Origin of the sequence: Brevibacillus sp. AY1, assembly GCF_029870785.1 — a bacterium.
GTDB classification, from domain to species: Bacteria; Bacillota; Bacilli; order Brevibacillales; family Brevibacillaceae; genus Brevibacillus; species Brevibacillus invocatus.
This window is the reverse complement of sequence record NZ_JAFLPN010000011.1, coordinates 1-57,671: the sequence shown is the minus strand read 5'-3', so window position 1 is coordinate 57,671 and position 57,671 is coordinate 1. Positions and strand designations below refer to the sequence as shown.

Here is a 57,671-nt window from a genome sequence, read left to right as displayed (position 1 = left end):
TAAAAAACGGATGCCTTCGGTGACTTCCCTCGTAAAGCTTGGCTTGCCGTCCAGTTCACGATTGACTGCCGCAGCTGGGATAAAAGGCAAACGCAGCATGATCAAAAGTGCGATAACAAAAAGCACTCCTTCCACTGCGAAGACCGCTGTGGTGGAGGAATACGTCAGTAAAAGCCCCCCTAGAGCTGGACCGATCATTTTCATGCCATTGTTCACCATTTGCCCCAAAGAGCTTGCTTCTGCCATCTCCTCTTGGTCTACCAAATGGCGAAGCATGGACTGTCGGGCAGGTTCGATCACGGAGGCCAATGATGACTTCAAAAAGATTAAGGGAAGCAGCACATAGAGATTGGGGGCGAGCAGAAACCCTGCGATCACCAAAATACGCAATCCCGTACTAAGCAGTAAGACCGTTCGACAGGACAGCCGATCGACCCAGACTGAAGCCAAGGGTCCAACGAACAAAAATGGGGCTCCCATCGCAATCACCGCAGCGGAATTTGCTGCAAGTCCGAGGTTCCAGGTAAATGTAATCAGTGCCCCAATAGCCAGCAAGTCCAGCCAATTTCCCAGATCGGCAAATATTTGAGAGAGAAAAAAAGTGCGATACGAGCGATTCCTCAAAGGAGTAAATACGTTTCTTTTCATCATCCTGTCATCCTTCCTTGTTACTCCTCTTACCTTAACAAGGGAATGTCAGAGATGTATCAAATACTCCGCTTCTCCAGAAAGAGACTGTACAAAAAGGCGGCGAATGAAAAGAAGGCCATTGCCCAGTACAGATAGGAGCCTCCAAGCATCTGAAAAACCCAGCCGCCAGCTATCGACCCAACTATTCCGGAGAGGCCAAAAAACAAGACGGCCAGAACGGTCTGCCCCGTCGCCTTCCACTCTTCGGGAATAATGCGGTACAGATATTGAATGGATGCTGTATAGAAGATGACAAAGGTGATCCCCTGCGTGATTTGCAGGTAGACGACCCAATCCGCAGAAGGTGCGAGGGCACACAGGACGTAGCGTATCGTATACAATACTGCGGCTGTGGTAATCAGCCTGATCTCACTCCATCTCTGCAAAAGCCGCGCACTGATCGCAAAAAACACCACTTCACTGATCGCAGCCAAAAACCAAGCCTGCCCCACATCCCCCGTACTGCCGCCCAAGCTCTGTACGTACACTCCGAGGAAGCTGTCGTTGGTTCGATGCGGAGTAGAAGCCAGCAGGACAAGCAAGAAAAAGCGCAGGGTGCGTGGATAGAAAAAAAATTGCTTCAGCTCCTGAAAAGAGAGCTTATTCTTGCTGGCAGGAGCATCCGGCACAAACAGGCAAATGGCAAACGTCAGTGTACCAAAAGTCAGATAGAGCCACGCCAGGGAGTCCATCCCCCACACATCGACCATCCAGCCAATGACGAGCGAGGAGGAAGCAAAGCCAATTGCTCCGTAAGTACGAATCGAACCAAAGCTGATCTTGTTATCTTCGGCAATCCGGTAATTCAGACTCTCTGTCAGCGGATCTGTTGGCATCAGAAAAAAATACATAGCTGCAACCAGCAGGAACAGGATAGAAAACTGAGAGCTAGTAAACAACAAGAAACCGATCGCTACAGAAAAGCCGACGGTCAATAAAATAATCCGTTTGATCGTCTTAGCTCTGTCGCTCAGCATTCCCCAAAATGGCTGCGACAAAATTCCGATGAACGATCCCACTCCTACTAAAAGACCAAGCTCAGCTGGAGAAATGCCACGATGGGTGAGATAAATCGGCAAAAAAGAAATAAACATAGAAAGAATCGAAAAGTAAAAAAAATTGTAAGCTCGCAATCGTTGAATCGCCATGTTCACTTTCGTACCACACTCGTTTCTCATTCTCGTTTAAAATACCCCGCAACCAATCGTCGCAGGGTAATCGAAAAGCACGTACTATAATCGTTGGATACCGATGACGTCATTCATCAGCTGGGCCAGCTGTCTAGCCTGCTCACGCCGTTCGTACGGCTTCACACGTTCGGCGAAGTCAGCTCCACGCCCTTCAGCATCTGTAGTGGCAGCAGCTGCCTTCCACTCGCGATACAGCCGTAGATAGGCCTCCTTGATCGCAGCCTTGTCCTCGGGGTCTGCCACCTGACCGAGTTGGAACTGCTCGATGATGTCTGTAGCCTCTCCCGCTTTGTTGAGCGCGAGAATCGGCTTGCCTACTCCCATGTACTCATACAGCTTGCCAGGAATGTAGGCGCCAGCATCTGCTGATACATCTCCGATCAACAGCAGGGCGTCAGCACCCTTCATCAGGCCGAGTGCTTCTTTGTGGGGAAGATTGCCCATCAGACGGACGTTGTCCTGCAGTTTCAAGCGTTCTACGCAATCACGGTTCTCACTATAACCGGGGTAGTCGAATACGCCTGCAAAGCTAAGCAGCAGATCATGTGGATCGATTTCTCCAGCGTCGATCAGTTCTCTGATCGCTTCAAGGAGCAAGCGTGGATTGCGTTTTTGATACAGAATACCAGCGTAGACGGCGTGAAATTTCCCAAGAACGCCATGCAAAGGCTGTAATCCTTCAAAATCGGCTTGGTCAAATCCATTGTAGATCAGCTCCAGCCGCTTGATCCAGGCGCCGTGCTTCTTACGGAAATTATCCGCAAACGTGGCTGTTACCGTCGTGATCGCATCCGCTTCTGACATCACGCCTGTCTCCATTCTCTCCTCCAAACGTTCCCGCCAGGCGATGCCCGAGGTATGCATATTTTGCGTCCAGGGATCGCGAAAGTCAGCAATCCATCGACAGCCTGTTTCACGCGCCAGCTTTCGTGCTACCAGATGATTGGTGACGGGTCCCGAGGTAGAGAAAATCACATCTATCTTTTCCCGCCGCATGATCTCCCTGCCCAGCTTGACAGCATTCGGCATCCAGAGAATCTGGTCATCGGGGATCAGCAGATACGGTTTCATTTTCTTCAAAAATTGAATCACTTGTTTTTTCAAAACGGATTTTATGGAAGGTTGTGGCGGTGTTACGGCTGTTCCATCGCTAGAGGTCACCGCAGCACTGGCTGCCCCTCGATTGGGGATGAGCTGCATTTCCTTCGCCCGGTGAATCTTTACTTCTTTTGGCAATTGCGCCAGAAGACTGGGATCCAAAGTAGCATGATAGGCGGGTTCAACAGTCAGCACGTGGACATTCCAGCCATACTCTCCCAGATATTTCGCCATTTTTAACGGGCGCGGCACTCCACCGCCGCCGATGGGCGGAAATCCATAGCATATGATTAACACATTGTGGGCATTCATTCTGGTAACCTTCCTTGTCCTTTTCGTCTCATCTTGTTTGCTATTTCACTCACTTACGATACCATAAGTGGCGTCTTATTGCGAATCTACCGGGCATCTGCTATAGTGAAAATGGCTTTGTCATTAAGATTCGGGTGAATTTACATGAGTAAACTACGAGTCCTCCACGTAATTGGCGGAGGAGAATTTGGCGGCGCGGAACAGCATATTCTCAATCTTGTCTCCACTTTTCCAGCTGAGGAAGTGGAGGTGGCAGTCGTGTGTTTTTACGACGCCCTTTTTGCAAGCGAGCTAAGAAAGGCAGGGATCCAGGTGCTGACACTGGATCAATTTGGTCGTTTTGACCTGCGCCTTTTACGAGCTTTGAGAAAGACGTTTCAAGACTTCCAACCAACCATTATCCATACACACGGCATCAAGGCCAATTTTTTTTCCAGACTGGCTTCCAGAGCCTTAGGCATACCGCTGGTCACTACCGTACATAGCTCCCTTCGCTACGATTACGCCGGTGCTCTTGCCTATGCCATCGTCAGCTTGATGGAACGGGGAACACGCCTATGGAATCGACACTACATCGCGATCAGTGAGGCGATAGCGGAGATTTTGCGAAGTCAGGGAGTTCCTGCCAAGCAAATCAGTGTCATTTACAACGGGACGGATTTGACGCCCTATCGTCAGACCCAGCTTCGGGAGTCGGACCGGGATCGGTTGCGCAAGGAATGGAACATCCCGGATGACGCTTTCCTGTTCGGGACAGTGGCTCGCTTTGTTCCAGTAAAAGGCTTGCCGTATTTGATTGATGCCTTTGCCCAGTTGCTCGCAGAGTCAGACGAGGATCTTACGCATGCTCCTTACCTCGTCATGGTCGGAGACGGCTCCGATCGCCTCATGCTGGAAGACAAGGTTCGGGAGCTGGGCTTGGAATCCCGTGTACGTTTTGCTGGCTTTAGGCAGGATATTCCCGCTTGCTTGCACGCCTGTGACGGCTTCGTCCACTCTTCTATTTACGAAGGCCTGGGCTATACCATCATTGAAGCGATGGCCTCTGAGGTTCCTGTCGTAGCCAGTCATGTAGGAGGCGTAAAAGAATTCGTCTTCCACGACCAGACCGGACTGATTGTCCAGCCAGGCGATGTACAGGGACTTACTCGCGAAATGAAGCGGCTCCTAGAATCGTCAGAGCTGCGAAACAAGCTGGCTGACAACGCTTTGGAGAATGTAGAGCGCACATTTACGATTGAGCAGATGACCAAACAAATTATTGCGCTATACAAGAAGCTGCTTACCTAAAAATCGCAAGCACGACCTGTCTTTTCCAATTACTAGACAGAGGTCGTGCTTTTCTCGTTGACGTATTTTGGGTTGCCTAAATATCCACAATTTGGTTTGATAGAGTGGAAATGATCATTTTATGAAGCGCCAAGAAAGGTTGGAGATCAGCATGAAACTTTTTCTTTCTGTAGACATGGAAGGAATCTCCGGGATTGTGGATGCGTCGTACATCAACCCTGATACTGGTGGGGTCAATTATCAACGCGGTCGTCAGTTCATGACACAGGATGCCAATGCCGTCATTGAAGCAGCCCTCGACTGGGGCGTAACTGAAATCCTGGTAGCCGACAGTCATAACACCATGAACAACATCCTCTGGGAATCGCTGCATCCTAAAGCTCGCCTGATTGCGGGTACACCGCGTGATTACTCGATGGTTCAAGGCCTGGACGAGAGCTTCGACGCCGCCATGTTTATCGGGTACCATACACGCCAGGGTGTACCGGGTGTACTCAGCCATACTATGTCCGGTGTCATTCGCAATCTGTACGTCAACGGTCGTGTCGTCGGCGAATTTGGCTTTAATGCGATTTATGCCGGACTGTACCAAGTGCCTGTCTGTATGGTATCAGGGGACAACCTGATTGCGCAGGAAGCGAGCGAGCTGATCCCTGGCATCAGCACAGCAGTCGTGAAGCATGCTGTCTCACGTACCGCTGCCTTGTGCCTCTCACGTGAGGAAGCTACTGCAGAATTAAAGCAAAAGACAAAAGCAGCTCTCTCCAACCTGAAGGATATCGCTCCATTCCAAACGGCTACGCCTTTAGAGGTAGCCATTGAATTCGCGCATGCTGGCCAAGCGGAATTGGCTTCTATCGTGCCCGGTGCACATTACGAGACTGAAAGCGACACCGTCTACTTCAAGGCAGCCGATCAGCAAGAAATGTACAAAACCATGCGGGCGTTGCTCAACCTCGCTGGTGGTGCCGAATTCTTCTAAGCTGCACATGCAAAAACCTCGCCAACGCGGTTCTTAAGCCCGTTTGGCGAGGTTTTTTATTGGTTAGATGCGGACCACGGTAACGGTCTGATCCAGTTCACGCGGAATCCGATTTTTCGTATCGAACAAGACAGGGGATCCAGCCATACTCGAAACCAGGCTCGTCCAATCGATATCAGCAAATTCCTTTTGCACAGCAGTCAGCAGCAAAGCATCTGCTCCTTGAACAGCCTCCTGCAGTGTATTGGCCTTGTGCTCATAGCGAGTGGGCACGGCAGGATCATAGGAGACGACCTCTACCCCTCTCGACTGCAGATTGTTCACCAGATCATGCACAGGACTTACGCGATCATCGTTGGAGAAGTCTTTCATGGCAAGTCCCAAAACCGCTACTCGGCTTCCTGACAGCCTTTTCCCTTTATCCTTGAGCGCATTTTCCAGCATATCAATCAGCACATCCGGCACTCCGTCGTTGATGTGTCTGGCCTGCTGTAGAAGTGGCAGCGACACGCCCAGCTCACGTGCTTTTGGCTGGAGGTAGTACAGGGCATTCGGCAGACAGAAACCGCCAACACCCGGTCCAGGCGTCAACAGATTTACCCGTTTATGCGTGTTGGCTACCTTGATCAGTTCGAAGGTATCAATGCCAAAAGACTCCGCAAAGCGGGCAAACTCTTGAACCATCGCAATATTTACATCGCGTTGAATGTTTTCAATTACTTTCGCTGTCTCGACCACGCGGATATCCGAGATGGTGACATCCGTTTCACTGATCACGGAAAGCAATTCTTTTCCTTTGATCGCACTCTGCTCGTTGATTCCTCCGAGTACAAGCGGCATGTGAATGAACTCTTCGAATGCCCGTCCCTCAGCAATACGCTCCGAGCAATAGGTCAAATAAAAATCGGTACCCGCTACCAGGCCACTGACTTCTTCCAGAATGGGTGCGAGCACTTCTTCCGTTGTACCCGGAACTACTGTACTGCGGATCATGATGGTATCGCCTTTTTTCAGGACACTTCCCAACGTCTGGGCACAGCTCTTCAACGGTCCCAGATCTGGGTCTCCATTGTGGACAGGGATGCCAGCTGTCACGATATAGTGGTTTACTTCTTTCGCTGCCTCTTCGTAAGAGGTTGTAGCACGGAATCTGCCGGCTGCAATCTGCTCTTTCAGAATCTCAGGCAGTGTTTTACCCTGATAGGACTCCATATGGTGGGAATGGCCCGCATTAATCTCATCGACGACGCGAGGCACAACATCAATCCCGACGACGTTTGCTCCTTTCATGGCGTAGGTTAGCGCCAACGGCAAACCGACAAATCCCAATCCGACAACAGCTACGCGCACAGGCTGAGTCATTGCGTATCTCCTCTTTCACGTTCTCTAGTATTGCGTGAGCATCGTACAATCGCTACGCTGAATTCTTTCGGCTTTCGCTTAACTTACAACAGGTAGTAGACACCTGCCAGGACAAACAGTGCACATAATACAATGAGCACCTTGTACAAGGTTTCCAAGGACGCTCCTCCCCATAATTGACAGAATCAGAAAGGGTAAACGTACAAAGCCAAGCTTGCTTCCTGATCCTGCAAGAATAACCAACCTCTAATACGAAGTCGCCCATCCTTGAATTGGCTCGATAGAGGTTTTCGTAAAACATGTCTTCGCCAATGGCTAATTATACTCCCGATTTTGCTCGGGTTCAACCTGATGCCAGACTTACAGCCTATCGGATGAGACTGGCCCCGATGATGTAGGAAAATCCGATGGAAATCATCATGGCTATAAAGCCGATCGCCAGATTTCCTTTGGCAATTTCGTCGTCGATCTTATAGCCTGGCGTCATGAATTCGAACACGAAATAACTGATGAGCAGCAGCAGGAAACCGAATGTTCCCCAGATTAAGCCCTGCCCAATCGAGACGTGCTCGGAGATAGAGTACCGGAAAATATTGGCGGTGCCAAAAATCTTTCCACCGGTCGCCATAGCCACCGCCAAATTCCCTTTCTTTAACTCCTCCCAAACCTGGTACTTTGTCACCAGTTCAAACAAGGACAAGAACACGATCATCGCCAGTCCCGTTACAGCAAAATGTGCTCCCGTAGCAAAATACGGGTTGTGCAGAAGGCCCCCCATACATTCTCCTCCACGATTATTTCAATTCCGCAATCGTAGCACCTACGCCGCCTTCTCCCTGGCCGCCTAGACGGAATGACTTGACGTTGCGGTGTTGTCTCAGGTATTCATGTACGCCTTTACGCAAGACACCAGTACCATGACCGTGAATGATCGAAACAGAATGAAGTCCTGCCAAAAGGGCATCGTCCAAAAACTGATCGATCTCCCGGATACTGTCTTCCACATTGTAGCCGCGCAGATCCAGATCCATCTTGATGTTGTCGCTTCTGCGTTTTACCGATGTGTACGGTTGCGCCTGTTGCTGGGTATTCGCTGCTTTCAGGACGTTCATGTCTTCGCGCTTGACTTTCATTTTCATGATGCCGATCTGAACCAGGAACTCGTCATTGTTTATTTTTTCGAGCACGGAGCCTTTTTGTCCAAAGCTGGTGACCATGACCTCGTCCCCTACCTTGATCTGTGTAGCGCGTACAGCTTTTGCCGGCTTCTTCACTTTTTCCTTTTCCAGCTCCAAGACTGCATTGCCCAGACGTTTTTTGGCTTCGATCAGACGGTGTTCCTTGATATCCACACCGAGGTCACGCATATCGCGCAGCTCGCGAATGATCGTCTCTGCCTCTTCCTTGGCCAGCTGCACGGCGATTCTCGCCTCATCCTCGGCTTGCTCCATGCGTTTGTTCTTCTCTTCTGCGAATCTGGCTCTTTCTTCCTCCAGCTCACGACGCAAAGCTTCTGCTTCCCGGCGCAGCTTTTCTGCTTCCTGACGCTCTGCTTCGGCTGTCTTGCGATTTCTCTCCAGGGAAGCAATCATGCTCTCCACCTGGTTGTCTTCCTCGCTGATGGAGCCCCGTGCCACCTCAATGATGTGTTCGGGCAGGCCGAGACGACGCGCGATGGCAAAAGCATTGGATCGTCCTGGCACCCCGATCAGCAGTCGATAAGTAGGGCGCAGCGTTTCTACATCGAACTCTACGCTGGCGTTGATCACTTCCGGTCTGTCATAGGCGTATGCCTTCAGTTCACTGTAGTGCGTAGTCGCAATCAGCCTTGCCCCGGACGAAATCACATGGTCGATGATGGACATGGCCAGCGCGGCCCCTTCTGTCGGGTCTGTACCGGCCCCCAGCTCATCGAAGAGCACCAGACTTTTCTCATCCATCGTAGCCAGTATGTGAATGATATTGGTCATATGACTGGAAAATGTGGACAAGCTCTGCTCGATGGATTGCTCATCCCCGATGTCTGCAAATACGGAGGAAAAGACGGTCATTTCACTCTCTTCCTCAGCCGGGATATGCAAGCCCGACATCGCCATCAGAGAGAGCAAACCAATGGTCTTGAGGGAAACAGTCTTCCCTCCCGTATTGGGTCCTGTCACGACGATGGCCTGATACTCTCCCCCCAGCTCCACATCTACCGGAACCACAACCTCACGAGGGATCAGCGGATGGCGAGCCTTTTTCAAACGCAGATATCCCCGATCGTTCAGACGTGGACAGATCGCCTTCATGCTCCAGGCAAGCTGTGCTTTGGCAAACATGAAGTCAAGCTCTGTCAAGGCATCTACGTTCTCCAGCAGGGCTTCTACCGCAAAGGAAACCTGTTCCGTCAACAGATATAAGATCCGCTCTACTTCGCGTTCTTCGCGCAGACGAAGCTCCCTCAGCTTGTTGTTCATCTCGACGATGACTTCCGGCTCGATAAACAGCGTCGCCCCAGAAGCCGACTGGTCGTGTACGATTCCGCCAAAGACATGCCGGTACTCCTGTTTGACCGGGATGACGAAGCGATCCCCACGGATGGTGACGATGCTCTCCATGAGCATTTTTTGGTACGAAGAGGAACGCGTCATCTGATCCAGCTTTTCACGAATCCGTGACTCAAGCTGTCTGATTTCCTGGCGGACCTGGCGAAGCTCTGCGCTGGCGCTATCGAGCACCTCGCCATTTTCATCGATACAGCGGCGAATCTCCGTCTCCAGCTCGCGCAGTCCTTCGATCCGCTCTGACTGAAATTGCAGCAGGGGAAGCTCTACATTTTCACTCATGTCCAATAAGAAATTCTTCAAGCGGCGTCCTGATCCGATCGTACTGGCAATGTCCAAAAGCTCGCCTGGCGCCAGCATTGCATTGAGTCGGGCGCGCTGTACAGGTCCACGAATGTCCCTGATTCCACCGAGGGGGGCGCTTCCTTTTAAGCGTAAAACCGTTGCGGCTTCCGCTGTTCCTCTCTGGGCGACACTGACTTCTTCAAGCGTCAGGTGCGGAACGAGCGCTGCTGCTTTTTCTTTTCCATATGTGCATGATGCCTTGTCTACCAACATGGCGATCATTTTGTCGTATTCCAAGGTTTTTAACACCCGTTGTTCCACTGTGATCCTCCTTATATTCTCCATCAGCGGTGCTGCATTTCCATTGCCGATGGGAGTCAAGGTCTTCATCGGCGATTACCCACCATTATAACATGCCATGCTCGCCAAGGATAATTTTACACACCATGTTTATGGATAAGCTGACCTCAATAAAGCCAGAATGAAAATGATACAATACCCAAAGGAGGAGTCGATTTGACGTTCATGCGCCATGTCATTCGGTTCATTGTCGCCGCGGTTGTACTGATGTTTGTCGGTTTTCTCGTCCCCGGCTTTTCTGTAAGCAGCTTCTGGACTGCACTGTTAGCGGCTGTCGTTATCGCCGTCATCGGCTGGATTGTAGAATCCTTGTTCGGTGAACGAATCTCGCCCTACAACCGAGGTATTGTCGGATTTCTCGTCAGTGCCGTCGTCATCTATGTAACGCAGTTCATCGTTTCCGGCTTCCGTGTCACCATTTTGGGAGCACTGCTGGCTTCCCTGGTCATCGGGATCATTGACCTGTTCATTCCGATCAAGACCAACTTCAAAGACGGGGATCGCAACAGACAGGAAACGTAAGCTCATCATAACCAAATGAAAACGAGAAAAAGAGAGGCATATGCCTCTCTTTTTTCCTTATCTATGACTTTTCTTTTGCGTCTTCCTGAAGGATCTTGAGCAGTTCTTCGTACTCCTGGCGAAGGCGGTAGTACTCATCCGCAATATTGACTGCTGTAAGTACGGCAATTTTGGCCGTGTCCAAACGATGATTGCCGTTTGCGATTTCGTTCATCTTGTCGTCAACGAAACCGGCCACCGTACGTATGTGATTCACACTTGCCTTGCCACTTAGCCGGTATTGTTGGCCATAGATATCCACCGTCAAACGATTTTTTCCATCACCTTGCACGAGGGGTTCCTCCCTACTGCGACCTTTGCTCTATTGTATCCTTCTTAGGTTACTGAAAATGTCATATTTCGTCAAGCCGTCCTTTTTTTCAACAAATTACATTCGAAGCTCTGCACCAGCTGTATGCTTAAGCGCCTCCACAATCGCCGCTGTCACCTGCTGGACTTCTTCATCCTGCAAGGTGTGCTCGCTGTGGCGGAAGACGAGGGAGAAGGCCATGCTCTTCTTGTCCTGTGCGATGCGCTCGCCCATGTAAACGTCAAAGAGAGTAAGGGATTCAAGCAGATCGCCAGCCGCTTCGCGAATCGTGGCTTCCAGCGTTCCAGCGTGGACATCGCGGTTTACCACCAGCGCCAAGTCTCTGGTTACAGCCGGGAACTTTGGAAGCTGACTGTAATGCCCAACTTCTTTGGCTGCTTCACCCAATGCCGCAATATCCAGCTGGAATACATAGGTTTCCGACAGATCGTAAGCTTTTTCTGTACCTGGATGCACCTGACCCAGATACCCTAGGCGCTGATCCTTGACCCACACTTCCGCTGTACGTCCCGGATGCATGCCAGCCAGCTCCGATACTTGCTTGTACTGGACATCCTGGATTCCCAAGCCAGCCAACAGGGATTCGACCACACCTTTGACCTGATAGAAATCAACAGGCTGTTTTGCCCCCATCCAGTTTTGCGGCATCCACTGTCCAGTCAGAGCACCACCTACATACAGTCTTTCTTCTGGAAGCTCTGTCAGTACCTCCTGACGACTGAGGAATACACGGCCCAATTCAAAGATCGCTACGTCGTGTTGTTGACGATTTTTGTTGTAAGCGACAGTCTCCAAGAGGCTGGGCAACAGGCTGGTACGCAGCACGCTGTGATCTTCACTCATCGGCATGAGCAAAGCAACAGGCTTGGTTTCGCCCTGATGCAGCCCCGCTACATCCTCAACGCGATCAGGATGTACGAGTGCGTATGAAATGGCTTCGTTCAAACCAGCTCCGATCAGATGATGACGAATGGCACGGCGCAGCTTTTGATCCGCTGTCAGTTGGCCCTGGGTCGTCTCGCCTGTAGGCAGGCTGGTCGGGATTTTGTCGTAGCCATACAGTCTCGCCACTTCCTCCACAAGATCCTCTGGCAGCGTAATGTCGCCACGTCTGGTTGGCACTGTAACCGTCCATTTTTCATTTGTTCCTTCATAAGGGAATTGCAGACGGTCAAAGATGGGAGAGACTTCATCCGCTGTCAGCGAGGTTCCCAAGTGCTGATTGATTTTTTCCAGCGTCACGCTGACAACAGCAGGTGTTCCTTCCTTGACAACTGCGCTCGCCACACCTTTCGAGACGGACGCTCCGGACAATTGCTGAATCAGGGCGGCAGCACGCTCACCTGCTTCTTTTACTCGAAGCTGATCCACGCCTTTTTCCCAACGAACGCAGCCCTCTGTGCGCATGCCGAGCTTGCGAGCTGTACTGCGAACTGTCTGCGGTGTAAACCAGGCAGCCTCGAGAATAATTTCCTTCGTCTCATCGGTAATCTCCGAGTTGGCTCCACCCATTACCCCCGCAATCGCCAAGCCCTTTTCAGGATCGGTGATGAGCAGCATCTGTGTGTCCAGCTTGCGAGTCTGGTCATCCAGTGTAACCAGCTCTTCCCCTTCATGAGCCATTCGCACCACGATCTTGCGCTCTGCAACCTTGCCTGCATCGAAAGCGTGCAGTGGCTGACCGTACTCCAGCAGGACGTAGTTGGTTACATCTACGACGTTGTTGATCGGGCGCATGCCTGCTGCCATCAGACGGTTTTTCATCCATTGCGGAGAGCTGGTGATTTGGGCGTTGGTAAAATGACGGCCATGATACTGATAGCTTTCTTCCTGCGCGTCGATGCTTACCTGGATCGGATTTTGCTCGCCGTTTTCCACAACATCTGCTGCAGGCAGTATAACTTCCTTGCCAAAAATCGCGGCTACTTCATAAGCAACCCCCAGCATGGAAAGGCAATCAGAGCGGTTTGGTGTCAATCCCAGCTCCAGGACATAATCGTCCATTCCAAGGTAGGAGACCGCATCCATTCCCACTTCTGCATCCTCAGGCAATACCATGATGCCTTCCTGCTGGTCCTTCGCCAAAAGCTTGTCGTTGAGCCCCAATTCCTTAGCCGAGCAGATCATCCCTTGGGATTCCACGCCGCGCAGCTTGGAGCGCTTGATTTTGAGATCGCCTGGCAAGTGGGCACCTACCATCGCAACAACAACTTTTTGTCCCTGTGCAACGTTGGGAGCTCCACAGACAATCTGCAGATCTTCTTCCTGTCCGACATCTACGATACACACGTTCAAGCGATCCGCATCCGGGTGCTTGGAGCGTTCTTTCACATAGCCGATCACACAATTGGAAACTCCTGCATTACGCGATTCTACTGCGTCCACTTCGATCCCGCTGCGGGTCAGCTTTTCAGCCAGCTCATGCGGTGTGATGCCACTCAGATCGACGTATTCCGCTAACCATTGATACGATACCTTCATCTTCGCTTCTCCTCTCTATCCTCGGTTGAATTGACGCAGGAAACGAACGTCATTGGTATAAAAATGGCGAATATCCTCTACGCCGTATTTCAACATCGCAATCCGTTCCACACCCATACCAAAGGCAAAGCCGCTTACTTCCTGCGGGTCGTAGCCGGCCATTTCCAGCACTCGAGGATGCACCATACCGGAGCCCAGGATCTCGATCCAGCCAGTCTGCTTGCAGACGCGGCAGCCCTCTCCACCACAGTTGAAGCATTGCAGATCTACCTCAGCACTCGGCTCTGTGAACGGGAAGAAGCTCGGACGCAGACGTACCTGTTGGGTAGGACCAAACATCTGCTTCGCGAAAGTCAACAGCGTTCCCTTCAGATCGCTCATGCCGATTCCTTTTGCCACGACCAGACCCTCGATCTGGGTGAACTGATGAGAGTGCGTCGCATCGTCGTCATCGCGACGGTATACTTTTCCCGGACAAATGATTTTTACGGGTGTTTTTCCTTCCTTCTTCAGCATAGTCCGCGCCTGTACGGGAGAGGTGTGGGTACGCAGCAAGATCTCATCTGTCATGTAGAACGAATCCTGCATGTCACGTGCCGGGTGATCCTTCGGCAGGTTGAGCATTTCGAAGTTGAAGTGATCCATCTCCACTTCCGGTCCTTCTGCGATCTCAAAGCCCAGACCGATAAAAATATCCTCGATCTCCTCGATAATTCGGGAGAGCGGGTGCATGGTCCCTGTCGGAACTGGTCTTCCAGGCAATGTCACGTCGATCGTTTGCGACGCCAGCTTGGCGTTGAGCACAGCCTCTTCCAAAGCCGTTTGCTTGGCGGAAAATGCAGCGTCCAGAGCCTCTCGCACTTCATTGACCAGCTGTCCCACCACTGGGCGCTCTTCAGGAGACAAGCTCCCCATTCCACGCAGAAGTTCTGTCAGCTCACCTTTCTTGCCCAGGTACTTGACGCGCAAATCCTGGAGTTGGGCAGATTCCGTCATCTGGCTGATTTGGCCAAGTGCGGATTCCTTCATCTCTTGCAACCGAGTTTGCACTGTGAATCGCTCCTTTTTTGAATTCATTTTTACAGCTGGAAAAAAAGAAAAACCCGCCCCCAAAAAGGGACGAGTTACTTTTTTCTCGCGGTACCACCCTTGTTAGACAAAATGGCTGGATGCCTGGCTTTGTCTCACTTAGATCATTGCTAACGGGAATGACCCGGCTGCTCCTACTTGCGTCCATCGACGGTTCAGAGTGCGGCTATGGAGTGAATTCGGCAGCTATCGTGCTAAAGATGCTCGCAGTCTATGGCATCTTCTCCCTGGTAACGCGTAGTTCTCTGCGTACTAGTCTCCATCATGGCTTTCGGTTATAATGATTCCGTATCGAAATTATAGCGTAATCCACATTTACTTTCAATTGTTCATACCCTGCAAGTAGGAAGGGGACGTTAAAAATGATCGAAAAAATCTCTGCACTTTACGACAAATCCATCATCTGCCGACATTGTGAAACCCCCTTTTCCACCAAACGAATCCGTGGCGGTTCGCTTACGATGGAACACAGAGACGCTGATTTTTGCACGCGATTCAAAGAAAAATCCATGAACCCGATCTTGTACTCTGTCAATGTGTGTCCACAATGCGGCTTTGCTTTTTCCGATCAGTTCAACGCAAAGCTGACTCCTGCACAGGCAAAGATCGTCCAGCAAAAAATCAGCTCGAAATGGACTCAGAAGGATTTCGGTTCGATTCGAAAAAATGAAGAAGCGATTGCCTGCTACAAGCTAGCCATCTACGCTGCTGAGCTAACCGACCAGCCCCATTCTGTCAAAGCTGGGCTGTACCTGCGTTTAGGCTGGTTGTACCGCTTTCTCGACAACACAGCGGAGGAGCTTCGCTTTATTGGTATGGCTGTTGATGAATACGAGCATTCGTACATACACTCTGACTACATGCGCGGCGATAAGGAGATGTCTCAGATTCGCCTGCTTTACCTCATCGGCGAGCTGCACCGGCGCCTTGGTGAATTCGACAGCGCGATCCGTTACTTTGGCAAGGCGCTGGAGTTTCGTAACAGCACAATCGAAAGCGGTATCATCCGCATGGCGCAGGATCAATGGCAATTGGCTCGCGAGGAGTACAAAGAAAAGCAGCAGTCTAAAGGAAACGAACACGAGATCGGCTAACTCTGCCGATCTCTTTTTCTACGCGCTTCGTACATAAACAAACCTGCCGCTACCGCCGCATTCAACGATTCGGCCTGACCATAAATCGGGATGTGAACCTGAAGATCGGCCAGTGCGACCATTTCAGGCGAAACACCACGCCCTTCGTTTCCGATCACGATAGCCGTTTTCCCGCAATAATCCACTTGGTCATACGAGCGGCTCCGCTCACTAAGGGAAGAGATCAGCACACGCCCTCCTTGACTACGCCATTCCTCGGCAGTCTGCGGCAAGGAGCGTGTGAAGACCGGCAGACGAAACAAAGCTCCCATCGTCGCACGCACGACTTTTCCGTTGTAAAGGTCCACGCTTCCTTTTCCAAGAACAACTCCATTCACCCCAGCAGCTTCTGCTGTCCGTAAGATGGTGCCGAGGTTGCCTGGATCCTGAATCTCGTCCAAATACAAAAGCAGCAAGTCCTCGCAGCTCTGAATCTGTTGATCTAACCATTCTTCCCATTTAAGCCTGCTTTTTTTCACTACAGCCACAATCCCTTGCGGCGACTTCGTTTCCGACAGCTTGGCCAAGACCGCTCCTGTTGCTGCAATTACCTGCATGCTATGCGCACTGTTTTCCAACGTGCGGCGACAGGCTGCGTCCATTTCCCTCTCGCTATCGTAAAGAATGGTTGTGATTTCGGCACCGCTATGGAGCGCCTCCTCCACCAGATGAGCGCCTTCAATCAGAAAACTGCCCGACCCTTCTCTCCCTTTGCGGTCCAATAAAGCGTGCAGCCGTTTTACCAACGGATTTTGCACCGAAGTAATACGTTCGTGTACCATCTCTATGCCTGCTCCTCAAATGTTTGTAGGTCTTTGTTATTGCCTATCACAACCAGGACGTCGCCCACTCGAATCAGGTCGTCAGGATTGGGAGTGATGTTGAATTTATCACCGCTCTTGATCGCGATGACGTTCACTTCATACAGTGCGCGTAAGTCCAGCTGGCGCAGGCTTTTCCCGACCATCCGTGTTGATACGATCACCTCAGCCACGCTGTAATCCTCCGCCAATTCGATAAAGTCCAGTACATTGGCAGAAATCAGGTTGTGTGCCACTCGTACACCCATATCCCGTTCAGGGAAGACGACACGGTCTGCTCCAACCTTGTACAGAACCTGGCCATGACGCTCATTTTGTGCTTTTGCCACAATTTTTTTGACGCCTAGCTCCTTCAAGGTCAGCACTGTCAGGATACTGGCTTGAATATCGACGCCAATAGCAACGACCACAACATCAAAATTGCGTATCCCCAGCTCCTTCAGCGCCCGTTCATCCGTCGTGTCAGCCACTACTGCATGAGTAACATACTGGATGTTTTCATTGATCCGTTCCTCGTTTTCATCGATGCCCATCACTTCAAAATCCATTTCGTACAAGGTACGCGCCACGCTGGATCCAAACCGCCCCATGCCGATAATGGCAAACTGCTTCGTCGACATTCCTGCTCACCTTCTCCTTTTCCTAACCAGTCAATCCGGTTCCCCGAGGGCTCTTTTTGATACCAAGCATTATATCACACCGCCCTCACTCGCTACAAAAGAGTATGAGGGTACTCTGTCGGACAAATACTATGCTTGAAGCCAATTCCTGATGAGAGGGGGTTAGACCTCGCATGAACATCGCCTCCTTGAATTTGCGCCAAGCCATCATGTATAAAATGCAGGGCTCAGACGCGAATGCTGTAGAAGAAACGATCAGTGATGCCATTTCAAGTGGCCAGGAAAAAACGCTGCCCGGATTAGGTGTCCTGTTCGAAGTATTGTGGCAGAACAGCAATGAATCTTCACGTCAAAACATGGTGCAAACCATTGCCCAGCACATTCCTGAACAAACGGAAAAGCCGATGTAACCCATTTTTTGCAGAGCAAAAGGGAGGACAAGCCGCTTGTCCCCCCTTTTTTCATTTATTGCATTTCCATACCCAGACGGCGCAATTTGATCGTGTATTCCACGCGAATGGGGAAGTTCTTGAAATCCTGATTCCAATCATGCTTGATCCAGTAATCGCGATAATGATGCCCTCGCAGTTTCAGTCCCAGCTTGAAAATATCGCTGTTGTACTGCTTTTGCACTTTCTCGATCATCTGATTCGCCCTCTCCTCCATTTCCCGCTTTATCAATGCCTCCATATCTTTGATGAATTTCTCCGGTGACCCTTTATGAAATCCTTGTTTGGTAATCTCTACGATATCCCCTTGTACTTCGCAGTGGTATATCGCTTCAATCCCATCCTCTCTAGCACCATGCAGCCTCATTTCCAGATTGGTATCCACAAAATGAGGTCGAAACGTTACATAATCGTCCTCAGTACCAGGAAGCTTAACGACGACATCTCCTCCCCTTTTTTTATCCCTGATTTGTAAGAGAGACCAGGTATGATTGGGGTTCAAGGAGCCCACCATGCGATGGTTGCGAAAGATCGCGATCCCCTTCCACTTCACTTCGTTTCTGCTCGCTTCCACGTAGTTTAGCAAAGGCTGCATAGCTTTGTTGGAGGTCGCATTAAAGTAATCTCCTAAGGTCTTGTCGGGAATGATCCCCATCTTTTTTCCGTTCTCAATGAGATCCATGATGAAAACAACGGGAATTTGCGCCAACTCCGGTTTGATTTCCAGCAAAGAGGCCGCTTTTCCCTTCACGATGATCGGCCAGAGGAGTCGGCGGATTTGTGGCTCTCTGCGAAACCAGTCCATGATGTGTTCAATTCCCTCGCGAGCGATCTCTTCGCTTACTGCCAAGACGCGCGTATGTCCCAGGAATAGGCGCTGATTCAGTCGCAGCTGCAAATTGTTCGTAGCATCGGTAATGGTCCTCCCAGTGACACTCATGATCTTGACTGCGTCGGTATTGCTTCCTCCCCCCTGACTGCTACGACTGCTACTCCCAGCGATTTTAATGGGAATGGGGATTTGCACAGTCATTCGATAATTTTTTTCGTTTTCTTCGTCCACATCGACCGCAATTGCCAGAACGGAAGCTCGCTCCTCCAATTCTCTACGGTCCCAGCATCCTGTCAGCATGCAGATTCCGATCAGCAGCATGCAAACAAATCGCCACCTTTTATCCATCTGCCTTCCTCTCCTTTGACTCGTCCCACACTTTACCCCTCAGAAAAAGGACAAGCCAGTAAATAAGCGGGATGCCGAGATTCAGGAACAAGCCACCCAGACCGATCAGCGAACTAACTTTAAAAATCTCCACGATATTTTGAGGCCATAACGCGATGAAGAACAGGGGGATGAACAAAACCAGGGCAGCAATCCGTTGAAACACGATTCCCTTCCCAAAAAGTTGACGCAAACCGTAAATAAAGGTGTAATAGCAATTTGCGATCGTCGTAAAGACAGCTGCCACCCAAACAGCTAGAAAAGCGGATTCCAGCCTTTCCAAAATCAGACCAGGAACTTGAGTGGTTTTCACAAGCTCCAGTGTCGGCCAGGTAACCCGCTGCAGCTCTTCATAACCAAAAACCGTAATCCCCGCCACCACGATTAGCGTATATACGACCGTGGTAATCAAAATCCCGAAAAAGCCTGCTTTTTCCTTGTTACTTGTCCGTTGAGCAAAAGCAAAGTAGATCATCATAATCTCGTAGCCAGAAAAAGAATACGTAGCTTCAAGCGCCCCTTCCAGCATCGATTTTCCAGGCACGCGAACCAACGGAAATAGGTGGTTCCACTCAGCTTTTTGAAAAGAGGCGAAAGCGATGAATAATACAGGGAGCAGGATTAAAGGAAACAGAATTTCGTTCACACGTGCTACGACTTCCACCTCGTGCAGACACAAAAAATAGGCGAGTAAAAACATCGTAATGATAATGACTTCCAGCGGCGTATTGAGCAAAACCGAAGTGACAACCACTTCCCCAAAAATACGAGAGCTGATAGCCGAGATCACATATAAAAACATCAGATAAATGAAAATCCAAGGCAGGCTTAAAATTTTGCCAAGCCGAGGATTCTCAGGCGAAGCCCACACAAGCGGACTGTATTCAATGATGGTCATGCCTGGGAAGCGTCGACTCAGCTTGGTTATCATCCAGAGGGCAAAATAAGCTCCGATGGATCCAAGTATCGGTACGATCCATCCAGCCTCCAGCAATCGGGAAGTGGCAGTTCGTGGCAAAGTCAACACCCCAACACCAATCAGCGTACTGGTGATCAGGCAGGTTTGCTGCCAGGAGGTGAAGGAAAAATGAGCATTGCCGCCGTTCTGTTTCTTCACGACTGGTCATCCTCCTCTTTCAAACGAATTTTGTCATGCACCCGAAACATGGTTGGCCTTTTGGTCATCAAATGATGTGGCACCCGCAGGAAAAGATCCTTCATTCCTTGCAGATTGAGCGGACTTAGTGGCGACATATACGGCACACCAAAAGAATTGAGTGAAGACAGGTGGACCAGAATAAGGATGATGAACAACATGATCCCGTACAGCCCGAACATTCCTGCCAACAGCATGACAGGAAATCGCAGCATCCGGATGGCAATCGCGGCACTATAGCTGGGGGATGCAAACGAGCCAATCGTCGTAGCAGCGACAATGATGACCATGATCGGACTGACCAGTCCAGCGGAAACAGCCGCCTCCCCTACCACCAGCGCTCCCACGATTCCAATGGTGGGACCGATCGGACCTGGCAAGCGAACGCTGGCTTCACGTAGGATTTCAATGGCCATTTCCATGATTAGCGCTTCCACTAAAGAAGGAAATGGCACGGTAGATCGACCAGCTGCCATTGCGATAACAAGCCTCGAGGGAATCATTTCCGGATGAAAGGAACTGAAGGCGATATAAAGGGATGGAAGTAATAGCGCGATCGAGATGCTGATGATCCGGATGAAGCGAATGAGAGAAGCAATATAAAAGCGCTCGTAATAATCCTCTGGACTTTGATAAAACTGTGAAAAGACGGATGGCGCGATCAGTGCGAACGGAGTGCCATCTACGAGTATGCCAACCTTTCCTTCCAACAGATTCGCGACTACCTTGTCAGGACGCTCGGTGTTTTGAATTTGTGGGAAGGGCGAGTAGCGGTTGTCCTGGATCATTTGTTCGATATAACCGCTCTCCAGCACAGCATCCAGATTCAACTTTTCCAGTCGGCTGATAATCTCTTCCACGATGGGAGGATGGGCCAAGCCCTCGATATAGAGCACAAAAATGTCTGTCTGTGTACGTTGGCCAACAATCATGTGACGGACGCGCAGATTGGGATCCTTCAGTCGAAACCGAACCAAGGAGGCATTCACCATCAATGTCTCACAAAAGCCGTCACGAGGTCCGCGTACGACCGATTCCGTCTGAGGTTCTTCCACACCTCTTCGGGCCCAGCCGCGAGTATTGTTCAGATATGCTTCCGTTTCACCTTCGATCATCAGAACCGTGTTGCCAGACAAGATGTTTCGAATGATCTGCCTCAAACCTGTTGTCGTTTCCAATTCATTTGTAGCCGATTTATCGTAAGTGATGCTGGAGGACGTCAAGTTTTGTATGATGTATTGGCTAATTACATCGCAGTCTACCATGCCATCCAGAAAAACAAGTGCTGCATCTTGACCGGTCTTGACCTGAAATCTTCGTACAACCAAATCATCGCTTTTCCCCAGCTGATGCTCAATCAAGGCAATATTTTCATCCAGGTCGGTCGTAATGGTCACGTCATCGACACTTTCCATACTTTTACTGGCATGCTGCTGAAGCGACTGATCCCGGAGGCTTTCCTTCCTTTTTTTCCACGCATTCCAAAAATGGCTCAAGTAACCTCCCCCTCTCAAGTACGCGAAGAGTTCATTGGGATGTACGTTAGTGTACCCAACAATGGAAAAGAAATCCCTTTTCCTGCACGAATAACCCATGACACGGAAAATTTGGCATTAGAAAAATTCCGTATCTATGCGATACGGAACCTTGCCAATCCTATGATAATGTTTCGAGCCAGGAAACAAGTGCGAAAAGTTGGACTGCTAGAAAAAAAGGAATCAGAACGGTAAAGCGAAGATGCTTCGTCTTGTGGCGGTGAAGCAGCATGCCGAGAAGTGCCCCTGCTGCTCCGCCCAATGCGGCGACAAGCAGCAGACTGGCCTCTGGAATCCGAAAGCTGTTTGCTTTTGCTCGATCCTTGTCACTTGCCATGAGAAACCATGCATACGCGTTTACCAGCACCACCCCGACCACCAGCAGCCATGGCGTTGAAAAAGAGAATAGGCCTGCGAGGTTCAGGAGCCACGCCACGATGAGCAGCAAATTCCGATTTCTGCGATGAAGCTTCAGCTGCTGTTTCATTCCCTACTCCCCCCTTTTGGCCTGTGAAGTGCCCCCACGCATTTTCCGCACGAGCAGCACTACGCCAAGGACGACCAGGAGAGCCATCAGCGTGTAGGCTCCATACGACCGAATCATTCCGATAATCGTCTCCACGTTGCGCCCAAATACGTAGCCGATCAAATAAAAGGCAACGGTCCAGACCAAGCCGATCGGATAGGACAGTAAGGCATAACGACGATACGTCATCCCGCCCATCGCCACCAGATAGGGCACCAGATGCCTTACAACCGGAAACAGATAGCTGATGCATAGCGCTGTGGTTCCGTATTTCTCCAGCAACGCGGTAGAACGCTCGACCTTTGCCCTCATCTTTTCCTTTTTGGACAACCAGCCTAATATCGGCTTTCCAAAATATTTACCTAGCAAAAACCCGATTGTCAATCCAGATGCCACTCCGAGATAAGCGGTCAATAAAGAGTAGAACGGGTCTAAAATCCCGATTGAGACCAAAAAACCCCCAGTAGCCACTACCAGCTCATCAGGAATGGGCAAACCTACGATACCTAGCCACAGCAGAAAAAAAATGGCTACATAACCGTATTGCTCTATGATCGACATCAGAAGGTTAACTTCCATCCGGCAAAATCCCCTATCTTCGCCGCTTGTCTGCATCGGAATTGAATGTTATCAGCGGCTTGTATACAGCACATGCTTATTTTGCCATGCTCAGATCCTGCTCTACCACGACAAACGCATTTGTCTGCTCATCCTTGTACGGATAGTACACTACGAGAATAAACGAACCACAGATCAGCTCACCCGTTTGAATCCAGGTCTCGATATCAAAAGAAATCTTCGCAGTCAACGTATGCTTGAAGTACTCTTTCTCGGAAGCAGCATGCTCGCCAAAATCAGCACGCAATCGATCGCGTTGCTCATAAACAGTCGCAAAGATCTGCTGCATCTCCTGTTTTTCCAGTACATCATCCCACCAGAGTCTGCGCGGGCGGTGCTTCTGATTGCGCATATAGTCAAACTTCATGAGGCTGACGACGTGATCCATCCTCTCGATCCCTTTATACGCCAGGAATTCTTGAAGTCGCGTAAACAAATCCTCCAGCTGGTGTCCGATACGGCTCCAGCCTTTATTTTCCCAATAGTCACCAAAGCTCTGAAAGAACTCGAATGGCGATTCGAACACATGGGCAAGCAGCCATTCCAGCGTATAATCCATTCGATGGTCATTCCAGTATTTTTCCAGCACATCCTCAACACGCTTGATTTTTTGCATATCCGCAAACGAAAGGACGTTGTTTCCAAGAATTTCGTAAGGCGCTTCGTCCATGAAAATATAGCCGTGATCGGTGGCACGTGCACGTACACCCGTTCCGCGCAGCATTTTCAGGAATCCAAGCTGCAGCTCTTCCGGTCGCAGGGCAAAGACGTCATTGAACGTTTTGCTGAAGGATTGATAATCCTCTTCCGGTAGACCCGCGATCAAATCGAGATGCTGATCGATTTTTCCGGATTCCTTAATCTGCGTGACAGTGCGCGACAGTCTATCAAAGCGCTGAATCCGTTGGACGAGGCGGTTGGTTTCATCGTTGGTGGACTGGACGCCGATCTCGAAGCGGAAAATGCCGGGAGGAGCATTCTCTGTCAAAAAGTCAAGAACGTCCGCTCTCAGGATGTCCGCAGTAATTTCGAATTGAAAAACCGTACCATTATGGTTATCGATCAAAAACTGAAAGATTTCCAGTGCGTATTTTTTATTGATGTTAAAGGTCCTGTCTACAAACTTGATCGTCTTGACACCGTGGTTGATCAGGCGAAGCAGGTCGGACTTCACCCGCTCCAGACTGAAATAACGCACGCCATCCTCGATCGAGGACAAGCAGTACTGGCATTTGAACGGACAACCGCGTGACGCTTCGAAATAGACGACACGGTTGTTCAGCTCGTCCAGATGGTCCTCAAACGGGGATGGAATCGTATCGAGATCCTCAATCTGCGCTCGCGGCATGGAAAAACGGACGATCCCCTCCTCATCACGATAGGCGATCCCGTTGACTTCACGCAGAAGCGCGGGCTGTTGGGTTTCTTTTGCTTTCTGGTAGGTTTGCAGCAGCTCCAGGATGGTCTGCTCTCCTTCACCGATCACAATCACGTCGATCTCCGGATGCTTCTTCAACCAGTGATCTGCGTCATAGGTCACTTCCGGCCCACCCAGGATGACAGGCAAATCGGGACGCACTTTTTTCAGATTGCGAACGACATCGAGCGTCTCCCTGATGTTCCAGATGTAGCAGGAAAAAGCGACGACGTCGGGCTCACGCTTGTAGAGGTCTGCCACGATATTCATGGTCACGTCGTTAATCGTATATTCAACCAGATCAATCTGTGGAAAGGTTGGCTTGGCGTAGCTGCGCAAATAGCGTAAAGCAAGTGATGAATGAATAAACTTCGCGTTTAAGGTTGTCAGTACAATCTTCATGTTTTCGGTCTTCTCTCCTTGCACCTTCCGGCATTTCAGGAAGAAAGGGCTGTGCCGGTCAATTCCCTGTCGTTACAGTACCACAACGGGCTAGCAGGAGCAATTCCAGCTTGCCAGCTGCCCTTCTCTATCGGTTCAGTTCGCGGACTACATGGCCTAATTCCGGCACGATCAGCTTGGTCATCGCCAATCGTACGGCACCTGTGGAGCCCGGTGTTGAAAAGATCATCTTTCCTTGTCGGGTGCCTGCCACAGCACGGCTCAGCATCGCTGCAGACCCGATATCCTCTGTATAGCTGAGCATTCGAAACAACTCGCCAAATCCAGGCACTTCCTTGTCCAGCATACCGGATACGGCTTCAAAGGTATTGTCGCGTGGGGATATTCCCGTCCCGCCATTCAACAGGATCACCTGCACCTGCGAATCGGCGATACCCGCTTCGATAGCAGCAATCACCTCTGACGGCTCATCCTTGACGATTTGATACAGTTGGGTCATATGACCCGCCTCATCCAGCAGCTGTTTCATCAATTGACCGCTCTTGTCCGTCTCTTCCGTCCTCGTATCGGACACGGTTATGACCATACAGGCGACCTGTTTGGGCGCTGCGGCTTTATGTTCTCGTGTACTCATCAGCTTCATCTCCTCATCCCATATCGACTTCAACTATCATACCATTTTCCACAAACCGGTGCTTCTGTCGGCCCGCTCGAAGAATTTCGCCTTCTCCCCTATCCCTTCCCTCTCGCTTTCCGCTATAATGCTGATGACTGCTATTTTTCGACAGCGAAGGAGGCGTAGCCCTATGGCAGACCGCCCTTTTTTCTCGTTTCATTTCCATAAACAATCTCATACGCCTATATACGTACAACTCGCCGAACAGTTACAGACCGCAATCTTGCGAGGAGCCTTTCTGGTAGACGGGCAGCAGCTGATTTCCCTGCGAGAGATGAAGACGGCTAGCGGATGCTCCCTGGAGACCGTCAAAAAAGCATACGATTACCTGGCAGCAGAAGGCTGGTTGGAAGCCGTACACGGAAAAGGATACTATCTCACCGTGCATGCAAAGGAAGCACGCATGGAAAATCGCCTGCCGTTGACAGATATCCCGATCGCCTCCTTGTCAGACTCCTCCCCGCGTCCTGGCGAGGAGCTGGTCAAGCGCCTGCGCAGCGCATTTTACGAAAGCCTGACCGTGCTGGATGAACCTTCTGCGCAGAAGAAAATTCGCCGTGCAAAAGCAGACAAGGTATTTGCCGATCATTTGACCAGGCGGGGTCTTCCACACGCCCCTGAACGCGTCATGCTGTTCAATCGCAGCACGAGTGGATTTGCTTTTCTGGCCCAGAGGGTAATGACCCCTCGTGATGTGGTCTATGTAGAAGAATATTCGTATCCGGTATTCCTGCGGCTGCTCAGTCAATGCGGTGTGACCGTGCGCCCGATCCGAGTGGATGAGGAAGGCATCTCGATAGAAGCCTTGGAGGCAGAGCAGGAGCACTATCCTGCGAACTGGATTTTGGCTAATCCGCACTACCACTTTCCAACAGGGATCAGCTACTCACGCAAACGAAAAGAAGAGCTCCTTGATTGGGCAGTTCGTCACAACGTGCGGATTGTAGAAAATGATCATTACGGCGATCTGTGGTTCCAGCGTCCAAGCCTCACCCTCTATCAATTGGCCTTGCAGGAAAACCGCCCCGTGCAAATCTACTACCTGCATTCCTTGTCCAAAACGCTTGCCCGCGACCTGCAGCTCGGCGTGTTGATGCTTCCATCCGATCTGGGTGCGGATGAGCTGGAGCGCAATCGTCAGCTTGTTGCCATGACTGGGGCTGAACCCTCGCTTTTGGTCGTCGATGCAGCCGTCCGGCTATTGGACGATTCCTGGTTCTCCGATGTCTACCTGGCAGACAGACGAACCTTGTTCCAGTCCCGCTTCCAGCTTCTCTGGAATGAAAAGCATCACGCCTTGCCCGCTCATGCTCGGATGTATCCGATCATCGGGGGATTGAATACGTGGATCGAATGGGGAAATCCTACCGCCAATGCGAATGCACAGGAAGACCGCATCCTAGCCATCCTGCGCGAAGAAGGTCTGGAGCTGACACCGGGCCAAGCCTTCCGTGTTCCTGACGAACCAGCCCATACGGAACGCCGCCCTGCTGTCCGCTTCCCTTTGGCACCGATGGACGAGCGCGAGCTGAAGCACTGGCTGTATCGCCTTGGAGCCGCCTTGATCAGATAGATTCCACCTCCCTACATGGACAAAACTCGGCGGATCGCCTGTCAACCTGATTTCGAGGCTGGCAGGCTCTCGCCGAGTTTTTTGATGGAATTCGTAATCTTGATTGTACGATCCCATTAATCCGATGCGTGGGGCTGTTCCACGTAGATTCTGAATAAGTACACATATAGCGCAATACTAATGAAGGCAAACACCAGGATCATACTGAAAATTCCCATCGGCATTACCCAGCTGGACAAGAAAACCGTCACAGGCGCCAGAAATTTTCCAATCGTGGGCTGCAAGCTGTTAGCCCCCAAATACTGTCCTCTCGCATGTTCAGGCGCATAACGGCTGATAAAGCTCTGGGTCACAGGAGAACGTACTATCTCGCCAAAAGTGAAGATGATCGTAATAAAAAACAAATACCAGATGTTGCTGTTCAGTCCTAGCGCGAACGTACCTACCCCAGCCAAGAGCGAAGACAGAATGAAGACATCGCGCTCCTTCCAGCTGTTGAACCATTTCGTAACAGGCAGGATAAACAGCACAAACAGCAAACCGTTGAAGCCCAGCAGCCATCCATATATTTCTGTACTGGAAAGCATCAGAGATTCTCCATTCCAGGTGAATAGCGCTTGTGCAGGGACATGATTGATTACGTATACGGGCAGATAGAGATCCAACTGCATGATCGGAACCAGTGCAAAGATGCCTGCAAGGGTGTAAATGAGAAATACTTTATCTCGAAAAATGATGCCGTATCCTTTGCACTGGTCTTTGAATACACGGGAAAGGGAAGTCGTACCTCCCTGACTCTTCACCGTAGTCGGCAATGTTTCATGGACCACGTAGTAGATTGCGATCAAATACAACAGTGTGACCAGTGCACAGGTCCACAGCAGCTCTTCCCGATAGTGGAAGAAGAAGATGGCACCAAGTGCAGGACCCAGCACTGCACCAAGGTTGTTCGCTGTCGTAAACGTGGCAAATATTTGACGGCGATTCTCTGAGGGAACCAGGTCTGCAACCATCGCAGTACTTGCCGGCCGATAGATCGCTCCCCCCAACCCGATGCCAATAAATGCGACGTAATCCACCCAATGGGATGACGACATGGCGAATAGGGCAAACATAGCCATTTGAAGCGATGCACCTAAGAGCATCACCGGACGCCTTCCTATTCGGTCTGCCAAAGCTCCTCCAAGCAGGCTTCCTGCAAGGCCGAAGATTGGCGGGACGGTCATCAAAATTCCCGCGATATGATTGCCCAATGCTGTACCAAAATAAATGGTTATAAATGGAAAAAACATCCAAAACAGCATGTTAAAAAGCGCTTCCCCGACTAATCGGACTTTCAAGTTGTTATCCCATAACCGTATCTGCATTCCTATCCTCCTCACAAGCTTTGCAAAACATGATTTTTTTCCAGCCGGTATACAAACTTTAGAGCATCTTTGATCAAAAATATAGACTTAACATTCCGAATGATTTATACTCATAATATGAAGGTCGAAAATACACCCGTTTTATTGAAATGTTTCAAAAAAAGAACATACGTTCTATAATTATAAAGACGCTCCCATCGGAAGCGTCTTTTTTGGTGCAGATCATGTATCACCAGTCGGTCGAGTACTCTTTACCTGGATTCTACATGCTGATTCCGTGAGCTTTTTTTCATGACCCACCAGCCCAGCACTAGAGCAAGCAAGCTCCATGCGCTGCTCACTACCAACGGGTCGATACCCGTCAGTGGCAGAAGCACCCAAGTCCAGACCAGCGCGAAAAGTGGCGCACCCCACACGGCAAGAATAGACCACCTCTCGCTAATTGGTTTGATATGGAAGAGATAGAACAGGATTGGGAAAAAGATCGTGACACCCCGCAGCGTCATCGCCAGAAATGCCCAATGCAGAATGAGTGCCTGATCGTCCCAGCAGACCATCACGTAAGCAATTCCAATCACGACAAGAATCAAGGCACGTGAAACCAGCAGGCTTTGTTGTTCACCGTGAAAACGCTGCGTATATCGTTGGATCACATCCCGATTCAAGATCGTCGAAATACTCAAGGTGAGAGCAGCTCCGGTCATCACAATCGACAACAGAATCACAGCATAGGCAGCACCCGCAACCCAGCCAGGCGCTTCCATCAAAAAGAACTGCGGTATGGCTTCTCGCGGAGATGACAGGTCCGGATAAGCATCACTCATGTACATGCCGATCCATGCGCTCACCAAACCGATCAGAATAATCAATACTCCCGCCGTTATCGCTCCCGTACGCGCATCGCGAACGCTCCTGCTGGCAAAGATCGGCTGAAGATAAGCCTGTGTAGAGACAATTCCGACCAGCATCGCAATCCCCTGCGTCCAGCCAAGGCCTGCCTCATGATTGACGAGCGAGATCCTTCCTGCTTGCCACCAGTGTACATACGTACCCCAATCACTCCCCCACCACAGCCATGCCCCTGTCCCAAACAAGAGTACAATCAGCATCATCGTCTTCATCGTCCCGACCACACTGGCCCCCATGAATCCTCCTGCCCATACATAAGCGATGATCAAGAAAGCCGGAACGAGTGCCAGCGACGAAAGTTGACCCTGCCAAAAAACAGAGACAAATGGCAGCGCTGCAAGGATCTGTGCAATAACCTGGATAAACATCCCCAACGACAAAAAAATACTGCTCCCTAGCTGTGCCCGCTCCCCATACTGCAGGCCGATCAGCTGAGGCAGGGTCTCCACCTGCATGCGACGAAACGAGCTGGCGAACAGGCCGATTAATATGACCGAAATACCGCCGCCCAAAGTAAACCAGAGAGATGCCAGTCCGTAGGAAAAGGCAAGCTCTCCCGTCCCCACAATCGACGTGCCTCCTACAAAACCGCCAACCAGTGCACCTGCCACCATACTCGAAGTGAGTGATCCGCTCGCATTGCTGAAATCACTCGCCTTTTTCACTCTTCGTTTAGCAGCAAGACCCCCAAACACGGTTATGATTAAAATACATACAAAACTCAGCATAAATGGGAATGCGTGCACTTGTCTTCTCCCTCCACGTGATGACAGAAACGAGTTAAACCCTGCCATTTCATCCCATCATGGGAGGTGGCAGGGTTTATCTTCTTGCGATTCGTTAGTTCAAGATTTTGTTCAACTCGTCGCGAACGAGCTGACCCATTTCGAGTGTGCCGATGGCTTTGCTGCGGTCTGCAGCGATATCGCCTGTGCGGTGACCCGCTTCCAGTACAGCCCAGACTGCTTTTTCCACTGCATCTGCTGCTTCATCCATTTCCAGTGAGAGACGGAGCATCATCGCAACGGAAAGGATCGTCGCCAATGGGTTGGCAATGCCTTTGCCAGCAATGTCAGGAGCAGAGCCATGTACCGGCTCGAACAGGCCGAAGCTGCCTGCCGCGAGACTAGCCGAGGAAAGCATTCCGATCGATCCAGTCAGCATCGCTGCTTGGTCGCTCAGGATGTCTCCGAACATGTTCTCTGTCACGATGACGTCAAACTGCTTCGGATCACGTACTAGCTGCATCGCGCAGGAGTCAACCAGTTGATGGGTCAATTCCACATCCGGATAGTCAGCTGCCACACGCTCTGCCACTTTGCGCCAGAGGCGGGAGCTTTCCAGTACGTTTGCTTTATCGACGGAAACTACACGCTTTTGACGCTTACGAGCAATGTCAAAGGAAACCCGGATAATGCGCTCGATTTCCTGTTCATTGTAGATGCACTGATCTTCCGCTACTTCTCCATTTGGACCATCGTAGCGCTTTTTCTCACCGAAGTAGATCCCTCCGGTCAGTTCACGCACAACGATCAAATCTACGCCGGAAACGACTTCTGGCTTGAGCGTAGACGCGTCTACCAGCGAGCTGTGCATGTTTGCAGGTCGGATGTTCGCAAACAAACCGAGCCCTTTGCGGATTCCCAAAAGTCCTGTTTCAGGGCGCAGATGTCCAGGGTTTTGATCCCATTTTGGACCTCCGACGGCCCCCAGCAGTACAGCATCTGCTTCCTTAGCCAGCTTCAAGGTTTCTTCCGGCAGTGGCGTTCCGTCGGTATCAATCGCGATACCGCCGATACGCCCTTCTTCACATGTAAAGGTAACCCCCGTCTTTTCACCTACAAGAGTGAGGACCTTTACGGCTTCTTGCATAATCTCCGGTCCAATACCGTCCCCAGGAAGAACGGCGATGCGATAGTTTTTCTTCATCTTTATCCCGCTTTTCTTCAGTAATGGTTTTTTCGTTCTCTGGTGGTTTCTTTATTTCCTATCCGGCTTCAGATGTATTTGCTCTAGTTGACAGCTACCGGCATCGACTCATTGCGTCGTTCCAAAATCTTGTTGACGGCACGAATATAGGCAATTGCACTCGCTTCCAGCACGTCGGTGCTAACCCCGCGGCCAGTCACGCTCAGTTCACCTTGCTGCAAACGAACATACACTTCACCCAACGCATCCTTGCCGTGTGTAACCGAAAGGATTTTGTAATCCGTCAGGGTCACTTCTTCGCCAGTCGCGCGGTCAATCGCCTTGTATATGGAATCGACAGAGCCGTTTCCACATGCCGCTTCTTCACAGCTCGAACCATCGGCACGCAGCAAGCGCACACTAGCAGTAGGCACGGAAATGTTTCCGTAGGCCAGTTGCACAGATTCCAGTTGGAACGCTTCTGGTCCGCGCTCCATCTTGGCGTCGACAAGGGCGAGAATGTCGTCGTCCGAAATCTCTTTTTTCTTGTCGCACAGGACTTTGAATGCGGCAAATGCGGCATTCACTTCTTCTTGCTCCAGGTGGTAGCCCAGTTCGATCAGCTTTTCCTTGAACGCATGGCGTCCGGAGTGCTTGCCAAGAACCAGCTTGTTGGATTTGAAGCCCACAGATTCAGGGCGAATGATCTCGTAAGTGGTTACGTTTTTCAGCACGCCATCCTGATGAATACCTGATTCATGGGCAAAGGCATTCGCCCCTACAATCGCTTTGTTGCCCGGCACAATCATACCGGTCAAACGGCTGACCAGCTGGCTGGTACGCGCGATTTCCTTCAGGTTCATTTTGGTCGTAGCTTGATAGTAATCCTTGCGAGTCTCCAGCGCCAATGCAACTTCCTCCAAAGCTGCGTTACCGGCACGCTCGCCGATACCGTTGATGGTACCTTCGACTTGTGTTGCTCCGCCCTCGATCGCCGCCAAGCTGTTCGCTACAGCCATGCCCAAATCATCGTGACAATGGCAGCTCAGACGAATCATGTCGGCACCAGGTACTTGTTTCAGCTCCCGGAAGATATTTCCGTACTCAATCGGAGTCATGTAGCCGACGGTATCTGGAATATTCACGGTCGTCGCTCCCGCCTTGATGACTGCCTCTACTACCTGTTTCAAGAAGTCGATCTCTGTGCGAGCCGCATCTTCAGCCGAGAATTGCACTTCTTTGAAGTACTTTTTCGCATACGTGACCGCTTCCACGGCACGCTGGAGCACTTGCTCCTTGCTCATGTTCAGCTTGAATTCGCGATGAATCGGAGACGTTGCAAGAAAGACGTGGAGGGATGCGTTTTCCGCGTTGCGCAGCGCTTCATATGCCTTATCCATGTCGTCTTTTACGGCACGAGCCAGACTGACAATGGTCGCATTTTTCACGCGCTTCGCTACTTCGGCCACAGACTTTTGGTCACCGGGAGAGGCAGCAGCAAAGCCAGCCTCGATTCTCGTAACGCCCAGTTTCTCCAGTTGAAGGGCGATCTCCACCTTTTCGTTCGTGCTGATGTTGACGCCCGGAGACTGTTCCCCGTCACGCAATGTTGTATCAAAAATCTCAATGGTCCGCATGAACTATTCACCTCCACATTTTTCCCAACGCTTATTTCGTCGATAGGAATGTATATGTCTACCCGATCGACTACGTACAATGTAGGCCCCGCCAACGCTTGGCGGAGCCAAGTTTTTGATCTGCTTTATTTTTTATCGAGAAAGCTTATTACTTACCTGCTTTTACTTCTTCTTTTTTCTCGGATTTATCGATCCAGGACATCATGCCGCGCAGTTGCTCACCCACAACTTCGATGCCATGTTCTGCTTCCAGACGACGACGGGAAGTGAAACCTGGGCGGTTTGCTTGGTTTTCCAAGATCCAGTTGCGAGCAAACGTACCATCTTGGATTTCGGACAGAACTTTTTTCATTTCTTTGCGAGTTTCGTCTGTGATGATGCGGCGACCTACGCTGTAGTCTCCGTATTCAGCTGTGTCACTGATGGAATAGCGCATACGAGCCAATCCGCCTTCGTACATCAGGTCAACGATCAGTTTCAGCTCATGCAAGCACTCGAAGTACGCGATCTCTGGAGCGTAGCCTGCTTCTACCAGCGTATCGAAACCTGCTTTTACCAGCTCGCTTGCGCCACCGCAAAGTACGGCTTGCTCACCAAACAGGTCGGTTTCAGTCTCTTCACGGAATGTTGTTTCGATAACGCCAGCTTTGGTGCAACCGATACCGCTGGAGTATGCCAGCGCGATGTCTTTTGCGTTGCCAGTCGCGTCTTGATAGATCGCGATCAGACCAGGTACGCCAAAGCCTTCTTGGTATACGCGGCGAACCAGGTGACCAGGGCTTTTTGGAGCAGACATGATCACGTCTACGTCAGCTGGCGGCACGATTTGTGCGTAGTGAATGTTGAAACCGTGAGAGAAGCAAAGTGCAGCACCGGATTTCAGGTTTGGAGCTACTTCATCGCGGTATACTTGTGCTTGACGCTCATCCGGCATCAGGATTTGTACGACGTCTGCACGTTTGGTTGCTTCTGCTACTGTCAGTACTTCAAAGCCGTCTTTTACTGCTACGTCCCAAGATTTTCCTGGGCGAAGACCTACCACTACTTTAAAGCCGCTGTCACGCAGGTTTTGTGCTTGTGCATGCCCTTGGCTACCATAACCGATAATTGCGATTGTTTTGCCACGCAGTACCTCTTTGTTCACGTCTGCTTCGTAGTACATTTTAACCATTTGTATAGCCTCCTTGAAATGTTGTTTAGTTTGAATTTTAATTCAGAATTTTTTGTACTATACAGTTGCTGCTGCTTCTGCTGGTACAATACTGCGTGCCATCGCCACTGACCCGGTACGAGTCAATTCGAGTACACCATAGCTTTGCAAAAGAATGAGCAAAGCATCGATTTTCTCCGTATCCCCTGTTACCTGAACGATCAATGATTCTGGGCCTACATCGACAATCGCTGCACGGAAGGGTTCAACAATTCCGTTTAGCTCTGCCAATTGGCTTGGAGTAGCACTTACCTTGATCAGAGCAAGCTCCCGCGAAACAAAGGGATTGGCGCTCAGATTTGTGACAGAAATCACATCGATGAGTTTGTACAGCTGCTTCATCAACTGATTGATCTGCTGATCATCCCCGCCTGTGCTGATAACCATGCGGGACAAGCCTGCTTCCTCTGACCCACCAACCGTAATGCTGTCGATGTTAAAGCCTCTCTGACCGAACAGGGTCGCGACACGGGTCAATACGCCGGGTTGATCATTTACAAGTACGGCAATCGTATGTCGCTGCATCTACTCTTCCCCCAATTCCATCTGATCTAAGGTGTTGCCTGACGCAACCATCGGATAGACGTTTTCTCCCGGTGCTACACGGAAGTCGATGACTACTGGCCCGTTGTGCTCAAGGGCTTCTGCCCATACACGCTCTGCTTCTTCTTGCGTGCTTGCGCGCAAACCTTTTACACCGTAGGCTTCAGCCAGTTTGACGAAATCTGGACTGCAGGTCAAATCGATCTGGCTGTAACGGTTGTCGTAAAAGAGCTCTTGCCACTGACGAACCATCCCTAAGCATTGGTTGTTCAGAATGACTACCTTGACCGGAATGTTGTACTGGGAGACAATCGCCAGCTCCTGATTCGTCATCTGGAAGCCGCCATCCCCAACTACTGCAATGACTGTCCGGTCTGGATGCGCGATTTGGGCTCCGACCGCAGACGGGAATCCAAAGCCCATCGTACCGAGACCGCCGGAAGAAATGAAGGAACGGGAGTGCTTGAATTTGTAGTACTGCGCGGTCCACATCTGATGCTGTCCCACGTCAGTCGTGACGATCGCATTTCCCTCTGTCGTGTTGTACAGAAGTTCAATCACCGCTTGCGGTTTCAAGACGCCGTCTTCCTTCTTATACTTGTACGGCTGTTGCTGCTGCCACTCTTTCAACTGGTTGATCCAAGCCTGCGAGTCACATGCCGATACCAGCGGCAAGGCCTTTTGCAGCGTGCTTTTCACATCTCCAGCTACGGTGACTGCTGTCGCTACGTTTTTCCCCAGCTCAGCCGGGTCAATATCCACGTGAACGATGCGTGCATTCGGAGCGAATTCTTTGGTGCGTCCCATCGTAATGCGGTCATCAAATCGAGCGCCAAGTCCAATTACACAGTCAGCTTGAAGTAATGCTTGGTTGGCTGTGTAGCTTCCATGCATGCCTGGCATTCCAAGCGACAGTTCATGCACGCCGGGGAAGCCGCCCAATCCCATAAATGTGTTGATCACAGGGATGCGGGTCTTTTCGGCAAATGCCAGCAGTTCTTTGTCGGCACCGGCTGCAATGATACCGCCGCCAGCGAGAATCACCGGTTTTTTTGCGGAACGGATCGCCTCGACAAATGTGTTTACCTCTTCATCACTCGGTACCAGCGAAGCACGGTAAGCGCGGATGTTCACGTCTTCCGGATAGTAGAAAGGCGCCTTCGCATTGGCTACGTCTTTAGGAATGTCGATCAACACGGGGCCGGGACGGCCAGTCGTGGCGATATGGAACGCTTCCTTGATGATTCTCGGCAGATCGCGTACGTCTCGCACGAAGTAGCTGTGCTTGGTAATCGGGATCGTGATGCCGGTAATATTCGCCTCCTGGAAAGCGTCCGTTCCGATCAGGTTCTGTGCAACGTTCCCGGTAATGCAGACCAGCGGCACAGAGTCCATCTGTGCAGTGGCGATCCCTGTCACCAGGTTGGTAGCACCCGGACCGGAAGTAGCGATGCAAACACCAGGCTTTCCTGTTGCGCGAGCGTATCCGTCAGCTGCGTGGATCGCGCCTTGCTCGTGGCGGGTCAAAATGTGCTTAAAGTAGCTCCCGTACAACGAGTCGTAAATGGGCAATACAGCACCGCCTGGATAACCAAAAATGTGCTCTACTTGCTCGAGGATCAGACAGCGCAGCAGCGTTTCAGCCCCTGACACTTCTTCACCGAACTGAATTGGCGGCATGCTTTTTTTACTGTTCAATTCAGCGATTTCAACACTCATTTTCTCTCCCCCTCCCACTTCTCAACAGGTATTGTTTTTAACTATAACCACATAGAAAAACCCTTTCGCCCCGACACGGTTCTTTTTCCATGTCTTTTGGGGCGAAAGGGTTCGCGGTACCACCCAACTTTATCGGCGCCTCACGGTCGGCCGATCTCAGCCAGTCACTTGTTATTGGACTGTAACACGCTAACGGGTGTTAATCGGTTCTACCTACTGTCTGGCTGCTTGTGCACAGATTTCAGTAAAACAGCTCGGAGGTGAGCAATGCGTCGTACTCTTTACCCGGCTTTCAGCACCCCGGGCTCTCTGGAAAAGAAGTGTCGCGCACCATCCTCGTCATAGCTTGCTATTATAATAATTTTTTTAATTTTGTAGTTGTCAGAAAATAAAGTGTTACGTCTGATTATAGCTAGGCACCTAGGGGGTGTCAACGAAATACTCAAGAATTTAGTGGACTTTCGTCCGAACGAATGCTCAGCAGTCATGCGCTATTTCGTGCCACATATGCGTGAAAGCGCATACAAATTTAGCTCGTCCTCATCAAAAAAAGGCGCAAGGGACGGGTAAGCCTTCCCCTAAACTACGCTCGCTTATCGCATTAAGGAATTTCCCTCTTCCTGCTGCTGCATGCCTTCGATCAATATTTTCGCTACTTCCGGCCGGCTGTATTCAGGAGGCGGCGTCTGTCCATTCCTCAGCATTGCTCGCACCTTCGTCCCAGACAAGGCCATGTGATGACTTGCATCATGCGGACACGTCTTGGTAGTAGCCATCCCCTGGCAGGATCTGCAGTAAAAGCTGTGTTCAAAAAACAGCAGCTGAATGCCCAGCTCATCTGGCTCAAATTCTGAAAAAATGTACTGGGCGTCATAGGTGCCATAGTAATCACCGACTCCAGCATGATCGCGCCCGACAATAAAATGCGTGCAGCCGTAGTTTTTTCGGACGATTGCATGAAAGACCGCTTCACGCGGCCCGGCATAGCGCATCGCTGCTGGAAATGCAGCAAGGAGGACACGATTTGGCGGATAGTAGTTTTCCAAGAGGGCGAGATAGCTCTTCATCCTCACCGTCGCCGGCACGTCATCTGACTTCGTTTCGCCCATCAATGGATTGAGAAACAAGCCGTCCACAATCTCCATTGCAGCCTTCTGAATGTACTCATGTGCGCGATGAACGGGATTGCGAGTCTGGAAACCGACAACGCTCTTCCAGCCCTTTGACGCAAAGATAGACCGCGTCTGCGCTGGGGTCAGATAGTAGTCGCCAAACTGCTCCGCTTTGGGACGCTGCCAGACCTCCACTGGACCTCCCAGATAGAGGTCGGGCTTCTCATACAGTTTTTTCACTCCTGGATGCGCTTCGTCTGTCGTCCGAAACACCTGGAGCGCTTCAATGCGTTTATCCGGTATATACCGGCTTTCCACATGTAGAATCCCGTAATCCTCCCCGTCCTCACCGCGCAGCAACAGGCGATCTCCTGGCTGAACCTCGCCATACTTGGAGGAGTCGACTGCCAGCGTGACGGGTAAAGGCCATACGGTTCCGTCTGACAATCTCATGGATGAGACTACGGCACGATAATCTGCTTCGCCCATAAAACCGGTAAGGGGAGAAAAGGCGCCAATGGCCAAACAATCCAGATCAGACAGCGTCCATTTGTCTACCATAACGACCTTTTCAGGTAGATCGTGCAGGCTATCTCCGGACCTTGGCTGTAACCTTTCGATCAATACTCCCCCATGCGGTACATTCTTAGACATGACGTGATCCCCTTTCCTTGCGTTCATTTGTGCAAGCCACATTCCGTCTTGGTAAAACCAGCCCAGCGACCCGCTCGCGGATCTTCACCCGGCATTACCTGACGGGTGCAAACACTGCAGCCGATACTCGGATAGTGGTTGTCGTGCAACGGATTGTAAGGGACATCATGATCATGTATATATTCCCAGACCTGTGACTGTGTCCAGTCTGCCAGTGGATTAAATTTGACCAGGTTGAATTTTTCATCCCATTCGACTTTTTTGGCATGGGCACGCGTAGGAGATTGTTCTCTGCGAATCCCTGTTACCCAAGCCTGGTAGTTGGCGAGAATGCGCTTCAATGGCTCGACCTTGCGAATCTGACAGCACAGATTGGGGTCACGCTGCCATAGCTCGTCGCCGTGTCGGGATGCCTGCTCTTCCAGAGTCAATTTCGGCAGCACCTGGATAAAAGCAGCTCCATACCGCTCCTGCAAACGGTCGCGTGTCTCGTAAGTCTCGGTGAAATGCTTGTTCGTGTCTAGATAAAAAACAGGCACTGTTGGCGCCAGCCTTTGCAGCATATCAATGAGCACCACATCCTCGGCCCCGAAGCTGGAGGCGAGAACCAGACTGGAACCGTAGTGCTCCATCGCCCAGACCAGCACATCTTGCGCGGGCTTTGCTTCCAGCCTGTAGGCCGCGATCTGCAATTCTTCGTCTTTCATCGAGTGGCGAATACTCATCTGCGAATCTCCTCTCTTGCTAGGTTTTCCCCCCATCATCATATGTGGGCGACCTGCAAGTGGCGCGTCGTCCGCCGAAAAGAAAAACCCCGCCCTGCTTGGGACGAGGTGAAGAATCCTATCGTTCGATGATCAGCGCGATTCCTTGACCTCCGCCAATACATGCCGTCACCAGACCTCTTTTGGCACCGCGGCGCTTTAGCTCATAGGCGAGCTTGGTCACCAGCATGGAACCGGTAGCCGCGATAGGATGCCCGTGGGCGATCGCTCCGCCTGTGACATTGAGTCGTTCCGGATCCAAGTGAAGCTCTCGATCGCAGGCGATGACCTGCGCAGCAAACGCTTCATTCGCTTCGACCAGATCGATGTCTGACAGCTTGAGGTCCAGCTTTTTCAAGAGCTTCTGGGTCGCAGGCACCGGGCCGATGCCCATGATGTTGGGGTCCACACCCGCTACAGCCCAACCGATTACTCTTGCCAAAGGCTCCAATCCCCGCTTTTCCGCTTCTCTTCCCTCCATCAGCACCAATGCCGCCGCACCATCATTGACGCCAGAGGAGTTCCCGGCAGTAACAGTGCCGCCATCTTTGAATACAGGAGGCAATGCTGCCAACCCCGCCAGGTTCGTCTCCGGTCTCGGATGTTCATCCAGTGCAAACAGCGTCGTCGTACCCTTTTTCCCTGGGATCGTAATTGGAAGGATTTGCTCGCCAAAGATGCCTGCTTCCATCGCAGCCTTCATTTTCTGCTGGCTATAAAAGGCGAACTCATCCTGCTCCTCTCGGCTGATGCTGTATCGCTCCACGAGATTTTCTGCTGTGATGCCCATTGGCGGATTGCCAATATGCTTGGGTGCCAGCTCCCTGCGGACGAATTTCGGTGGTGAACGGTCGTATGCCTGACTGGATGGCTCCATCAAAAACGGCATCCGCGTCATGCTCTCTGCGCCACCAGCAAGCATGATGCTGGCACCCCCGGCGAGTATCGCCTCTGCCGCTAGTACTACACTGTTGATCCCAGATCCACACTGGCGATCGATGGTCAAGCCGGGCGTCGTGACAGGCATTCCTGCTTTCAATGCCGCCAATCTGGCAATGTTCCCGCCACCAGATAGACAGTTGCCAAAGATCACATCGTCCACTTCTTCTCCCTCTACCCTGGCCCTTTTCAAAGCCTCTTGAATGACCATCGCGCCATAATCAGAGGGCTCCATATCCTTCAAAGCACCTTTTGCCCTCGCGATCGGTGTCCGCACAGCAGATACCAAGACTGCTTCTCTCATCCTGCTTCCCCTCCCTGAGCCAGCCTGCGCTGCTGATCTTCCTCCATCAAGGTGCGGCGCAGAATTTTACCCACAGTCGTCTTGGGCAGCTCTGTCCGAAACTCGATGATTTTCGGAACCTTGTAGCGAGCCAACCTCTCCGAGCACCAGGCGATGATTTCCTCTTCCGTCACCGATTCATGGAGCCTCGGCACGATAGCGGCCTTTACTGTCTCACCGCGATAGGAATCCGGTACGCCATAGACGACAGCCTCTGCGACAGCCGGATGCTGGTAGATCACCTCTTCCACTTCAATCGGGTAAACGTTGAAGCCGCTGGAAATGATCAGTTCTTTTATACGACCCACGATGTAAAAGTACCCCTCTTCATCCATCGTCGCCATGTCTCCTGTGTAAAACCAGCCGTCTCTCATAACGGCAGCCGTTTCCTCCGGTTTTTTCCAATAGCCCTTCATCACCTGCGGTCCCTTGATGATCAGCTCACCCGGCTCCCCTGGCGGCAGCTCTCGAAGTCCCGTCTCCATGTCGACGATCTTGCTGTCTGTATTGGGCAAAGGAATACCGATGCTGCCCGGCTTTCGCCTAGCCGATGGATTGACGTGGGTGGCAGGAGAGGTTTCAGACAAGCCATACCCCTCGATGATCGGAACGCCTGTCTTCTTCTCGAAGGATTGCATCACTTCTGCGGGAAGCGGCGCCGATCCGCTGCCACAAGCAACGATGCAATCCAGATCGCCCGGTTTCAGATCAGGATGGTTCAACAACGAGATATAGACAGTCGGGACAGCAGGAAAACCGGTCGGACGGTGCTTGCGAATCAGCTGCAGGATTGTATTCACGTCATAGCGCGGCAGGCAGATATAAGCCTGTGCATTGAACATGGTGCCGTTCATCCGGCTCATCCCGTAGACATGGTAGAGAGGCGGCATCCCCAAGATTCGCTCCTCCACCTTGCGAACCCCGCCTCCGAATGTAAAGCCCTGATAGACAGTTCCGACCAGATTGGCATGTGTCAGCATGACTCCCTTGGCGCGGCCCGTCGTTCCCCCCGTGTATTGCAGGACTGCCAGATCCTCCTGCGGCTGAATCTCCAATGGCGGCAATTGCAGCCTTTTCTCCTTGATCATTCCGTACAGACTATTTTCACTTTCGTCGCCCGGGTCTGCCCAGATGATGCCGAGATCCTGTTTCAAATCGATTTTCTCCAGCTTTTGCGCCTGCTCTCGATTCCCCACAAACCACGAGGCTTCCGAATCCTTCAAAAGATAGTCCAATTCATGCGTCTGATACATCGGATTCACCTGAACCACAATCCCGCCCAAACGATGGACGGCGTAATAGGTCAGGATATACTCTGCGCTGTTCGGAAAGGCAATCGCTACCCGCTCTCCTTTTCGTATGCCACGGCTGTACATGGCTGCTGCCAGAAAATCCACGTCTGCACGGAGCTCCGCGTAACTCCATTCTCGATCACCATCGATGACTGCCGGGCGATTGGGATAATCCTGTGCCGAGCGTTCGAGTAGCTGGTACAGCGAAATAGACGGAATCTCTACTTCTGCTAAGACGCCTTCCAAATACCATTGGTGCCAAGGTCTTTTCATTTCCTCTCCCCCTTGCTCGGTCGATTCAACTCACCTACTCCAGATGGTGTCGCAGCAGAAGGTGTATGCACGTAATCCACAAATTCTCCATGCATCCCATGTGCAGTCAAATAGGACTCGTAGTAATCCTGAATCGGTTCGCCGTGCTTGATCAGTCTCCTCAAGTGTTTGGCAATGCCCATTTTTTCAAAAACCAATAGTCTGGGCGTCTGCTGCACATTTTTTTGCAGGTAAAAGACTTCCTGATGGATGAGCTGTTCGGGTGGCATTCCTTGTCGCACCGCCCGGTTTACCTTCTCCTCCCGCCTGTCAATGATCCCCATGTACGTCTCCAACAGCCGCTGGTAATCCGCACGGGACACAACGCCTTTTTGATGGGAGGTGACGTAGAGCTCCGCATCCACCAGCAGCGTTTGCTTGGCAGACAGCACCATGTCGTCAATATCGCTGTCCGCATTGTTGTACCAGGGACCAAAGGCAGTCAAATCAAAATCGCCCACGTGCAGGATGCCGTAATCCGGAAAATACGGACAGCAGAATCCTTCACAATGACCCGGGGCATGAAGCATGACGACTCTGGTACCCGCCAATTCGATTTCCCGATCATAAGGATAGATAGCTTTCCTTGCCCCTATGACGCTGGACCAGGAGTAGTGACCCCGTTTCCGAGCGCCAGCCTCCTCTCGCAAGCCTCGAACCCACTCTTTCCCTTCCTCTTCCCCGTAAATGGCGAAGTATCCGTTTGCTTTGGCAATTTCGTCAAGATCCGAAAGCTTTGGCAGATCTCGCTCATTGATCCAGACAAGACTTTCGGGAAATTCGGCCAGCCCCCAGATGTGATCCAGATGGTAGTGCGTGACATAGATGTCTTGGACATTGTGTTCTCGTTTTACATAGTCAAATACAGCCTCCCCAGCTCCACAATCAATGAACGCGTCACTCTCCTTGCCTTTGATCAGCAGAGAGGTGGAAAAAGGGGTACGGCTCTGATTTTCTCCGATCAGTATTTCGATTGGACCGATGTGCAAATCGCTCATATCTTTTTGGTTTCTCCCTTCTCAAGCAATCATTGCACCACTGCCTCACTCGGTTTCTTGGAAAACCATTTTCCTTTGGTCATGAACAGCAGCGGAACATAGACGACCACACCTACCAAGGAAGCGATCGCAACCCATGTTTCCCACCCGTAGCCGGTTACGACCGATGGCAGGACCAGGTTCATGATTACGGGCACGATCCGAATAATGGCGCCGTGCAAGCCCCACGCAGTAGACTGAAGCGAAGGGTTCACATCTTCTGCATTTTCCGAAAACAAGGCATTCCAAGGTGCATACGTGATGGCCATAAATGTACCCAGTATCGAAACGCTTACGATCATCGCGCCTTCTGATACCTTCGTTCCGAACAAGCTCACAAAATAGATCATGTAAAGTCCAAAACTTACGGCTCCGATCAGCGAAATGATTTTTCTCAACTGGAGACGATCTGAGATCCAGCCGACGACGAGGAGTACCCCCAGGTTGAACATCCAGAAGTACTTGGCAATGCTAGCAGCCTGATGGGCTTCAAAACCGAAGGAATCGACCAGAATCTTGGGACCGAATCCCGCCATCGTAAAATAGATGAGCAGGTAGACGGAGATCCCAATACTAGACAGCCACAAATGTGGAACCCGCAAAATCTGCTTCATTCTCGATTCATTTTCATGATGTGGTTGGACAGGGGCAGCTTTTTCATTCGCTTCTGGCAATTGATCGGTGCTGTGGACAATTTGGTCACGCAAGCGGGGAGAAAGATCACGGATCGCAAATAAAATGACCACCGAGGATAGGAGAGCGATGGTTCCAGCGATGTAGAACTGGGATTGCCAGGAGCCGTAAATGGGAAGGGTCCACCCTGCCATAGCGCTGGCGAAGAAGTTGGAGCCGACCGGACCAAACGTCCAGAAGCTGTAGGCAAGAGCACGCCCCATTCGGGGTGAAAAATCCCGCACGAGCCCTGCCGTCATCCCGAATGCCACTCCGTCGACAAACGAGAGCAGCACACGCAGGACAAAGAGCTGCGAGATTGTCTCTACAAAAGCCATACCGAACACACAAATCGTCGTCAAAAACAGGCTCGGGACGAGAAATATGACACGGCCATACTTGTCAGCGAGTGGACCGAATAGGAGTGAGGACAAAGCAGCAGCGAGGATGGAAACAGCAGACAAAATGCCGTACAGCTGCAGATCCATGTTGAGGTCATTCAGCAACAGCGGAAGCACGGGAGCTATCTGTGATTCATAGGAGGCAATAAAGTTGGCCAAAATGGCGATAGACAACAGCCAAACGCGGTATCCGCCCGCGGGATAGGTATCCAGCTCGCGGGACAGAAATGTGGCTTTTAACATGTTCCTTCCTCCTTCACATTTCCGTTACTCTCCTTAGTCCTCACTCCATCGATCTCTTTCTCCATCCTGCTTACATAGATCAAGGCTACCGTCATCAGCAGCATCAGCAATCCAGCTACAAAGTACGGGAGCCGTTCCTCATAGGCAAACAACCAGCCTGCAATCAAAGGACCGATCGCCCTCCCCAGACTGTTGCAGGTCAGCTGCGCTCCAAAGCTGCTCCCCTGCGCGTCCATACTCGTCCGCAGCGAGATCGCAGAGGTCATCGCTGGAAAAGCAAAGCCTCGGCAGAACGCCAGTAACGTCATCGCGACGAACACCCAGACGACCTGTGTGGCAAATCCCAAAGCCAGAAACCCAATCAATCCGAAGGTAAAGCCCGTCACCATCGTCCCCATCTCTCCCCACCTCCGGTACCAAAACGAGAAGAGAGACATTTGAATCAAGGCCCCCACTCCGCCATTCACCATAAAAGCCCAGCCTGCCATACCCTGTGTCGAGTGCAGGACATCAGTCAAAAAATAGGCGAGCGTCGACGTAATAGCCGCATCGCTAAACGTAAACGAGAAGGTCCCCCCGAAGAAGGGAGCAAGCTTGCGGTCAAACAGCGCCATAACGGACTCTTTCAATCGAATGAGAAGACTTACTCGCTCCCCGTTGTAGACTTGCTCCTGCTTCATCCGCGGTTCGACGGGCAGTAGCCAAAAAGCGAGAATTCCGCTTCCGACGGATAGCAAACCCACCGAGAAAAAGGGAATCTGCAAACCAAATCCGCTCAAAAATGCCCCCAGAGGTGGACCGACAATAAATCCGATTCCATTCATCGAGCCCATGTACGCCATCACTCGCGGCCGATCATCCGGTGTAGTGGAGGTGGTCGCCAGGCTGAGTGCTGCAGGAAAAACAGCGGCTGCCAAGGCCCCTGAGACAAATCGCAGCAGGAGCAGAATCGTGACGTTCGGTGCAAGTCCAACCAGTGAAGAAGTAATTCCATAGCCGACAATACCCAGGATGAGGATCGGGCGCTTGCCTGCCCGATCGGACATCCTGCCCCAAAACGAACTGAACAGCAATTGCGAGATGGCAAATGCGGAGAGTGCCATCCCCATCTCAAATGTCGTGGCACCAACAGACCTGGCCATGAATGGCAAGGTAGGCAAAATGACACCGAACCCGATATTGGCGATGAACATCGTGGACATGAGAAACCATATCGTCGACGACATTTTTGTTTCCTCCTACTCTTGCTGCGCATCTGATGCAGAAATTAGGGTCGCAAGGTCAAGGTCGCCTCACCACTTGTCAATGCCTTGCCAGGCTCTCTCTCCACAAACAGCTCCAAATCGATCTGATTGCTCTCTTTTTTGGTCACTTTTGCACGACACGTCAAGACATCCCCCGGGAAAACCATGCCGGCAAAACGAACCTGAAGTCTGCTGACAAAGCCTTGCGTTCCTGCCAGCTGACTGGCGTATTGCCCCAGGAATCCCATGCTGAGCATGCCGTGAGCAATCGTCCCCGGCAGCCCTACCTGACGCGCTGTCTCGACATCGGTGTGGATCAGGTTGAAGTCGCCTGATGCACCTGCGTACTTGAGCAGCTGCACTTTGGTGATGGCTGGCTTGACGAGGGGCTCAAGCTCGCACCCAACCTCGACCTCCGACCAATCTATGGTTTGTTGCATGATGCTCCCTCCTTTCAGCGCAGAATGATGGTGCTGGTGCTCGTAAAAACAAGCTGACCGTCCAAATCCTCGCCCTTCACCCGGGTCACGAGGAAAGTCATTTTCCCACCCTGTTTGCCTTCGCGTTCATAAACATCGAGAACCTGATTCACACATCGCAGCACATCCCCGGCGACGATCGGCCGGGTGTAGCTGTACTCCTGTCCTCCATGCAGGACCCGACTCAGCTCAATTTTCACCTGTGGAATCGGTACCCGAAACGTCGTGGGAAATGTAGGCGGAGCGACCAGGCTGCTGTATCCGTGCTCGCGAGCGTATGCTTCATCTGTAAAAAGCGGATTCTCGTCGCCAATGGCATGGGCAAATGCACGTATCGCCCCTTTCTCAACCTCCATGAGTACCGCTTCACTAGTACTGCCTATTACAGCAGGATCAATCTGCATGCTTCTCCCTCCCTCTTGAAAAGGTACAAATCGTCAAGCCAGCAGCTCTCCCACTTTTACATTTCCTTTCAGCAGGTTGCGGGAGATGATGTAACGCTGGATTTCATCGGTTCCCTCAAAAATGCGCCACAGGCGGATTTCGCGATACCAGCGCTCAATCGGCAGCTCCTTGGTGTAGCCCATGCCTCCGTGAATTTGCAGGACGCGGTCCACGACACGGTCTGCCATATTGGAGCCGTACAGTTTGGCCATCGAGGACTGATGGCGCGCATCCTGGCCATTTTCCGCCATCCAGGCAGCGCGCAAGACAATCCAACGGGTGGCTTCGATCTCGACTGCGGAATCTGCAATCATCCACTGGATCGCCTGCCGCTCCGCAATCGGTTTGCCAAAGGTATGGCGAGTGTTGGCGTAATCGATGCCCATTTGCAGCAGACGCTCCGCTGTACCTACTGCACGAGCCGGAATAACCCATCTACCTTGCCCGATCCACTGCATGCCTAGCTCGAATCCACGGCCCAGCTCTCCCAGGATGTTTTCTTCCGGAACACGCACATTTTCAAAAATCAAGGATGCGGGTCCCCACTCGCCCATCGTATGGATCGGCTCCGAGCGCCAGCCCATATCACGGTCGACGAGGAAGCAGGTAACACCACCCCGAGCACCTTTTTCCTTGTCCGTCACCGCGAATACCATCGCGAAATCGGCCTCATTCCCGTTGGTGATGAATACCTTTTCTCCATTCAGCACCCACTCGTCGCCGTCCTTGACCGCAGACATCTTGATATTGGCAGCATCCGAGCCGGCCCCAGGCTCTGTCAGCGCGAAGCAGGAACGACGCTCCCCTTCGATGGTCGGGATCAGATACCGTTTTTTCTGCTCTTCATTGCAGTAGTACAAGATGTTGTCGGCCGAACCGCCAAAGCTGAACGGCACGTAGGTACGTCCCAGCTCCATCATGATCAACGCCGTCATGACAGGCCCAAGGTTGGCTCCACCGTACTCTTCCGGCGTATTGATGCCCCAGAAGCCTGCCTGCTTTGCTTTCATCCGAATCTTCTGAATCTCTTCCTTGGACACGCCATCGCGCCCTTCCCGCTCATTGCGCAGTACCTGCTGCTCCAAAGGCATCAGTTCCTTCTGCACAAATTCCCGCACCGTCTTCTGAATCATTTTTTGCTCGTCGGTCAAAGTAAAATCCATTTCGCATCCCCCTTATATGGTCCTTACATAGTGGCTACCTTGCGATATTTGGCCTGACTAGCGGTTGCCTCCGTTGACGTAGATGACTTGCCCGGACACGTAGCTGGCCTCGTCACTGACAAGAAAAGCGATCACGTTGGCGACATCCTCGGGCTGTCCAACCCGGCGAAGCGGTATACGCTCTGATGCCAAGCGCTTGTTTTCCTCAAAATCGATGCCGACCCTCTCTGCTGTTGCTTTGGTCATATCGGTTGCAATAAAGCCCGGGGCTACCGCATTGACATTGATATTAAAGGGACCGAGCTCGATAGCCAGCGTCTTGGTAAAGCCCTGAAGACCTGCCTTTGCAGCCGAGTAGTTGGCTTGACCGCGATTGCCCAGCGCCGATGTGGAGCTCGTGTTGACTATCTTTCCGTACTTTTGGTTGACCATGTGCTTTTGAGCTGCCCGACTCGCTAAAAAGCTGCCCTTCAGGTGGACGTTCATCACCGTGTCCCAATCGTCCTCGGACATTTTGAACAGTAGATTATCCCGTAGCACCCCAGCGTTGTTCACCAAAATATCGAGTCTTCCAAACTGGCTGACAACCGTGTTGATGGCCTCTTCAACCTGCTGGCCATCCGCCACATTGCAGCCTACGGCAACCGCTTCGCCTCCAGACTCACGAATTCGTTGAACCACCTCCTGGCAAGCTTCTTCATTCAAATCCAACACGCCCACTTTTGCCCCATCCTGAGCCAAGCGCATCGCCGTTGCTGCCCCAATCCCTCTGGCAGCACCGGTCACAACCGCCACCCTGTCCTGTAGTCGACTCATCACGATTCTCCTCTCTACCTTTCTTGAACTGCCTGATACCAGGCGACCGAATCACGGCGCTCCACCTGTACCCGACTGCGCTCCAAAAGCAAATCGAGATGCCCCTGCACTTCGGAAAGTCCTAAAAACATGCCATTCTCCTGCAGCCAGGGAAACAGCTCACGCGTCAGCTCATAGACCGTGCGGGGACCTTGTGCCAGCAGTAATACAATTTTGTCGCAGCGATCCTCCTGCTCTTGAAGACGCTGATCGATGAGCGCACGAAAATCGGTGAATGGGTCACCATGACCGGGATAAATCGTGCTCAAGGGAAGCTCGTAGACGTGGCGAAACGATTCTCTCATCTGCATCAGCGGTCTGGGACGACGTTCTTCTCGCTTATCAGGCGGGGTGATGAAGGCATTCGAGGAAATCTCCTGCAAAAGAAAATCGCCTACAATCGTATCTCCCGAATCCACATCCCAAAGGCAAATATCTGACTGACTGTGCCCGGGTGTGTAGAGCACCTTCCACTCTCGTCCTCCTGCCGTCAGCACGTCTCCTTCTTCCAAATAGCGCACCTCTTTCCAGTGCAGCGGGTAGAACTTGCGCTGCCGCTTGAGCAGCTCAGCGGCTCCGCATTCCTCGATAAACCTCCGCATGAATTCCTCGTCCCGCTCAAATCCTTCTTTTCCATGCTCCAGCATCCCCATCGCCTGTCTGTGCACATAGACGACTGCATCGGTTTCCTGCAAGATGGCCGAAACCCCTCCATAATGGTCCGTATGCATGTGTGTGACGACGATTTGCTCCACATCCTGAAAGGTAAAGCCCACCTCAGCCATTCCCTCCCGAAGCTGCTGAATCGACCCAGGCAAATGCGTCCCGGCATCTACCAGCGTTACAGGGGAACCGGGCAAAATGAAGGCGTTTACATTTCCTTTCGCAAACGTGGTAGACATTTTGATTGGAAGAATATGCGTATCGCTCACCTCCATGTGCAAGTCGATTCCTTTCTACACCTTTTAGCTATTTGCAATGGCCGTGCCATACGATCAGACTGCGAAACAATAAAGACTATCGCATGAATATCGCATACCGAGTCACAATGGACTCGCTTCACGCCAAAAACCCGAGTCATTTTGGGTTCGACGAGTCAAACTTGGGTCGGTCTTGCTCCCTTTTTGCCCTGACAGTAGCCTAAACCGATTCGGCATGATCAAGGAAATGGTCAGTGGACAATTTGTATTTTTTCAGCTTTCGTACGATCGTCGTCTGACTGGTCCCCAGCTCTTCTGCCAGCTTGTACGTGCTGTGAAATTGTTGAACAGCCAGCGCCAGCATATCCCTCTCCGCCATTTCCGCTGCTTCCTTCAACGGCATGAGTCTGGCACAAGTGATGACACGATCATCCTGCTCCTGGTATTCAGGCGGCAGATCCTTCACCGTGATTTCCTTGGCCGGAACCGTAAGAATCAACCGCTCCACCAGATTAGCCAGCTCGCGCACGTTTCCCGACCAGTGATGGCGATAGAAAAACTCTCGCATGCAGGAGCTAAACGTCTTGGAGAGCTTGTATTTTCCGTTTAAATGGCTGAGGAAGTATTGGACCATTGGCAAAATATCCTCTTTGCGCTCGCGCAGTGCCGGAATCAGAATCGGGATGACATTCAAGCGATAGTACAAATCCTCGCGAAATGTGCCCAGTCTGACCATCTGCTTCAGGTCGCGGTTGGTCGCAGCGATCAGTCGGACATCCACCTGCTTCGACTTTGTTGCGCCGATTCGTTGTATCTGCTTTTCCTGCAGGACACGCAAGAGCTTTACCTGCAAGGACATCGGAAGCTCTCCCACCTCATCGAGAAACAGCACACCCTGGTCTGCCTGCTCAAAGATCCCCTGCTTTCCCGATCTGCTGGCACCGGTAAACGAACCCGGCTCATAGCCGAACAGCTCCGACTCCAGCAAGTCATGTGGGATTGCCCCACAGTTGATCTTCACGAATTCCCCCTTGTCCTTGCGCTGGCTCGCCTGATAGATGCTGCGAGCCAATACGTCTTTGCCCACACCTGTCTCGCCCAGTATGAGGACTGTGGCATCTACATCGGCGATCCGCTCCGCCATTTCGTAAATATCCGCCATTTTTTTGCTTTCCACGATCACGCCGTAGTCCGGCCTCGCTTTTGTTTTCAGCTCTTTCAGCTCTTTTTTGTACACGTCGTTCTCCTCCAGGGCGCGAATCAATTCCTGGTACAGCTGATTCTGCTTGGACAAGTCCCTGACATAGGTCACGACTTTTTCGATTTGCCCTGCATCATTAAACACCGGGATCGCGGTTTTCAACGTATTTTGTTTGGCATGCATGCTTTGCGGAGCAGTACGGACGGCCTTGCCTTCCGCCAGCACGCGAAATGTCAGCGTTTCTTGCAGAATGCCCTGCTCCATCAGTTCCTTCACGTTTTTTCCGATAAAAGCCTCCTCGGGCATCCCCGTGAACCGTCTGATTGCGCGATTGGTCCGTAGGGTCATGCCATCCGGGTTGGTGATGTAAATAATATCCTCAGAGCTGTCCATGATCGCGTCCAGCTCGCGCTCCAATTCCTTTTCCCGCTGCAGAAGCGAATAAATATGCCCTCCGTCCGTGCAAACCCAGACGGTCATGCCATTTTGGACATCCGTGCTGCTTCGCGTTAGCAAAAACGACCGATCCTTGTACCTGCCATATCGCTGAGTCTCGTTCCACGCTTCCCAGCCCTCGAACAACTCTCCCAATCGAAGTCCGTTGATCCGTTCTCTTTCTTTCACTGGCAATAGCTCCTGAAAAGGCAGATTGCCCTTCAAAATCTCCTCATCTGGCCCTGTGACTACGACTGGAAACGGGATAACCTCCATCCAACCATGATCATGCATGTTGAAGACCCCCTTTTGCACACTCTTTGCCCTCCATGCGCGCTCGTCACGACAGAACGGGAAAAGGAGCCTTGTTTCAGGCTCCGAAAAAAGAAGCAACTTTCTCGGACAGTTCGGTTAATGACTATGCATCAACCGCTGCTGGTGATTGTTTGTACAGCTCTTCCATCGTTTTTCCTCTGGCTCGGGACAGTACCTCCATGCGTACGGCAAGCTGCTTCTTCAGGAACTGCTGCACGTCTGTCAAGCGAACACCCAATGCACTTGTTTCCAGCGCTGGATCGAGCCCTTGATACAGCTGACCAGCCATCGGCGCAAGCTCTGCCATTTTTTTGACGATTACGTCGTACACGTGCGGATGCTCACAGATCAAGCGCTGGAGAAGGAAGGTCCCGTACCCGATATGGCGCGCCTCGTCCGTCTTGATGTAGCCGACTCCCTCCATCAATCCCGGCATGATGCCTGTCTTGTTCAATCCTTCGTAAAATCCGAAGTATCCGGTCTCGGCAAGCACTCCCTCCACGAACATGTTGTAGACCGTCGAAGCCTCTGCTATGGCCTCAGGCGATTTGTCTGTCCGCAATCTGATCATTGCTTCCGGCAGCATCTCATGAAAGATCTGTTTGTAGACATCTCCATGAAAATGGGACAGGTCTTCCTTGATGCCGAGATTGTCTAGTACGAGTCGGAAAAACTCGGTATGCTTCGCTTCTTCGAACAGGAAGGTAGTGAGGAACATTTCTTCCTCCAGCCTGCCTTCCTCTGCGATCACCATGATCAAAGGGAGAAGGTCCAGCGTTACTGCCTCCTCGCCCCCGAGAAAACCGGAGATCCGACGAAGCGTCTCTTCTTTTTGCTGATCATTCATGTTGGCGAAATCCTCTTTATCCTGAGCAAAGCTGATATCCTGCGGGTTCCAGATTCCGAAACGCTTCGCTTTTTGATACAGCTGGTACGGCAACAGCTCCGTATTGATTCCACGCGCGCTGGTCGAGATAAAATGGTCTCTCACATGAATCCCTCCTGTTTTCAATAAGTGGTGTTGCTAACAGGTACTAGCCTTCAGAATACTGGTAGTAAAACGACGAATCGAATCCAAGACTGCAGCCGGCTGCTCCAGAGTCACCAAATGCCCGGCTCCATCTATCAGATCGAGTCTTGATCCTGCAATTCGTTGATGGAAATCCGTAGCGTAGGATGGCGGAATAAATCGATCCTGAACACCCCAGATCAAGAGCGTGGGAGCCTTGATCCGATGTATGCGGAACTTCAGTCCCTTATCCGGGATCTGCCACCATGTGATGAATGAGCTCATCCGTCGTACGTCTCCACACTGCCTCCGGAGAGAATCGATCCCATCAAATTGGGAGACGGCATCAGTCCGTAGGCATTGCTGTGGTGTTCGTTCACCCCTACAGCGTCGTAGCCGAGATCAACGGCAAATTCCAGCTCATCCAGATAGTCATGATACATCCGGTGCCCTTTGCGGGGATCATACAGCTCTTTAGGCGGCGTCACCCAGACGCTCGGGTAGCTTTGCTCGAAGTCTGCAGGCAATTCACGATAAGGCATCAGGTGAAATGCGACGAACTTCATCCCCAGTTCCCCCTTTCACTGCTTGGCTTTTCATCAGAGCCGCTGGAAAACAGATCGCAAGCTGCTCGACACCTGCGACACAGCCTGAGCGCCTTTGTCCATCAGGCCCGCCATCCAGAAGAAGCCGTGGATCATGCCTTCGTAGCAGGTGTATTCGACTGGGACCCCCGCCTGTCTGAGCTTGTCTGCGTACATCGCTCCTTCATCACGCAGCGGGTCGTATTCGGCCGTGATCACCAATGCAGGCGGCAAGCCAGCGAGATCTTCGTTCAGCAAGGGTGAGGCGAGCACGCTCTTCCTTTCTTCCTCATCGTTCAAATACTGTCGGAAAAACCACTGCATACTGTCGGCAGTGAGAAAATACCCCTCGCCATTTTCGCGATACGATTCTGTCTCACCACCAAGCTGAGTGGCGGGATAGATCAGTGCCTGGAACGAGATGGGCGGGCCACCCCGTTGTTTTGCCTGCTGCGCAACCACTGCAGCCAGATTTCCGCCGGCGCTGTCCCCTCCGATTGCAAGCTTTGTCCCATCGCCATTCAGGGAAGAGGCATGCTGTGCAGCCCACTCTACAGCGGCATAACAGTCCTCTACCGGAACAGGAAACTTGTGCTCCGGTGCGAGCCTGTAATCGACAGAGATGACCAGACATTCCGACTCATGGGCTATATTTCGGCAAAGTGTATCGACCGTCTCCAGATTGCCGATCACCCAGCCTCCACCGTGAAAATAGACGAACACAGGAAAGGGACCAAGCCCATTCGGCGTATAGAGCCGGACACCGATTTCCCCGCCATCGACAGGGATCATCCGATTTTCAATCTTCGCAATCTCTTTTGGGATACCCGCCAATTTTCCCAAATCTGCTGTACGCTCTCTGTTTTCCTCGGGTGTCATGGAACTGGTAGGTGGTGCACCCGCCGCTTCATTCATATCCAGAAATGCTTTTGCTTGGGGATCTAATGGCATCGAAGCATCCTCCTTTTCTCCCTTTTGCTGATTACGTATCGTTAGCGAATAGCTTCTTCCTCTTGTGGCAGCCCTGCCACTTCGTTGGTTACTTTCGTAATGACCGGAGCCGGGATGCGGAACATCATCGCGGTCGGATCGCTTTGCACGAGCGGTACAATGTGTGCCAGACTGGCCGGGTCCAGTTGGTACTCAGCAAATGTCGAAGGCAGCCCAACCTGATCACGCAGCTCGCGAATGTAGGAGACTACCTGTTCCAGACACTCTTCCGGCGACTGGATTCCAGGCACCAACCCCAGCACCTCCGCAAAGCTGCGAACTTTTTGCAGGTAGAGTCCAGGCAAGGATTCCATCACATTCGGCAGCAGGACAGCATTGGCCAAACCGTGCGGAATGCCGAATTTGCCGCCGAAAGCGTGCGCCATGTTGTGCACCGGGATGGCAGATACCGTAAGGCCAAAGGAGGTAATGGCCATCATGCTCGCCATCAGCATGTTCGATCGGGCCTGTAGGTCTGTACCCTTGTGAACGGCTGTTGGCAGGCTTTCGGCGATCATCCGAGCGGACTGCAAAGCAAATGAATCGCTCATCGGATTGGCACGAGGGGAGAAGTACCCTTCCACTGCGTGTGTCAAAGCATCGAAGCCCGTAAATGCTGTGATTTTTGGAGGCAGTCCCACGGTAAGATCAGGGTCGAGAATGGCAATATCCGCCACGATGAAGGGATTCATCAGGTTTGTCTTGATGTTCAAACGCTCATTGTATACGACAGCCATCGGGGAAACCTCAGCACCTGTCCCTGCAGTAGTGGGCACAGCAATGTGGGGAATGCGGATCGGCTGAGCCTGTGGCCACAGCTCTCGGGTCGTTCCGTTCAGCAAATCGCGCACATCATCGTGCTGTTTATGCAAAAGCCACTTGGTCGCTTTGCATGCATCAAGCACGCTGCCGCCCCCGACGGAAACCAGAGAGTCTGCATTGCACTCCTTTACAAAGCGTGCGGCCTGGTTTACGTTCTCACCCTTGGCATCCTGCTCGATCTCATCAAAAACGCCAACTAGCTGGATGGGTCCAGGCATCAGTCGGAACAGCTCGGTGATTTTTTCCGTAAGTCCTGCCCGATTCAATCCCTGATCGGTAAACAACACTACCCTTTTTGCTCCGAGGCCCTGCAGGAGCTCGGGCAAGAGCGTTCGTGAGCCCGCCCCGCTGTAGACCTCTGTTCGCAGCCCAAATCTCGATAAAGTTGTCGTCATACTGGCATTCCTCCCATCTCTCGTCCGCGTATTTTTAAAAGAGTGAGCTAGCCCACGGTCGCTGGCGAAGTTCAGGTGTCAAGGAAACATGGACATGCTTGACCTGACTGTATTCATCCAGTGATTGACGTCCCAGCTCACGGCCAAATCCGCTCTGCTTGTATCCGCCAAACGGAGCATCGGGGCGAATCGCATGCCAGTCATTGATCCAGACCGTCCCTGCTTTTAATTCGCGGCTGATCTTCAAGGCCTGGTTCACATCGCCGCTCCAGACACCCGCCGCCAGACCGTAGATCGTATCATTGGCGATCTCTATCGCTTCCTCCACGCTGGAATAGCGAATCACGGATGCTACAGGACCAAAAATCTCTTCTTGGGCGATCTTCATGTCATTGCGAACATCAGCAAAGATCGTCGGCTCCACGTAATGCCCTTTATCAAGCCCGCTGTCGGTTATTCGTTTGCCTCCGTATACCAGTCTGGCTCCTTCGTCCAGGCCGGATTGGATATAGCCTAGCACCGTATCGAGCTGCTGGTTGGAGACGAGCGGCCCCATGCCGGTAGAGGGATCGAGTGTGTTGCCGATTTTTATTTTCGCAGCCATCTGGCTCATGCCTTCCAACACTTGATCGTATATCGAATCGTGCACGAGGATTCGCGTTCCTGATTGACATACTTGACCTGTGTGAAGGCAGAAGCCGTAGAGCAATCCGGGTATCGTCAACTCCAGATCGGCATCAGGCAGCACGATAGCCGGAGATTTTCCTCCCAGCTCTAAAGTGACCCGCTTGACCGTACCAGACGCAAGCTCCATGATTCGCTGCCCTACTTCCGTGGAGCCCGTAAAGGCAACTTTGTCTACACGCGGATCTTTTACCAGCGCCTCGCCAATACTGGCGCCCGGTCCTGCCACCACATTGAAAACGCCAGGCGGAATCCCTGCCTCTGTCGCGAGCTGCGCCAGCTTTAGTGTCGACAATGGCGTGTACGTAGCTGGCTTCACGACAACCGAGTTGCCCATAGCCAAGGCAGGTGCCAGCTTCCACATCGCGAGAATCATCGGGAAGTTCCAAGGCGTAATCCCGGCCACCACGCCAAGCGGTTCCCGCCATACCTGGTTGTTGCTCGGAGCTCCTATTCCCGTTCCCAGATGGTTGACATAGCTGTACTCCAGCGCAAAGGCTGCGGTCTGCTGCATGACAAACGCACTGCCCATGATGTCCATGCTGCTGACGCGGCGAATCGTCGCTCCTGAGCTGATCACCTCCAGATATCCCAGCTCTTGCGCATTCTCCACTATCTTGCGAGCAAACTGGTTCAATACGGCTGCTCGCTCCTGTGGCGTCCTGCGCGACCAAACACCCGAATCAAAGGTCTGCCTTGCAGCAGCGATAGCGGCGTCCACATCACTGCTCCCGGCTTTGGCCACTCTTGCTACCCGTTCTCCATTTGCCGGATTGAACACATCGAAGGTCTCCCCACTTCTTGCGGGGGTCCATTCACCGTTTATGTACAGTTGAAAATCCAATGCTTGCTGTGTGTTTGCTGCCATACAATCCTTCCTCCCTTCTTATTGTCGAATTATTCCGAATTCAATTCCTTTACGTCTGGATAAGCCGTTTGATAAAATGAAAGCGCTACAAATATGATTATATGGAAGAAACAGACGCGGATATATCCCCTAAAATACAGGTGTAGAACGACCCCTAATATGGAGGGAGGCAGGTACTCCATGGTCAGTCCAGCTGTAAAAGCATATATCCAAAAAATTGAATCGACGCCCTATCATGAAGAAAAACTGGTTCTTACTGTGCGCGGTTTTCTTGATGTGTTTCCCTTTATGGGGGCTGTCCTCTACAACTATTCGATGCTCAGTCATGTAGGAGAAGGCATCCTATGGGCCAATCAAGAGGGACTGACTTCCATTCGTGAGCTGCGGGAGGATATACGCAACATTCCGCCCATTCACGCGGCCATTCGCGAGAAAAAAACCCTCCTTCTCAAAACCGAACAAATTCGGCAAATACCTGCCAAGCACGTGCATGGTGCCTCCTATGCCATCGTCGTCCCGATCTACAATGGCAACAACGTTCTTGGATGGGCGGGAACCTCCGGCCATCCGGAGGGCTGCGATGGGATCAATAGCCATCTTGTAGCCGATATCGCGTATTATGGTCAGCAGGTGGCAAAAGCTTTAACCCATGATCATTCAACGCCAAAAAACCCCAAGCTGAGCAAACGGGAAATCGAAGTCCTCCAGCGACTGTCCTGGGGAGAGAGCATCAAAGAAATGGCTGATAAAATGGGCATCAGAGAATTTACCGTTCAGGACTATATCAAATCTGCGCTGAAAAAACTGCAGGTAAATAATCGAACACAAGGCGTGGCCGAAGCACTTCGGCAGCGAATTATCCTTTGAGCTATAGACAAAAAGGAACAACCAGATCCCCGGCAGCACAGGGGCTGATCGTTCCTTTTTTTCCTTACTCTCTGATTTCCACGATATTACGTGGTGCCCTACGGCTAGACTGAATATCGCGTATTTCCGCATCTGTCAAATTTCGACCGATGAAAATCAGCGATGAGGTGCGATTGTTGAAGTCAAAGTTTCCGAGATTGGCGATTTCACGATCACCACGAAATACGCGAAATGCTCCTTGATACGATGTCTGGGAGAACAGAACCAAGGTTACATTCGCACTATCGCCTCTTCGCGAACGAAAACTGGAAAGATCGTTGTTAAAACGAATCGCATTCATGTTTCGGATGGCAACGCCACGTCTGCGAAACTGAATACGTCTGTCATCAAAGTTTCTATCTGCAAATAATGTTAATCTTGGCATACTTGCTCACTCCTTCCTTCTTTCTTGCTTGCAGCATATGAAAGTCAGGAGGGACCCGTGTGGACAGGTGTTGCATGATAGAGAACTATTTTATGAGAATCGCTATTATTCTACGTTAGAAAACTTGGCTACGCCAAGCTTTTGGCGGAGCCTTAGTTGCACTTATACTATCTTCCGCTAATCTTTTT

The 57,671-nt window shown here is 51.5% G+C and carries 52 protein-coding genes and 1 other annotated feature (1 of these 53 running past the window's edge); of the genes, 7 read left to right on the top strand and 45 right to left on the bottom strand.

The features are described 5' to 3' along the window. The 3 genes in view from JZI27_RS11475 to JZI27_RS11465 are tightly spaced (at most 56 nt apart) and all read right to left on the bottom strand, a layout consistent with a single transcriptional unit that may run on beyond the window. Nucleotides 1-651 carry the 5' portion of an MFS transporter gene (locus tag JZI27_RS11475; protein WP_251243035.1) on the bottom strand. 600 nt of this gene lie to the left of the window's left edge, so 651 of the gene's 1,251 nt are visible here — the first part of the coding sequence; its start codon is at nt 649-651; its stop codon lies beyond the left edge, outside the window. 56 nt (nt 652-707) lie between these two features. Then, nucleotides 708-1,868, bottom strand: a complete 1,161-nt coding sequence (locus JZI27_RS11470) for an MFS transporter (protein ID WP_280207595.1) — start codon at nt 1,866-1,868, stop codon at nt 708-710. A gap of 54 nt (nt 1,869-1,922) precedes the next feature. Further along, nucleotides 1,923-3,290 (bottom strand): glycosyltransferase family 4 protein, encoded by a 1,368-nt coding sequence (locus JZI27_RS11465; RefSeq protein WP_280207594.1) that lies wholly within the window; start codon nt 3,288-3,290, stop codon nt 1,923-1,925. A 144-nt stretch (nt 3,291-3,434) separates the two neighbouring features. Between JZI27_RS11465 and JZI27_RS11460 the strand changes: the two genes are divergently transcribed. Both JZI27_RS11460 and JZI27_RS11455 read left to right on the top strand, forming a co-directional pair. Further along, complete coding sequence (locus JZI27_RS11460; protein WP_280207593.1) at nt 3,435-4,580, top strand: glycosyltransferase; 1,146 nt, start codon at nt 3,435-3,437, stop codon at nt 4,578-4,580. 151 nt (nt 4,581-4,731) lie between these two features. Continuing rightward, complete coding sequence (locus JZI27_RS11455; RefSeq protein ID WP_122909902.1) at nt 4,732-5,562, top strand: M55 family metallopeptidase; 831 nt, start codon at nt 4,732-4,734, stop codon at nt 5,560-5,562. A gap of 63 nt (nt 5,563-5,625) precedes the next feature. Here JZI27_RS11455 and JZI27_RS11450 read toward each other — a convergent pair whose 3' ends face one another. The 3 genes from JZI27_RS11450 to JZI27_RS11440 all read right to left on the bottom strand — a co-directional run bounded on the left by JZI27_RS11450 (nt 5,626) and on the right by JZI27_RS11440 (nt 10,076). Then, a complete protein-coding gene (locus JZI27_RS11450; RefSeq protein WP_280207592.1) occupies nt 5,626-6,924 on the bottom strand; it encodes a nucleotide sugar dehydrogenase in 1,299 nt (432 codons plus the stop codon). A gap of 367 nt (nt 6,925-7,291) precedes the next feature. Next, nucleotides 7,292-7,702 carry a DUF350 domain-containing protein gene (locus JZI27_RS11445; RefSeq protein ID WP_122909848.1) on the bottom strand — a complete coding sequence of 137 codons (411 nt, stop codon included), beginning with the start codon at nt 7,700-7,702 and terminating at the stop codon, nt 7,292-7,294. A 16-nt stretch (nt 7,703-7,718) separates the two neighbouring features. After that, nucleotides 7,719-10,076: an endonuclease MutS2 gene (locus tag JZI27_RS11440; protein ID WP_280207591.1), complete on the bottom strand. Its 2,358-nt coding sequence runs from the start codon at nt 10,074-10,076 to the stop codon at nt 7,719-7,721. A gap of 195 nt (nt 10,077-10,271) precedes the next feature. Between JZI27_RS11440 and JZI27_RS11435 the strand changes: the two genes are divergently transcribed. After that, on the top strand, nt 10,272-10,637 hold the full coding sequence (locus tag JZI27_RS11435) for a phage holin family protein (protein WP_122909847.1): 366 nt from the start codon (nt 10,272-10,274) through the stop codon (nt 10,635-10,637). A gap of 61 nt (nt 10,638-10,698) precedes the next feature. On the opposite strand, the gene zapA is transcribed toward JZI27_RS11435, so the two are convergent. From zapA to pheS, 3 genes are all read right to left on the bottom strand, one after another. Continuing rightward, on the bottom strand, nt 10,699-10,968 hold the full coding sequence (zapA, locus tag JZI27_RS11430) for a cell division protein ZapA (RefSeq protein WP_122909846.1): 270 nt from the start codon (nt 10,966-10,968) through the stop codon (nt 10,699-10,701). A 96-nt stretch (nt 10,969-11,064) separates the two neighbouring features. Continuing rightward, nucleotides 11,065-13,488, bottom strand: coding sequence for a phenylalanine--tRNA ligase subunit beta (pheT, locus tag JZI27_RS11425; RefSeq protein ID WP_280207590.1), 2,424 nt, complete (start codon nt 13,486-13,488; stop codon nt 11,065-11,067). Between the two features lie 15 nt (nt 13,489-13,503). Then, a complete protein-coding gene (gene pheS, locus JZI27_RS11420; RefSeq protein ID WP_280207589.1) occupies nt 13,504-14,538 on the bottom strand; it encodes a phenylalanine--tRNA ligase subunit alpha in 1,035 nt (344 codons plus the stop codon). A gap of 62 nt (nt 14,539-14,600) precedes the next feature. Beyond that, nucleotides 14,601-14,852, bottom strand: a binding site (T-box leader). Between the two features lie 87 nt (nt 14,853-14,939). Between pheS and JZI27_RS11415 the strand changes: the two genes are divergently transcribed. After that, the gene (locus JZI27_RS11415; RefSeq protein WP_280207588.1) at nt 14,940-15,671 is read left to right on the top strand and encodes a DUF2225 domain-containing protein; all 732 of its coding nucleotides are present in this window, start codon (nt 14,940-14,942) and stop codon (nt 15,669-15,671) included. Here JZI27_RS11415 and JZI27_RS11410 read toward each other — a convergent pair. Then, nucleotides 15,668-16,492, bottom strand: a complete 825-nt coding sequence (locus tag JZI27_RS11410; protein ID WP_280207587.1) for a TrmH family RNA methyltransferase — start codon at nt 16,490-16,492, stop codon at nt 15,668-15,670. The genes JZI27_RS11415 and JZI27_RS11410 overlap by 4 nt on opposite strands. A 2-nt stretch (nt 16,493-16,494) precedes the next feature. Further along, a complete protein-coding gene (locus tag JZI27_RS11405) occupies nt 16,495-17,151 on the bottom strand; it encodes a potassium channel family protein (RefSeq protein ID WP_122909842.1) in 657 nt (218 codons plus the stop codon). A 173-nt stretch (nt 17,152-17,324) separates the two neighbouring features. Between JZI27_RS11405 and sspI the strand changes: the two genes are divergently transcribed. Then, a complete protein-coding gene (sspI, locus tag JZI27_RS11400; RefSeq protein ID WP_122909841.1) occupies nt 17,325-17,561 on the top strand; it encodes a small acid-soluble spore protein SspI in 237 nt (78 codons plus the stop codon). Nucleotides 17,562-17,616: 55 nt separating this feature from the next. Here the strand turns inward: sspI and JZI27_RS11395 are convergent, their stop codons facing one another. From JZI27_RS11395 to JZI27_RS11365, 7 genes are all read right to left on the bottom strand, one after another. Then, complete coding sequence (locus tag JZI27_RS11395; RefSeq protein ID WP_280207586.1) at nt 17,617-18,780, bottom strand: Ger(x)C family spore germination protein; 1,164 nt, start codon at nt 18,778-18,780, stop codon at nt 17,617-17,619. Beyond that, the gene (locus tag JZI27_RS11390; RefSeq protein WP_280207585.1) at nt 18,773-19,936 is read right to left on the bottom strand and encodes a GerAB/ArcD/ProY family transporter; all 1,164 of its coding nucleotides are present in this window, start codon (nt 19,934-19,936) and stop codon (nt 18,773-18,775) included. The genes JZI27_RS11395 and JZI27_RS11390 overlap by 8 nt, the downstream gene beginning before the upstream one ends. Next, nucleotides 19,933-21,471 carry a spore germination protein gene (locus JZI27_RS11385; protein ID WP_280207584.1) on the bottom strand — a complete coding sequence of 513 codons (1,539 nt, stop codon included), beginning with the start codon at nt 21,469-21,471 and terminating at the stop codon, nt 19,933-19,935. The genes JZI27_RS11390 and JZI27_RS11385 overlap by 4 nt, the downstream gene beginning before the upstream one ends. 160 nt (nt 21,472-21,631) lie before the next feature. Beyond that, nucleotides 21,632-21,997 (bottom strand): DUF1294 domain-containing protein, encoded by a 366-nt coding sequence (locus tag JZI27_RS11380; protein WP_251243047.1) that lies wholly within the window; start codon nt 21,995-21,997, stop codon nt 21,632-21,634. A gap of 3 nt (nt 21,998-22,000) precedes the next feature. Further along, entirely contained in the window at nt 22,001-22,615 is a 615-nt protein-coding gene (locus JZI27_RS11375) for a DedA family protein (RefSeq protein ID WP_122909836.1), read from the bottom strand. 76 nt (nt 22,616-22,691) lie between these two features. Continuing rightward, complete coding sequence (locus JZI27_RS11370; RefSeq protein WP_280207583.1) at nt 22,692-24,473, bottom strand: B12-binding domain-containing radical SAM protein; 1,782 nt, start codon at nt 24,471-24,473, stop codon at nt 22,692-22,694. Nucleotides 24,474-24,600: 127 nt separating this feature from the next. Next, on the bottom strand, nt 24,601-25,107 hold the full coding sequence (locus tag JZI27_RS11365) for a MogA/MoaB family molybdenum cofactor biosynthesis protein (RefSeq protein WP_122909834.1): 507 nt from the start codon (nt 25,105-25,107) through the stop codon (nt 24,601-24,603). Nucleotides 25,108-25,279: 172 nt separating this feature from the next. Here JZI27_RS11365 and JZI27_RS11360 point away from each other — a divergent pair, with 172 nt between their 5' ends. Next, on the top strand, nt 25,280-26,722 hold the full coding sequence (locus JZI27_RS11360) for an aminotransferase-like domain-containing protein (RefSeq protein WP_280207582.1): 1,443 nt from the start codon (nt 25,280-25,282) through the stop codon (nt 26,720-26,722). 116 nt (nt 26,723-26,838) lie between these two features. Here the strand turns inward: JZI27_RS11360 and JZI27_RS11355 are convergent, their stop codons facing one another. The 26 genes from JZI27_RS11355 to JZI27_RS11230 form a co-directional block, all read right to left on the bottom strand. Beyond that, a complete protein-coding gene (locus JZI27_RS11355) occupies nt 26,839-28,089 on the bottom strand; it encodes an MDR family MFS transporter (protein WP_280207581.1) in 1,251 nt (416 codons plus the stop codon). Nucleotides 28,090-28,340: 251 nt separating this feature from the next. After that, nucleotides 28,341-29,744, bottom strand: a complete 1,404-nt coding sequence (locus JZI27_RS11350; protein ID WP_280207580.1) for a sodium:solute symporter family protein — start codon at nt 29,742-29,744, stop codon at nt 28,341-28,343. Nucleotides 29,745-29,838: 94 nt separating this feature from the next. After that, a complete protein-coding gene (gene leuB, locus JZI27_RS11345) occupies nt 29,839-30,927 on the bottom strand; it encodes a 3-isopropylmalate dehydrogenase (RefSeq protein ID WP_280207579.1) in 1,089 nt (362 codons plus the stop codon). Nucleotides 30,928-31,010: 83 nt separating this feature from the next. Further along, nucleotides 31,011-32,543: a 2-isopropylmalate synthase gene (locus JZI27_RS11340; RefSeq protein WP_280207578.1), complete on the bottom strand. Its 1,533-nt coding sequence runs from the start codon at nt 32,541-32,543 to the stop codon at nt 31,011-31,013. Between the two features lie 148 nt (nt 32,544-32,691). Continuing rightward, nucleotides 32,692-33,714, bottom strand: coding sequence for a ketol-acid reductoisomerase (gene ilvC / locus JZI27_RS11335; RefSeq protein ID WP_122909828.1), 1,023 nt, complete (start codon nt 33,712-33,714; stop codon nt 32,692-32,694). Nucleotides 33,715-33,771: 57 nt separating this feature from the next. Beyond that, complete coding sequence (gene ilvN / locus JZI27_RS11330; protein ID WP_122909827.1) at nt 33,772-34,278, bottom strand: acetolactate synthase small subunit; 507 nt, start codon at nt 34,276-34,278, stop codon at nt 33,772-33,774. Beyond that, complete coding sequence (ilvB, locus tag JZI27_RS11325; RefSeq protein ID WP_122909826.1) at nt 34,279-36,015, bottom strand: biosynthetic-type acetolactate synthase large subunit; 1,737 nt, start codon at nt 36,013-36,015, stop codon at nt 34,279-34,281. 593 nt (nt 36,016-36,608) lie between these two features. Beyond that, the gene (gene sat / locus JZI27_RS11320; RefSeq protein ID WP_415783059.1) at nt 36,609-37,823 is read right to left on the bottom strand and encodes a sulfate adenylyltransferase; all 1,215 of its coding nucleotides are present in this window, start codon (nt 37,821-37,823) and stop codon (nt 36,609-36,611) included. After that, nucleotides 37,805-38,506: a phosphoadenylyl-sulfate reductase gene (locus tag JZI27_RS11315; protein WP_122909824.1), complete on the bottom strand. Its 702-nt coding sequence runs from the start codon at nt 38,504-38,506 to the stop codon at nt 37,805-37,807. The genes sat and JZI27_RS11315 overlap by 19 nt, the downstream gene beginning before the upstream one ends. Before the next feature lie 118 nt (nt 38,507-38,624). Then, on the bottom strand, nt 38,625-39,788 hold the full coding sequence (locus tag JZI27_RS11310; protein ID WP_280207577.1) for a thiolase family protein: 1,164 nt from the start codon (nt 39,786-39,788) through the stop codon (nt 38,625-38,627). Continuing rightward, nucleotides 39,785-41,392: a long-chain-fatty-acid--CoA ligase gene (locus JZI27_RS11305; RefSeq protein WP_122909822.1), complete on the bottom strand. Its 1,608-nt coding sequence runs from the start codon at nt 41,390-41,392 to the stop codon at nt 39,785-39,787. The genes JZI27_RS11310 and JZI27_RS11305 overlap by 4 nt, the downstream gene beginning before the upstream one ends. After that, nucleotides 41,389-42,429: an MBL fold metallo-hydrolase gene (locus JZI27_RS11300; protein WP_251243056.1), complete on the bottom strand. Its 1,041-nt coding sequence runs from the start codon at nt 42,427-42,429 to the stop codon at nt 41,389-41,391. Before JZI27_RS11300 ends, JZI27_RS11305 begins: the two co-directional genes overlap by 4 nt. A gap of 29 nt (nt 42,430-42,458) precedes the next feature. Further along, nucleotides 42,459-43,784, bottom strand: a complete 1,326-nt coding sequence (locus JZI27_RS11295; RefSeq protein WP_280207576.1) for an MFS transporter — start codon at nt 43,782-43,784, stop codon at nt 42,459-42,461. Further along, entirely contained in the window at nt 43,778-45,010 is a 1,233-nt protein-coding gene (locus tag JZI27_RS11290; RefSeq protein WP_280207575.1) for an MFS transporter, read from the bottom strand. The genes JZI27_RS11295 and JZI27_RS11290 overlap by 7 nt, the downstream gene beginning before the upstream one ends. A 41-nt stretch (nt 45,011-45,051) precedes the next feature. After that, nucleotides 45,052-45,468, bottom strand: a complete 417-nt coding sequence (locus JZI27_RS11285) for a MaoC/PaaZ C-terminal domain-containing protein (protein WP_122909818.1) — start codon at nt 45,466-45,468, stop codon at nt 45,052-45,054. A 14-nt stretch (nt 45,469-45,482) separates the two neighbouring features. Continuing rightward, the gene (locus tag JZI27_RS11280) at nt 45,483-45,911 is read right to left on the bottom strand and encodes a MaoC family dehydratase N-terminal domain-containing protein (protein WP_280207574.1); all 429 of its coding nucleotides are present in this window, start codon (nt 45,909-45,911) and stop codon (nt 45,483-45,485) included. 33 nt (nt 45,912-45,944) lie between these two features. Then, nucleotides 45,945-47,114 carry an acyl-CoA dehydrogenase family protein gene (locus tag JZI27_RS11275; protein ID WP_122909816.1) on the bottom strand — a complete coding sequence of 390 codons (1,170 nt, stop codon included), beginning with the start codon at nt 47,112-47,114 and terminating at the stop codon, nt 45,945-45,947. Nucleotides 47,115-47,171: 57 nt separating this feature from the next. Beyond that, nucleotides 47,172-47,933, bottom strand: a complete 762-nt coding sequence (locus tag JZI27_RS11270) for an SDR family NAD(P)-dependent oxidoreductase (RefSeq protein ID WP_462935887.1) — start codon at nt 47,931-47,933, stop codon at nt 47,172-47,174. Between the two features lie 11 nt (nt 47,934-47,944). After that, nucleotides 47,945-48,907, bottom strand: a complete 963-nt coding sequence (locus JZI27_RS11265) for an MBL fold metallo-hydrolase (RefSeq protein ID WP_122909814.1) — start codon at nt 48,905-48,907, stop codon at nt 47,945-47,947. Between the two features lie 202 nt (nt 48,908-49,109). Next, a complete protein-coding gene (locus tag JZI27_RS11260; protein WP_280207573.1) occupies nt 49,110-50,819 on the bottom strand; it encodes a sigma-54 interaction domain-containing protein in 1,710 nt (569 codons plus the stop codon). Between the two features lie 124 nt (nt 50,820-50,943). Continuing rightward, the gene (locus JZI27_RS11255) at nt 50,944-51,831 is read right to left on the bottom strand and encodes a R2-like ligand-binding oxidase (RefSeq protein WP_280207572.1); all 888 of its coding nucleotides are present in this window, start codon (nt 51,829-51,831) and stop codon (nt 50,944-50,946) included. A 33-nt stretch (nt 51,832-51,864) separates the two neighbouring features. Then, on the bottom strand, nt 51,865-52,134 hold the full coding sequence (locus JZI27_RS11250) for an alpha/beta fold hydrolase (RefSeq protein WP_280207571.1): 270 nt from the start codon (nt 52,132-52,134) through the stop codon (nt 51,865-51,867). After that, a complete protein-coding gene (locus JZI27_RS11245) occupies nt 52,131-52,415 on the bottom strand; it encodes a hypothetical protein (RefSeq protein ID WP_122909811.1) in 285 nt (94 codons plus the stop codon). Before JZI27_RS11245 ends, JZI27_RS11250 begins: the two co-directional genes overlap by 4 nt. A gap of 33 nt (nt 52,416-52,448) precedes the next feature. Beyond that, nucleotides 52,449-53,384 (bottom strand): alpha/beta hydrolase, encoded by a 936-nt coding sequence (locus JZI27_RS11240; RefSeq protein ID WP_280207570.1) that lies wholly within the window; start codon nt 53,382-53,384, stop codon nt 52,449-52,451. Between the two features lie 41 nt (nt 53,385-53,425). Beyond that, on the bottom strand, nt 53,426-54,640 hold the full coding sequence (locus tag JZI27_RS11235; RefSeq protein WP_280207569.1) for an iron-containing alcohol dehydrogenase: 1,215 nt from the start codon (nt 54,638-54,640) through the stop codon (nt 53,426-53,428). Between the two features lie 34 nt (nt 54,641-54,674). Beyond that, complete coding sequence (locus JZI27_RS11230; RefSeq protein WP_280207568.1) at nt 54,675-56,192, bottom strand: aldehyde dehydrogenase family protein; 1,518 nt, start codon at nt 56,190-56,192, stop codon at nt 54,675-54,677. A 180-nt stretch (nt 56,193-56,372) separates the two neighbouring features. On the opposite strand from JZI27_RS11230, the gene JZI27_RS11225 reads away from it, so the two are divergent. Beyond that, on the top strand, nt 56,373-57,059 hold the full coding sequence (locus tag JZI27_RS11225; RefSeq protein ID WP_280207567.1) for a response regulator transcription factor: 687 nt from the start codon (nt 56,373-56,375) through the stop codon (nt 57,057-57,059). A 64-nt stretch (nt 57,060-57,123) separates the two neighbouring features. Here JZI27_RS11225 and JZI27_RS11220 read toward each other — a convergent pair whose 3' ends face one another. Further along, the gene (locus JZI27_RS11220) at nt 57,124-57,483 is read right to left on the bottom strand and encodes a hypothetical protein (protein ID WP_280207566.1); all 360 of its coding nucleotides are present in this window, start codon (nt 57,481-57,483) and stop codon (nt 57,124-57,126) included. Nucleotides 57,484-57,671: the final 188 nt, after the last annotated feature.

What these genes read in the sequence shown, in the direction of transcription:
- JZI27_RS11295 (WP_280207576.1), bottom strand. Translation starts at nt 43,784, where the DNA reads ATGTTAAAAGCCACATTTCTGTCCCGCGAGCTGGATACCTATCCCGCG.
- JZI27_RS11310 (WP_280207577.1), bottom strand. Translation starts at nt 39,788, where the DNA reads ATGAGAGAAGCAGTCTTGGTATCTGCTGTGCGGACACCGATCGCGAGG.
- JZI27_RS11290 (WP_280207575.1), bottom strand. Translation starts at nt 45,010, where the DNA reads ATGTCGTCGACGATATGGTTTCTCATGTCCACGATGTTCATCGCCAAT.
- ilvN (WP_122909827.1), bottom strand. Translation starts at nt 34,278, where the DNA reads ATGCAGCGACATACGATTGCCGTACTTGTAAATGATCAACCCGGCGTA.
- ilvB (WP_122909826.1), bottom strand. Translation starts at nt 36,015, where the DNA reads ATGAGTGTTGAAATCGCTGAATTGAACAGTAAAAAAAGCATGCCGCCA.
- JZI27_RS11240 (WP_280207570.1), bottom strand. Translation starts at nt 53,384, where the DNA reads ATGCCATTAGATCCCCAAGCAAAAGCATTTCTGGATATGAATGAAGCG.
- JZI27_RS11235 (WP_280207569.1), bottom strand. Translation starts at nt 54,640, where the DNA reads ATGACGACAACTTTATCGAGATTTGGGCTGCGAACAGAGGTCTACAGC.
- JZI27_RS11285 (WP_122909818.1), bottom strand. Translation starts at nt 45,468, where the DNA reads ATGCAACAAACCATAGATTGGTCGGAGGTCGAGGTTGGGTGCGAGCTT.
- JZI27_RS11415 (WP_280207588.1), top strand. Translation starts at nt 14,940, where the DNA reads ATGATCGAAAAAATCTCTGCACTTTACGACAAATCCATCATCTGCCGA.
- JZI27_RS11470 (WP_280207595.1), bottom strand. Translation starts at nt 1,868, where the DNA reads ATGAGAAACGAGTGTGGTACGAAAGTGAACATGGCGATTCAACGATTG.
- JZI27_RS11465 (WP_280207594.1), bottom strand. Translation starts at nt 3,290, where the DNA reads ATGAATGCCCACAATGTGTTAATCATATGCTATGGATTTCCGCCCATC.
- JZI27_RS11315 (WP_122909824.1), bottom strand. Translation starts at nt 38,506, where the DNA reads ATGAGTATTCGCCACTCGATGAAAGACGAAGAATTGCAGATCGCGGCC.
- JZI27_RS11450 (WP_280207592.1), bottom strand. Translation starts at nt 6,924, where the DNA reads ATGACTCAGCCTGTGCGCGTAGCTGTTGTCGGATTGGGATTTGTCGGT.
- JZI27_RS11395 (WP_280207586.1), bottom strand. Translation starts at nt 18,780, where the DNA reads ATGGATAAAAGGTGGCGATTTGTTTGCATGCTGCTGATCGGAATCTGC.
- JZI27_RS11380 (WP_251243047.1), bottom strand. Translation starts at nt 21,997, where the DNA reads ATGAAACAGCAGCTGAAGCTTCATCGCAGAAATCGGAATTTGCTGCTC.
- JZI27_RS11260 (WP_280207573.1), bottom strand. Translation starts at nt 50,819, where the DNA reads ATGCATGATCATGGTTGGATGGAGGTTATCCCGTTTCCAGTCGTAGTC.
- sat (WP_415783059.1), bottom strand. Translation starts at nt 37,823, where the DNA reads ATGTGGCTTGCACAAATGAACGCAAGGAAAGGGGATCACGTCATGTCT.
- JZI27_RS11225 (WP_280207567.1), top strand. Translation starts at nt 56,373, where the DNA reads ATGGTCAGTCCAGCTGTAAAAGCATATATCCAAAAAATTGAATCGACG.
- JZI27_RS11445 (WP_122909848.1), bottom strand. Translation starts at nt 7,702, where the DNA reads ATGGGGGGCCTTCTGCACAACCCGTATTTTGCTACGGGAGCACATTTT.
- JZI27_RS11305 (WP_122909822.1), bottom strand. Translation starts at nt 41,392, where the DNA reads ATGAAAAGACCTTGGCACCAATGGTATTTGGAAGGCGTCTTAGCAGAA.
- JZI27_RS11460 (WP_280207593.1), top strand. Translation starts at nt 3,435, where the DNA reads ATGAGTAAACTACGAGTCCTCCACGTAATTGGCGGAGGAGAATTTGGC.
- sspI (WP_122909841.1), top strand. Translation starts at nt 17,325, where the DNA reads ATGAACATCGCCTCCTTGAATTTGCGCCAAGCCATCATGTATAAAATG.
- JZI27_RS11375 (WP_122909836.1), bottom strand. Translation starts at nt 22,615, where the DNA reads ATGGAAGTTAACCTTCTGATGTCGATCATAGAGCAATACGGTTATGTA.
- JZI27_RS11250 (WP_280207571.1), bottom strand. Translation starts at nt 52,134, where the DNA reads ATGAGCTCATTCATCACATGGTGGCAGATCCCGGATAAGGGACTGAAG.
- JZI27_RS11275 (WP_122909816.1), bottom strand. Translation starts at nt 47,114, where the DNA reads ATGGATTTTACTTTGACCGACGAGCAAAAAATGATTCAGAAGACGGTG.
- JZI27_RS11355 (WP_280207581.1), bottom strand. Translation starts at nt 28,089, where the DNA reads ATGCAGATACGGTTATGGGATAACAACTTGAAAGTCCGATTAGTCGGG.
- JZI27_RS11340 (WP_280207578.1), bottom strand. Translation starts at nt 32,543, where the DNA reads ATGCGGACCATTGAGATTTTTGATACAACATTGCGTGACGGGGAACAG.
- JZI27_RS11405 (WP_122909842.1), bottom strand. Translation starts at nt 17,151, where the DNA reads ATGTCGACGAAGCAGTTTGCCATTATCGGCATGGGGCGGTTTGGATCC.
- JZI27_RS11300 (WP_251243056.1), bottom strand. Translation starts at nt 42,429, where the DNA reads ATGAGCGATTTGCACATCGGTCCAATCGAAATACTGATCGGAGAAAAT.
- JZI27_RS11230 (WP_280207568.1), bottom strand. Translation starts at nt 56,192, where the DNA reads ATGGCAGCAAACACACAGCAAGCATTGGATTTTCAACTGTACATAAAC.
- JZI27_RS11365 (WP_122909834.1), bottom strand. Translation starts at nt 25,107, where the DNA reads ATGAGTACACGAGAACATAAAGCCGCAGCGCCCAAACAGGTCGCCTGT.
- JZI27_RS11370 (WP_280207583.1), bottom strand. Translation starts at nt 24,473, where the DNA reads ATGAAGATTGTACTGACAACCTTAAACGCGAAGTTTATTCATTCATCA.
- JZI27_RS11360 (WP_280207582.1), top strand. Translation starts at nt 25,280, where the DNA reads ATGGCAGACCGCCCTTTTTTCTCGTTTCATTTCCATAAACAATCTCAT.
- JZI27_RS11280 (WP_280207574.1), bottom strand. Translation starts at nt 45,911, where the DNA reads ATGCAGATTGATCCTGCTGTAATAGGCAGTACTAGTGAAGCGGTACTC.
- JZI27_RS11220 (WP_280207566.1), bottom strand. Translation starts at nt 57,483, where the DNA reads ATGCCAAGATTAACATTATTTGCAGATAGAAACTTTGATGACAGACGT.
- ilvC (WP_122909828.1), bottom strand. Translation starts at nt 33,714, where the DNA reads ATGGTTAAAATGTACTACGAAGCAGACGTGAACAAAGAGGTACTGCGT.
- JZI27_RS11265 (WP_122909814.1), bottom strand. Translation starts at nt 48,907, where the DNA reads ATGGAGGTGAGCGATACGCATATTCTTCCAATCAAAATGTCTACCACG.
- JZI27_RS11245 (WP_122909811.1), bottom strand. Translation starts at nt 52,415, where the DNA reads ATGAAGTTCGTCGCATTTCACCTGATGCCTTATCGTGAATTGCCTGCA.
- JZI27_RS11410 (WP_280207587.1), bottom strand. Translation starts at nt 16,492, where the DNA reads ATGGTACACGAACGTATTACTTCGGTGCAAAATCCGTTGGTAAAACGG.
- JZI27_RS11455 (WP_122909902.1), top strand. Translation starts at nt 4,732, where the DNA reads ATGAAACTTTTTCTTTCTGTAGACATGGAAGGAATCTCCGGGATTGTG.
- pheT (WP_280207590.1), bottom strand. Translation starts at nt 13,488, where the DNA reads ATGAAGGTATCGTATCAATGGTTAGCGGAATACGTCGATCTGAGTGGC.
- leuB (WP_280207579.1), bottom strand. Translation starts at nt 30,927, where the DNA reads ATGAAGAAAAACTATCGCATCGCCGTTCTTCCTGGGGACGGTATTGGA.